This window comes from Acidovorax sp. WCS2018Noco2-16, assembly GCF_031843945.1.
In the GTDB taxonomy this organism is placed as follows: Bacteria; Pseudomonadota; Gammaproteobacteria; order Burkholderiales; family Burkholderiaceae_C; genus Paracidovorax.
The window spans coordinates 798831-854958 of record NZ_JAVTJJ010000001.1 but is presented as its reverse complement, the minus strand read 5'-3'; the positions used below and the strand labels follow the sequence as shown (position 1 = coordinate 854958).

The 56128-nt window shown below is 62.0% G+C and carries 54 protein-coding genes and 3 tRNA genes (1 of these 57 running past the window's edge); 38 read left to right on the top strand and 19 right to left on the bottom strand.

The annotated features are described in order from the left end of the window. Positions 1 to 293 precede the first annotated feature (293 nt). Positions 294 to 3050 carry a DUF349 domain-containing protein gene (locus tag RQI28_RS03890; protein ID WP_311221251.1) on the top strand — a complete coding sequence of 919 codons (2757 nt, stop codon included), beginning with the start codon at positions 294 to 296 and terminating at the stop codon, positions 3048 to 3050. A 163-nt stretch (positions 3051 to 3213) separates the two neighbouring features. Here RQI28_RS03890 and RQI28_RS03885 read toward each other — a convergent pair. Both RQI28_RS03885 and RQI28_RS03880 read right to left on the bottom strand, forming a co-directional pair. Next, a tRNA-Leu gene (locus RQI28_RS03885) sits at positions 3214 to 3298 on the bottom strand. 189 nt (positions 3299 to 3487) lie between these two features. Beyond that, a tRNA-Leu gene (locus RQI28_RS03880) sits at positions 3488 to 3572 on the bottom strand. 18 nt (positions 3573 to 3590) lie between these two features. Between RQI28_RS03880 and rnr the strand changes: the two genes are divergently transcribed. The 13 genes from rnr (at position 3591) to RQI28_RS03815 (ending at position 19857) form a co-directional block, all read left to right on the top strand. Further along, positions 3591 to 5900, top strand: coding sequence for a ribonuclease R (rnr, locus tag RQI28_RS03875; protein ID WP_404976831.1), 2310 nt, complete (start codon positions 3591 to 3593; stop codon positions 5898 to 5900). Between the two features lie 58 nt (positions 5901 to 5958). Further along, a complete protein-coding gene (locus tag RQI28_RS03870) occupies positions 5959 to 6714 on the top strand; it encodes an SDR family oxidoreductase (RefSeq protein ID WP_311221249.1) in 756 nt (251 codons plus the stop codon). 136 nt (positions 6715 to 6850) lie between these two features. After that, the gene (locus tag RQI28_RS03865; protein ID WP_311221248.1) at positions 6851 to 7477 is read left to right on the top strand and encodes a c-type cytochrome; all 627 of its coding nucleotides are present in this window, start codon (positions 6851 to 6853) and stop codon (positions 7475 to 7477) included. Continuing rightward, on the top strand, positions 7474 to 8769 hold the full coding sequence (locus tag RQI28_RS03860) for a cytochrome c (RefSeq protein ID WP_311221247.1): 1296 nt from the start codon (positions 7474 to 7476) through the stop codon (positions 8767 to 8769). Before RQI28_RS03865 ends, RQI28_RS03860 begins: the two co-directional genes overlap by 4 nt. A 25-nt stretch (positions 8770 to 8794) precedes the next feature. Then, entirely contained in the window at positions 8795 to 9175 is a 381-nt protein-coding gene (locus tag RQI28_RS03855; RefSeq protein WP_311221246.1) for a thioredoxin family protein, read from the top strand. 198 nt (positions 9176 to 9373) lie between these two features. Further along, complete coding sequence (rimP, locus tag RQI28_RS03850) at positions 9374 to 9976, top strand: ribosome maturation factor RimP (RefSeq protein WP_311221570.1); 603 nt, start codon at positions 9374 to 9376, stop codon at positions 9974 to 9976. Positions 9977 to 10047: 71 nt separating this feature from the next. Further along, a complete protein-coding gene (gene nusA / locus RQI28_RS03845; protein WP_311221245.1) occupies positions 10048 to 11535 on the top strand; it encodes a transcription termination factor NusA in 1488 nt (495 codons plus the stop codon). A gap of 23 nt (positions 11536 to 11558) precedes the next feature. Continuing rightward, complete coding sequence (infB, locus tag RQI28_RS03840) at positions 11559 to 14417, top strand: translation initiation factor IF-2 (RefSeq protein ID WP_311221244.1); 2859 nt, start codon at positions 11559 to 11561, stop codon at positions 14415 to 14417. A 3-nt stretch (positions 14418 to 14420) separates the two neighbouring features. Beyond that, the gene (gene rbfA, locus RQI28_RS03835; RefSeq protein WP_311221243.1) at positions 14421 to 14798 is read left to right on the top strand and encodes a 30S ribosome-binding factor RbfA; all 378 of its coding nucleotides are present in this window, start codon (positions 14421 to 14423) and stop codon (positions 14796 to 14798) included. After that, positions 14795 to 15799 carry a tRNA pseudouridine(55) synthase TruB gene (gene truB / locus RQI28_RS03830; protein ID WP_311221242.1) on the top strand — a complete coding sequence of 335 codons (1005 nt, stop codon included), beginning with the start codon at positions 14795 to 14797 and terminating at the stop codon, positions 15797 to 15799. The genes rbfA and truB overlap by 4 nt, the downstream gene beginning before the upstream one ends. Further along, positions 15796 to 17619 carry a translational GTPase TypA gene (gene typA, locus RQI28_RS03825; protein WP_311221241.1) on the top strand — a complete coding sequence of 608 codons (1824 nt, stop codon included), beginning with the start codon at positions 15796 to 15798 and terminating at the stop codon, positions 17617 to 17619. The genes truB and typA overlap by 4 nt, the downstream gene beginning before the upstream one ends. 259 nt (positions 17620 to 17878) lie before the next feature. Then, positions 17879 to 18718, top strand: a complete 840-nt coding sequence (locus RQI28_RS03820; RefSeq protein WP_311221569.1) for a DMT family transporter — start codon at positions 17879 to 17881, stop codon at positions 18716 to 18718. Beyond that, entirely contained in the window at positions 18715 to 19857 is a 1143-nt protein-coding gene (locus RQI28_RS03815) for an enoyl-CoA hydratase/isomerase family protein (RefSeq protein WP_311221240.1), read from the top strand. The genes RQI28_RS03820 and RQI28_RS03815 overlap by 4 nt, the downstream gene beginning before the upstream one ends. A gap of 9 nt (positions 19858 to 19866) precedes the next feature. Here the strand turns inward: RQI28_RS03815 and RQI28_RS03810 are convergent, their stop codons facing one another. The 4 genes from RQI28_RS03810 to smpB all read right to left on the bottom strand — a co-directional run bounded on the left by RQI28_RS03810 (position 19867) and on the right by smpB (position 22232). Continuing rightward, on the bottom strand, positions 19867 to 20670 hold the full coding sequence (locus tag RQI28_RS03810) for an anti-sigma factor (protein WP_311221239.1): 804 nt from the start codon (positions 20668 to 20670) through the stop codon (positions 19867 to 19869). A 14-nt stretch (positions 20671 to 20684) separates the two neighbouring features. Further along, positions 20685 to 21212 (bottom strand): sigma-70 family RNA polymerase sigma factor, encoded by a 528-nt coding sequence (locus tag RQI28_RS03805; RefSeq protein ID WP_311221238.1) that lies wholly within the window; start codon positions 21210 to 21212, stop codon positions 20685 to 20687. A gap of 54 nt (positions 21213 to 21266) precedes the next feature. Continuing rightward, positions 21267 to 21641 carry a hypothetical protein gene (locus RQI28_RS03800; protein ID WP_311221237.1) on the bottom strand — a complete coding sequence of 125 codons (375 nt, stop codon included), beginning with the start codon at positions 21639 to 21641 and terminating at the stop codon, positions 21267 to 21269. 117 nt (positions 21642 to 21758) lie between these two features. Next, positions 21759 to 22232: an SsrA-binding protein SmpB gene (smpB, locus tag RQI28_RS03795; RefSeq protein ID WP_311221568.1), complete on the bottom strand. Its 474-nt coding sequence runs from the start codon at positions 22230 to 22232 to the stop codon at positions 21759 to 21761. Between the two features lie 178 nt (positions 22233 to 22410). Between smpB and RQI28_RS03790 the strand changes: the two genes are divergently transcribed. Next, a complete protein-coding gene (locus RQI28_RS03790) occupies positions 22411 to 22851 on the top strand; it encodes a type II toxin-antitoxin system RatA family toxin (protein ID WP_311221236.1) in 441 nt (146 codons plus the stop codon). Further along, on the top strand, positions 22844 to 23197 hold the full coding sequence (locus tag RQI28_RS03785; protein ID WP_311221235.1) for an RnfH family protein: 354 nt from the start codon (positions 22844 to 22846) through the stop codon (positions 23195 to 23197). The genes RQI28_RS03790 and RQI28_RS03785 overlap by 8 nt, the downstream gene beginning before the upstream one ends. 42 nt (positions 23198 to 23239) lie before the next feature. Here RQI28_RS03785 and RQI28_RS03780 read toward each other — a convergent pair whose 3' ends face one another. Then, positions 23240 to 23812, bottom strand: coding sequence for a DUF4124 domain-containing protein (locus tag RQI28_RS03780; protein ID WP_311221234.1), 573 nt, complete (start codon positions 23810 to 23812; stop codon positions 23240 to 23242). 106 nt (positions 23813 to 23918) lie between these two features. Between RQI28_RS03780 and guaB the strand changes: the two genes are divergently transcribed. The 4 genes from guaB (at position 23919) to RQI28_RS03760 (ending at position 28573) form a co-directional block, all read left to right on the top strand. Further along, positions 23919 to 25394 (top strand): IMP dehydrogenase, encoded by a 1476-nt coding sequence (gene guaB / locus RQI28_RS03775; RefSeq protein WP_311221233.1) that lies wholly within the window; start codon positions 23919 to 23921, stop codon positions 25392 to 25394. A 75-nt stretch (positions 25395 to 25469) separates the two neighbouring features. Continuing rightward, the gene (gene guaA / locus RQI28_RS03770) at positions 25470 to 27089 is read left to right on the top strand and encodes a glutamine-hydrolyzing GMP synthase (RefSeq protein WP_311221232.1); all 1620 of its coding nucleotides are present in this window, start codon (positions 25470 to 25472) and stop codon (positions 27087 to 27089) included. Positions 27090 to 27270: 181 nt separating this feature from the next. Then, entirely contained in the window at positions 27271 to 27966 is a 696-nt protein-coding gene (gene gntA, locus RQI28_RS03765; RefSeq protein ID WP_311221231.1) for a guanitoxin biosynthesis heme-dependent pre-guanitoxin N-hydroxylase GntA, read from the top strand. Beyond that, positions 27959 to 28573, top strand: coding sequence for an urea carboxylase-associated family protein (locus RQI28_RS03760; RefSeq protein WP_311221230.1), 615 nt, complete (start codon positions 27959 to 27961; stop codon positions 28571 to 28573). Before gntA ends, RQI28_RS03760 begins: the two co-directional genes overlap by 8 nt. 23 nt (positions 28574 to 28596) lie before the next feature. Here the strand turns inward: RQI28_RS03760 and RQI28_RS03755 are convergent, their stop codons facing one another. Next, a complete protein-coding gene (locus RQI28_RS03755) occupies positions 28597 to 29004 on the bottom strand; it encodes a transcriptional repressor (protein WP_311221229.1) in 408 nt (135 codons plus the stop codon). Between the two features lie 348 nt (positions 29005 to 29352). On the opposite strand from RQI28_RS03755, the gene RQI28_RS03750 reads away from it, so the two are divergent. Then, entirely contained in the window at positions 29353 to 30114 is a 762-nt protein-coding gene (locus tag RQI28_RS03750; protein WP_311221228.1) for a DUF2325 domain-containing protein, read from the top strand. Between the two features lie 104 nt (positions 30115 to 30218). Here RQI28_RS03750 and putA read toward each other — a convergent pair whose 3' ends face one another. Further along, positions 30219 to 33947: a trifunctional transcriptional regulator/proline dehydrogenase/L-glutamate gamma-semialdehyde dehydrogenase gene (gene putA, locus RQI28_RS03745; protein WP_311221227.1), complete on the bottom strand. Its 3729-nt coding sequence runs from the start codon at positions 33945 to 33947 to the stop codon at positions 30219 to 30221. A gap of 129 nt (positions 33948 to 34076) precedes the next feature. Between putA and RQI28_RS03740 the strand changes: the two genes are divergently transcribed. The 3 genes from RQI28_RS03740 to rlmD all read left to right on the top strand — a co-directional run bounded on the left by RQI28_RS03740 (position 34077) and on the right by rlmD (position 36484). Further along, on the top strand, positions 34077 to 34544 hold the full coding sequence (locus RQI28_RS03740; RefSeq protein WP_311221226.1) for an Lrp/AsnC ligand binding domain-containing protein: 468 nt from the start codon (positions 34077 to 34079) through the stop codon (positions 34542 to 34544). Positions 34545 to 34644: 100 nt separating this feature from the next. Next, positions 34645 to 34944 (top strand): hypothetical protein, encoded by a 300-nt coding sequence (locus tag RQI28_RS03735; protein WP_311221225.1) that lies wholly within the window; start codon positions 34645 to 34647, stop codon positions 34942 to 34944. A gap of 43 nt (positions 34945 to 34987) precedes the next feature. Continuing rightward, positions 34988 to 36484: a 23S rRNA (uracil(1939)-C(5))-methyltransferase RlmD gene (gene rlmD / locus RQI28_RS03730; RefSeq protein WP_311221224.1), complete on the top strand. Its 1497-nt coding sequence runs from the start codon at positions 34988 to 34990 to the stop codon at positions 36482 to 36484. 146 nt (positions 36485 to 36630) lie between these two features. Here the strand turns inward: rlmD and RQI28_RS03725 are convergent, their stop codons facing one another. Both RQI28_RS03725 and RQI28_RS03720 read right to left on the bottom strand, forming a co-directional pair. Continuing rightward, on the bottom strand, positions 36631 to 37026 hold the full coding sequence (locus tag RQI28_RS03725; protein WP_311221223.1) for a hypothetical protein: 396 nt from the start codon (positions 37024 to 37026) through the stop codon (positions 36631 to 36633). A gap of 138 nt (positions 37027 to 37164) precedes the next feature. Further along, positions 37165 to 37857 (bottom strand): Bax inhibitor-1/YccA family protein, encoded by a 693-nt coding sequence (locus RQI28_RS03720; protein ID WP_311221222.1) that lies wholly within the window; start codon positions 37855 to 37857, stop codon positions 37165 to 37167. A gap of 192 nt (positions 37858 to 38049) precedes the next feature. On the opposite strand from RQI28_RS03720, the gene RQI28_RS03715 reads away from it, so the two are divergent. Further along, positions 38050 to 38457, top strand: coding sequence for a heme-binding protein (locus RQI28_RS03715; protein WP_311221221.1), 408 nt, complete (start codon positions 38050 to 38052; stop codon positions 38455 to 38457). A 301-nt stretch (positions 38458 to 38758) separates the two neighbouring features. Here the strand turns inward: RQI28_RS03715 and hemP are convergent, their stop codons facing one another. The 7 genes from hemP to RQI28_RS03680 form a co-directional block, all read right to left on the bottom strand. Continuing rightward, a complete protein-coding gene (hemP, locus tag RQI28_RS03710; protein WP_311221220.1) occupies positions 38759 to 38989 on the bottom strand; it encodes a hemin uptake protein HemP in 231 nt (76 codons plus the stop codon). Between the two features lie 237 nt (positions 38990 to 39226). Beyond that, positions 39227 to 39637, bottom strand: coding sequence for a biopolymer transporter ExbD (locus tag RQI28_RS03705; protein WP_311221219.1), 411 nt, complete (start codon positions 39635 to 39637; stop codon positions 39227 to 39229). Positions 39638 to 39643: 6 nt separating this feature from the next. Beyond that, on the bottom strand, positions 39644 to 40360 hold the full coding sequence (locus RQI28_RS03700; protein WP_311221218.1) for a MotA/TolQ/ExbB proton channel family protein: 717 nt from the start codon (positions 40358 to 40360) through the stop codon (positions 39644 to 39646). 15 nt (positions 40361 to 40375) lie between these two features. Next, a complete protein-coding gene (locus RQI28_RS03695; RefSeq protein WP_311221217.1) occupies positions 40376 to 41077 on the bottom strand; it encodes an energy transducer TonB in 702 nt (233 codons plus the stop codon). Positions 41078 to 41174: 97 nt separating this feature from the next. Continuing rightward, entirely contained in the window at positions 41175 to 41447 is a 273-nt protein-coding gene (locus RQI28_RS03690) for a (2Fe-2S)-binding protein (RefSeq protein ID WP_311221216.1), read from the bottom strand. 199 nt (positions 41448 to 41646) lie between these two features. Next, positions 41647 to 41955 carry an SWIB/MDM2 domain-containing protein gene (locus tag RQI28_RS03685; RefSeq protein WP_311221215.1) on the bottom strand — a complete coding sequence of 103 codons (309 nt, stop codon included), beginning with the start codon at positions 41953 to 41955 and terminating at the stop codon, positions 41647 to 41649. A 183-nt stretch (positions 41956 to 42138) separates the two neighbouring features. Continuing rightward, complete coding sequence (locus RQI28_RS03680) at positions 42139 to 43077, bottom strand: EamA family transporter (RefSeq protein WP_404976833.1); 939 nt, start codon at positions 43075 to 43077, stop codon at positions 42139 to 42141. 111 nt (positions 43078 to 43188) lie between these two features. Between RQI28_RS03680 and RQI28_RS03675 the strand changes: the two genes are divergently transcribed. Next, complete coding sequence (locus RQI28_RS03675) at positions 43189 to 43662, top strand: Lrp/AsnC family transcriptional regulator (RefSeq protein WP_311221214.1); 474 nt, start codon at positions 43189 to 43191, stop codon at positions 43660 to 43662. A 6-nt stretch (positions 43663 to 43668) separates the two neighbouring features. Here the strand turns inward: RQI28_RS03675 and RQI28_RS03670 are convergent, their stop codons facing one another. Next, a complete protein-coding gene (locus tag RQI28_RS03670) occupies positions 43669 to 44622 on the bottom strand; it encodes a DMT family transporter (protein WP_311221566.1) in 954 nt (317 codons plus the stop codon). A 33-nt stretch (positions 44623 to 44655) separates the two neighbouring features. Between RQI28_RS03670 and RQI28_RS03665 the strand changes: the two genes are divergently transcribed. The 12 genes from RQI28_RS03665 to carA all read left to right on the top strand — a co-directional run. Beyond that, positions 44656 to 45138 (top strand): gamma-glutamylcyclotransferase family protein, encoded by a 483-nt coding sequence (locus RQI28_RS03665; RefSeq protein ID WP_311221213.1) that lies wholly within the window; start codon positions 44656 to 44658, stop codon positions 45136 to 45138. 223 nt (positions 45139 to 45361) lie between these two features. Further along, positions 45362 to 46693, top strand: a complete 1332-nt coding sequence (gene aceA, locus RQI28_RS03660) for an isocitrate lyase (protein WP_311221212.1) — start codon at positions 45362 to 45364, stop codon at positions 46691 to 46693. Between the two features lie 344 nt (positions 46694 to 47037). Then, positions 47038 to 48957 carry a threonine--tRNA ligase gene (gene thrS / locus RQI28_RS03655; protein ID WP_311221211.1) on the top strand — a complete coding sequence of 640 codons (1920 nt, stop codon included), beginning with the start codon at positions 47038 to 47040 and terminating at the stop codon, positions 48955 to 48957. Between the two features lie 85 nt (positions 48958 to 49042). Further along, on the top strand, positions 49043 to 49642 hold the full coding sequence (infC, locus tag RQI28_RS03650) for a translation initiation factor IF-3 (RefSeq protein WP_404976853.1): 600 nt from the start codon (positions 49043 to 49045) through the stop codon (positions 49640 to 49642). 192 nt (positions 49643 to 49834) lie between these two features. Next, the gene (gene rpmI / locus RQI28_RS03645) at positions 49835 to 50038 is read left to right on the top strand and encodes a 50S ribosomal protein L35 (RefSeq protein ID WP_311221210.1); all 204 of its coding nucleotides are present in this window, start codon (positions 49835 to 49837) and stop codon (positions 50036 to 50038) included. A 24-nt stretch (positions 50039 to 50062) separates the two neighbouring features. Continuing rightward, the gene (rplT, locus tag RQI28_RS03640) at positions 50063 to 50422 is read left to right on the top strand and encodes a 50S ribosomal protein L20 (protein WP_056667373.1); all 360 of its coding nucleotides are present in this window, start codon (positions 50063 to 50065) and stop codon (positions 50420 to 50422) included. Positions 50423 to 50523: 101 nt separating this feature from the next. Further along, entirely contained in the window at positions 50524 to 51576 is a 1053-nt protein-coding gene (gene pheS / locus RQI28_RS03635) for a phenylalanine--tRNA ligase subunit alpha (RefSeq protein WP_311221209.1), read from the top strand. A gap of 73 nt (positions 51577 to 51649) precedes the next feature. Beyond that, positions 51650 to 54094, top strand: a complete 2445-nt coding sequence (gene pheT, locus RQI28_RS03630) for a phenylalanine--tRNA ligase subunit beta (RefSeq protein WP_311221208.1) — start codon at positions 51650 to 51652, stop codon at positions 54092 to 54094. 2 nt (positions 54095 to 54096) lie between these two features. Then, positions 54097 to 54444 carry an integration host factor subunit alpha gene (locus tag RQI28_RS03625; RefSeq protein WP_311221564.1) on the top strand — a complete coding sequence of 116 codons (348 nt, stop codon included), beginning with the start codon at positions 54097 to 54099 and terminating at the stop codon, positions 54442 to 54444. A gap of 86 nt (positions 54445 to 54530) precedes the next feature. Then, positions 54531 to 54953, top strand: a complete 423-nt coding sequence (locus RQI28_RS03620) for a MerR family transcriptional regulator (RefSeq protein WP_311221207.1) — start codon at positions 54531 to 54533, stop codon at positions 54951 to 54953. Between the two features lie 12 nt (positions 54954 to 54965). After that, a tRNA-Pro gene (locus RQI28_RS03615) sits at positions 54966 to 55042 on the top strand. Between the two features lie 243 nt (positions 55043 to 55285). After that, on the top strand, positions 55286 to 56128 hold the 5' portion of the coding sequence (carA, locus tag RQI28_RS03610; protein WP_311221206.1) for a glutamine-hydrolyzing carbamoyl-phosphate synthase small subunit. The gene runs 342 nt beyond the window's last position; the window shows 843 of its 1185 coding nt (coding positions 1-843); it begins with the start codon at positions 55286 to 55288; its stop codon lies off the right edge, out of view.

Genomic DNA, 56128 nt, shown 5'->3' with positions numbered 1-56128 from the left:
CGGTTGCAAGCCGCTTCCTGCACGCACACATACATATAAATAGATGCTTTCGATGACGCTCCACGAACTTGCTAGAGTGGCGCTTGCAGTGTGCTCGCACGTCCCCAACTGCGATCTCAATCGCTGATTCGGCGGTCGCGGCAATGACCCTGCGCAATCGGCGGCGATCAGCTGGCCTTCGGCGCAGATCAAAACCGGGCGAAAATAGCGTTTTCGATGGCTAACGCGCACAGGCGCGTCACGGGCCATCAGCGCTGGCCTCCTGTCAGCCATCCTTTCTCGTTACTGGATCCATGTTTCCTTTTTCTTCCCGCAGCAAAATGTCCGACGCACCTGAAGTGAATCCGGCCCCGGCCAAGGCCTCCGAGCCGCATCCTCTTGACGCGTTGACGGGCGGCGCCTTCTCTGCCCCCACCTCGGGCGAGCGCGCCTCGCGCATTCGTGACTGGCTGGCGACACAGCCCGAGCAGGAACAGCTCCAAGAAGTGTTCAAGGAGTTGAGCGCTCGCGACAAGGGCGCTGCCCGCGCAGTGCGCGAGCGGCTTGACGAACTGCGCCGGGCCAAGGGGCAGGAGGCCATTGCTGCCGAGTGGGCGGAGAAGGCCCAGGCATTGCTCGGTGCATCCAAGCTCAACATTGCCGACGCGATGGCCTGGCAGCGGGACGCCGCCAAGGCTGGCGCGCCGCTGTCCCGCGAGCCTTTGTCGGCCTTGAAGGGCCAACTGGCCGAGCGAGTGAAGACCATCGAAGACCTGCAGCACCGCGTGCAGGTGCAGCGTGAAGCGGCCGTGTTGCTGGCTCAGCGCATCGAGGTGCTGTCCACCAAGCCGTGGCGCGACGCCCATGCCGCGCTGGAGGTGCTGCGCACCGACGTAGGCCGTTGGCAGGAGCAGGCGCAGGAGCTGGCCAGCGACGCAGCCTGGCCCAGCGTGGAAGCGCGCTTTCCGCCTCTGCTGGACGCATCCCGCGCACAGTTGCTGCTGGTGTGGGACGCCTTCCAACCGGCAGTTGCGCAGGCTGCCGCCGCTGCAGACGACACCAATGCTCCACTGCCGCCCGTGCCGGTGTGGGCGGACGAGTTGCGTGTATCGCGCGGCTTGCCTACCGAAGCGGCAGCTGTTGCCACCAAGTCCGAGCCCCGTCAGCCTGCCAAGCCCAAGGTCGACCCGCAAGTGCGCGACAAGGCTGTGCAAGCGGTGAGCGAGTCGCTGGCCAAGCTGGAGCAGGAAACGGCTGAAGGCCACGGCAAGGCCAGCGTCGGAGCGGCTGCGGCCCTGCGCGCTGTGCTGAAAACGCAGGGCAAGCACATCGATGCCGCCTTGGAGCAACGCGTGCATGGTGCGCTGGTGGCGGCCGGCGAGCTAGAAGGTTGGCAACGCTGGAGCGCCGATCAGGTCCGTGAAGATTTGGTGGCGCGAGCCGAAAGCCTGCTCAAGCGCCCAGACGGCCAGGCCTTGGGTGGCCGCAAGATGCAGGAAACCCTGCGCCACCTGCGCGACCAGTGGAAGCAGGCCGACCAGGGTGGTCCGGCCAATCACGCGCTGTGGAAGAAGTTCGACGAAGCCTGCAATGCGGCGCACAAAGTGGTAGAGGCGTGGCTGGACAAGGTGCGTGCCGACGCTGCGGAGCACAAGGCCCAACGCGTGGCGCTCATCGACGAGCTGAAGGCATGGACGCAAGACCAGTTGCCTGCGCTGACGTCTGATCTGAAGTCGGTCAACCGCGCGCTGCATCAGTTCAGTGACCGCTGGCGCGATGGTGGGCATGTGGGCGAAAAACTCTTTGCCGAATTGCAACCGCAGTGGAAGCAGGCTTTCGCTGCTGCGGCCGCGCCTCTGGAGAATGCGCAGAAGGACAGCGTGGCACGCCGCCACGCCATGATCGACGAAGCGGGCGAGCTGGGCGCGTCGCCAAGCCTGCGTGTGGATGCCGTGAAGGCCTTGCAGCAGCGTTGGCAGGCCGAGGCGCAGTCGGTGCCGCTGGATCGCAAGCACGAGCAGAAGCTGTGGGACGCCTTCCGCAAGCCTATTGATGAAGCATTCAACCGCAAGACGGCAGAGCGCGAGCGCGCTACGACCGAGCTGAGCGCCCGTGACCGCGCTGTGCTGGACGCGTCCAAGGCGCTTGAGGCTGCCAATGCCACCGGCGATGCCCAGCGCATCCGCAGTGCCATGGCCGACCTGGAGAGCGCGTTGCGCAGCCAGGCCCAGGGCGACGGGGCGGCAACCAGCGAGAATATCAAGCCAAAAACGGCTGCAGCGCCCGTGGATCAAGCGCAAGATGCTATAAAAAATGTAGCAGATGACGCCTCTGGCGGCGAGCAGTCAGCTGAGGCTGATGCATCCGCACCAGCGCCCGCTGCTGCGCCGAAGGTGGCTCCGCGCCCTGTGGTAGCGGTCCGTGGCGACGATCGCCCCGGCATGAAAAAAGATGTGCAGCCAGCGGCCGGTGGCCGCGGCGGTCGTCCAGACAGTCGCAGCAAGGATGGCGCTCGCGGACCGCGGGATGCCGGACGTGCCGGTGGTGATCGTTTCGGTTCGGATCGCGGCGGTCGTTTCGGCGACCGTGGCGATGCGCAGGAATCGCGTGGCCCGCGCCTGGGCGACACGGCTTTCCGTGCCCAGCGCGACGCTATCGAGCATGCCCAGAGCGCGCTGCGCAAACTGGCCGCTCAAGCCCATGGAGAGGCTCTGACCCAGGTGCTGTCCGCTTGGAGCCAGCGTGATCCAGCTTTGCTTCCAAGTGCGCAAGACTTGGGTGGTCAAGTCAATGCCGCGACCCGCACCGCCTGGGCGCAGGCTTTGTCCTCTACAGCGACTGGCGACGCTTCTCAATCGCTGCTGCGCCTGGAGATGGCTGCCGAGGTTCCCACCCCGGCAGAGCAACTGTCGGAGCGCCGTGCACTGCAGTTGCAGTTGCTGACCCGCCGCAACGACCCGGCGCCTATACAGACCTGGGGCCAGGACACCGCGCGCGTGTTGGCCAGTTCCAGCGATGATGCCACGGCGCGGCGCTTGCAGAATGCCTTGAAGGCGTTGCTGAGGAAGTAGGGCGATTTGTTCGAAATAGGGTGCACCGAGAAGGCGGATGTTTTTCTCGGTGCGACCATGAAGTCTTGCCAAGCAGAGCCGCTGCCTCACTTTAGTGCGACCTTCGGTGCAAACCAAGCAGGCAAGAAAAAAGCCGCTGTGAAACACAGCGGCTTTTTATATTTGGTGCCCAGGAGAGGACTCGAACCTCCACGATGTTACTCGCTAGTACCTGAAACTAGTGCGTCTACCAATTCCGCCACCTGGGCATTTCAGGAAAGATCGAATTATAGAACAGATTTTTGGCGTCTCGAACAACTCGACGCGAAGGATGGCGCTGATGTAGACCGACTTGGGATCGACCGGCTTTGTCAGCAGATTCAGTTTTGAAAAATAAAAAAGCCGCTTTGTACAAAGCGGCTTTTCTTGCAGAAACCCGGACGGGTTCTCGTTAAACTTGGTGCCCAGGAGAGGACTCGAACCTCCACGATGTTACTCGCTAGTACCTGAAACTAGTGCGTCTACCAATTCCGCCACCTGGGCTTTCAGGAAAGACTTAGATTGTATATTAAAAAATTGAACTCCAGCACCGCCACGTTGCCAGGCGCCGATGAAATCGAAGGTAGCGTGCAGGGGCACCGGGACGGTCATGGTTTTGTTCTGCGTGACGACGGTGAGGGCGATATCTACCTGCCCCCCAACGAGATGCGGGCAGTGCTGCACAAGGATCGCGTGCGGGTGCGCATCGTCAGGCAAGACCGGCGTGGTCGCCCCGAAGGCCGGGTGGTGGAAATCGTCGAACGTCCTGCGCATCCCATCATCGGCCGTCTCTTGCAAGAGAGCGGTGTGTGGCTAGTGGCCCCAGAAGATAAGCGCTACGGCCAGGATGTGCTGATCCCGAAGGGCGCTACGGGCTTGGCCAAGCCGGGGCAGGTGGTTGTCGTCGAGTTGACTGAGCCTCCCGCGCTGTTCGGCCAGCCTGCTGGTCGCGTCAAGGAGGTATTGGGGGAGGTTGACGACCCCGGCATGGAAATAGAGATCGCAGTGCGCAAGTACGGCGTTCCCCACGAATTTTCCGAGGCCTGCCTTGCTCAGGCGAAGGCGTTGCCCGACAAGGTGCGTCCTCAGGACAAGCGCAAGCGAGTGGATCTGACCGATGTTCCGTTGGTCACGATCGATGGTGAGGATGCCCGCGACTTCGACGACGCCGTGTACTGCGAGCCCGCCAAGGTCGGCCGAGCGAAAGGCTGGCGTTTGCTGGTGGCTATTGCCGATGTGAGCAACTACGTGGAAACGGGCAGCGACATCGATATCGACGCGTATGACCGGGCCACGAGCGTGTATTTTCCCCGTCGGGTGATTCCGATGCTTCCGGAGAAACTCTCTAACGGTTTGTGCTCACTGAACCCGGAAGTGGAGCGGTTATGCATGGTGTGCGACATGCTGGTTTCCGCCAAGGGCGAAGTCCATGCCTATCAGTTCTACCCGGCGGTGATGTTCAGCCATGCACGCTTCACCTACACCGAGGTGGCGGCCATTCTTGCGAACACGCGTGGGCCTGAGGCCAGCAAGCGCAAGGCGCGGGTGGGTGATCTGCTCAATCTTCACGATGTGTATCGTGCCTTGCTCGGCGCGCGGCAAACGCGCGGTGCGGTGGACTTCGAAACGACCGAAACGCAGATCATCTGCGACGAAAACGGGCGGATCGAAAAAATCGTTCCTCGCACACGCAACGAGGCGCATAAGCTCATCGAAGAGGCGATGCTGGCCGCGAATGTCTGCAGTGCTGACTTCATTGCGCAAGGCAAGCAGCCTGGCCTGTTCCGTGTGCATGAAGGCCCGACGCCGGAAAAGCAGGAGATGCTGCGCAGCTATCTGAAAGCCATGGGTGTCGGAATGTCCATCAGCGACGATCCAAAGCCTTCTGAATTCCAGGCCATCGCCGCTGCCACGAAGGATCGGCCTGACGCGCAGCAGATTCACACCATGCTGCTGCGGTCCATGCAGCAGGCGATCTACACACCTGTGAACAGCGGCCATTTCGGTCTCGCTTTTGAGGCGTATACGCACTTCACCAGTCCCATTCGCCGGTATCCGGATCTACTGGTGCATCGGATCATCAAGGCGATCCTGGGCCAGACGAAGTACAAGTTGCCGGCACTGCCAACGCCGGGGGAAGCGCATGCCAAGCTCGCCAAGCGCTTGGCGGCGCGTGTTGCTGCGCCTTCGAACAAGCCGCGTAAAGAGACTCCCCCGCCGTCGCGGGAAACGCAGGCCTGGGAGGCGGCTGGCCTGCATTGCAGTGCGAATGAGCGGCGCGCAGATGAAGCCAGTCGTGATGTGGAAGCCTGGCTCAAGTGCAAGTACATGCGCGAGCATTTGGGCGAGGAGTACAGCGGTGTGGTCAGTTCAGCCACCAGCTTTGGCATCTTCGTCACGCTTGACGCCATGTACGTGGAGGGTTTGGTGCACATCACCGAACTCGGCGGCGAGTACTTCAAGTTTGATGAGGCCCGGCAGGAGTTGCGCGGCGAGCGCACAGGCATTCGATATTCCATCGGAACGCGGGTCCATGTGCAGGTAAGCCGAGTAGATCTGGACGGGCGCAAGATTGACTTTCGTTTGGTAAAAGATGGTGAGGCATTCGTGCCTGCAAAACCTGCACGCGAGCGGGGTGCTGAAGCGTCACGGGCACCGCGAAACGAGCCGCGTGAAGACGAATCTTCCGCATCCACCAGAAGCGGACGTGGTTCCAGATCGCGCACAGAGGGCGTACTGGAGCGCCCGGCCCGCGGTGGCGCGGCCACTAAGACGGCAGGAAAGAAGCCGGCGGGTAAAAGCGCTCCCAAATCCCGTCGGTCCCGGCGCTGAGGCAGCGGTAGTCGCCGGGTGATTGCTGTAAATCGCCACCCAACTTTGAAAGCGAATCGTGGAAGCTAAAACCAAGGTGGCGATCGTCACTGGTGCGGGGACGGGTATCGGCCGGGCTGCTTCTCTGGCGCTCTTGCGCGACGGCTGGACGGTCGTATTGAGTGGCCGTCGAAATCAGCCGCTGCTGGACGTTGCGGAAGAATCGACCGTGGGCGAGCGTGCGCTGGCCATCTCCTGCGATGTCGCCGATCCGCAATCCGTTCGATCACTGTTTGAGCGCACGGTCGAGACATTTGGGCGTGTGGACTTGCTCTTCAACAATGCAGGCGTTGGCGCGCCCGCTGTTCCCCTGGACGAGTTGTCGATCGAGCAGTGGAAGCAGGTGGTGGACATCAATCTGAATGGTATGTTCTACGGCATTCAAAACGCCTTCCGCGTGATGAAGTCGCAGTCGCCGCGAGGAGGGCGCATCATCAACAATGGTTCCATTTCGGCGCACACACCGCGGCCCAATTCGATTGCTTACACCGCCACCAAGCACGCTGTGGTTGGGTTGACGAAAACAGCCTCTCTGGACGGGCGCCACTTCGATATTGCGGTAGGGCAGATCGATATCGGCAACGCCGGAACTGCCTTGGCTCAACGCATGACGCAAGGGGTGATGCAGGCGTACGGGCAGGTCGCTCCGGAGCCGTTGATGGATGTGGACATTGTCGGGCAGTCGGTGCTCTACATGGCGAATCTTCCGCTGGAGGCCAATGTGATGTTCCACACCGTCATGGCAACGAAGATGCCTTTCGCCGGCCGTGGTTAGTGCGGTGTGGAGCCGAGTGCCATCGACGCTGTGGCCTTGGGCCATGGCATTTCGCTGCGCTCTTGTCGCTACGGCTTTGGCGGCAGCGCTCTGTCCGGTAACTGGGCTCTCGCAAACCATCGAGGACCACAATGCGATGGCCTCGCGCGTCCTCGCCTGCACCGCCTGCCATGGCAAAGAAGGCCGCTCAACGCCCGATGGCTACTTTCCGCGCATTGCAGGCAAGCCTGCAGGCTATCTGTACAACCAACTGATCAATTTCCGTGATGGGCGCAGGAACTACGCGCCGATGGCGCACCTTTTGCGGCATCTCACAGATGCCTATCTGTGGGAGATGGCAACGCATTTTTCCGCACTCGACCTGCCGTACCCGTCTGCGCCCGCACCCAAGGTGCCTAAAGCACTGTTCCAGCATGGCGAACAGCTGGCTCTGCGAGGTGATCCTGCCCGCAAACTTCCTGCATGCGTTCAGTGCCACGGCGCTGACCTGGCCGGCGGGCGGTACATCCCAGGTCTGCTCGGGTTGCCTCGTGACTACATCAACGGGCAGATCGGCGCCTGGAAGACCGGTGGGCGCCAGGCGCATGCACCTGACTGCATGGCTCGTGTGGCGGAGAAACTGACGCCGGCTGATATCGGCGCCGTGTCTGCATGGCTCGCCGTTCAGCCGGTGCCGCTGTCAGTGCCGCGCGCACATGTGAATCCACTAACACCGCTGCCCTGCGGCGGTATTGGACCTGGTGCAGGCGAGGGTGGGTCATGAGTCGCTCTACTGTGCGTTGGCTGCTATGCGCCATCGTGCTGCTGCTACTGGTATTGGCATGCGTTTCTGTTTTGTTGATACGCCCGGCAGGCTTGGTTGCGCCGATGGCTCAGGAGCAGCTTTCGCGGTTGGAGCCATCGTCCGAGCGCATTGCGCGTGGCGAGTACCTGGCCCGGTTGGGCAATTGCCGCGGATGCCACACCGTGCAAGGCGGTGAGCCCTTTGCCGGCGGGCGCGGTATCGAAACACCATTCGGCACTGTTTATTCGCCCAACCTCACATCTGATCCCGGCACTGGCACGGGTCGATGGACTTCAGAGGAATTCTGGAGGGCCATGCACGAGGGCAAGTCACGCGATGGGCGGCTGCTTTATCCCGCATTTCCGTACTCTAGCTACACCTATGTGACGCGGGATGATTCGGATGCCATTTTTGATTACCTGCAGTCGTTGCCAGCCGTAGTGCGGGCAAACCTTCCTCACGCATTGCGCTTTCCATTCAGCACGCAGGCCGCTTTGTCCGTTTGGCGGGCTGCTTATTTCCGACCGCAGGCGTGGCAGTCCCGGTCAGACAAGCCAAATGAATGGAACCGAGGTGCCTATCTCGTGCAAGGTCTCGGGCACTGCGCCGCATGCCATGCGCCGCGCAACGCCTGGGGTGCCACAGTGAATGCAGACGGACTGGGCGGCGCAATGATGCCAGTGCAGAACTGGTATGCACCTTCCTTGGCCGCGCCGAGCGAAGCGGGTGTATCAGGCTGGCCTCAGCAGGATGTCATCACCCTCCTTCAGACGGGAGTTGCTCCTCGTGCTTCGGTCTCTGGCCCGATGGCCGAGGTGGTTTTTGGCAGCACGCAATTCCTCCAGGACGCGGACGCCCAGGCGATTGCGATCTATTTGCAGTCGCTGCCTATGAAGGAGCCCGAATACCAACTATCCAATTCGCCGATGGCAGATAGCGGCAGGCAGGGCGGGGAACTGTATGCACGCCACTGTGCGCAGTGCCATGGGGATTCCGGCGAAGGCCGGGCTGGCCAATTTCCGGCCTTGGCGGGCAACAGGGCGGTCAACCTGCGCAACCCCACCAACCTTGTGAAAATAGTTCTGGAAGGCGGTTACGCCCCGGCAACGGCAGGAAATCCACGGCCACATGGCATGCCGCCTTTCAGCCAGTCGCTCAGCGACGATGAGATCGCGGCTGTGTTGACCTATATCCGGAGTGCCTGGGCAAATCGAGCGCCGCCGTTGACTACTATCGACGTCTACCGAGTGCGCGAACGTCGCGCACCTTGATCGATTTTTCGAAGGCTACTGTTTCATGTCTGTTTCAGCCGCACCGCCTCCAGGGCGCGCGCAGCCCAATGGTGACGACATCTGGGTCGTGTGTCTGTGTGCCGAATGGTGTGGTGTTTGCCGTGAGTACCGTGCAGTGATGGATCAGATCGGCACCGACTACCCGCGGGCTCGTCTCGTCTGGGTGGATGTGGAAGACGATGAGGATCTGGCTGGCGATATCGATATAGATACTTTTCCGACCGTGCTTCTGGGGCAAGGTGAGGTGGCCCGCTTTTTCGGGCCGTTGCTTCCCCAGGCGGGGGTTCTCAAGCGCTTGTTGGAGAGCGTGCAGGCGCAGGGCGACACTGTGGCCGAGGTTCGGGCTCAGGCGTTGCTTGCGCGCATCATTGCAGCGCGATCATGACAGTGCGCATGATGCAAGTTATGTGCCTCTGCCTTGGCAAGTCAAAGCGTTACAGGCTACAATAGTCCTCTCACGACCAAGCGGGCGGGTACATACCGCCCGTTTTTTTTGGGCGTTTGTTTTCGAGCTCGAAGCTGCCGGAAATGATTCGGGTGGTTGTCGGGTTTTTTGTATTTCTGGAAACTGAACAGAACACACGTGGCGTTGCAAGAGATCGTTGAACAAACTGTAGGTGGCTTGGGCTATGACCTGGTGGAGATAGAGCGCTCCGTTGGGGGGCTGCTGCGCATCACCATCGACCATCCCTGGGCTGGTCCGGTGTCTTCGGGTGATGTGCAAGCAAATGCGTTGCCCGATCAGTTTGTGACGGTGGAGGATTGCGAGAAGGTGACCCGCCAATTGCAGTTTGCGCTGGAGGTCGATGGCGTGGACTACAAGCGTCTCGAAGTGTCATCGCCAGGAATTGACCGCCCCCTACGTCATGAGCAGGATTTCGTGCGATTTGCCGGCGAAGTCATCGACATCACGCTGAAGGCGCCGCTGGGTGCTGCGGCCGAGGGGCAAGTCAACGCCAATCGAAAAAAATTCCGGGGCACGCTGGAGCGTGCCGAGACCGGTGGATGGCAAATCGTCTGGAGCGAAGAGCGGCCAGTCAAGCCCGGCCAGAAGGTCAGCAAAAAACGCGTGCCCGCACCGCTACAAGCGCTGGGGTTCGTTCTGGACGAAATCAGGGATGCCCGCCTTGCGCCGCTGGTGGATTTCAAGGGGCGTGGAGCCAAGGCGGGCCAGGCTGAGGCCTGAACCCAGCAAAACAATATCGGGCCGCTGCCGGCGCATCGGTCCTCGGGTGATTGAAATAGGAGAGTCCTCGCATGAATCGCGAATTGTTGATGTTGGTCGAAGCCATTTCGCGCGAAAAGAACGTGGAGCGCGATGTAGTGTTCGGCGCCGTGGAACTGGCCCTGGCCCAAGCTACGAAGAAGCTGTACCCCGGCGAGGTGGACATTCGCGTGTCGATCGACCGCGACAGCGGCAATTACGAGACTTTCCGTCGCTGGCTGGTCGTTCCTGACGATGCCGGCCTGCAAAATCCGGAAGCTGAAGAGCTGCTCATGGATGCGCAAGACCGCATTTCAGACATTGAAGTCGGCGAGCACATCGAAGAGGGCGTTGAGTCGGTGCCCATCGGCCGTATCGGTGCGATGGCTGCCAAGCAGGTCATCCTGCAGAAAATTCGAGACGCCGAGCGCGAAATGCTGCTCAATGACTTCATGTCGCGTGGCGAAAAAATCTTCACCGGCACGGTCAAGCGCATGGACAAGGGCGACATCATTGTCGAGTCCGGCCGTGTGGAGGGTCGCCTGCGCCGCTCCGAGATGATTCCGAAGGAAAATCTGCGCAGCGGCGACCGCGTGCGCGCAATGATCATGGAAGTGGATCTGACGCTGCGTGGCGCTCCGATCATTCTTTCGCGGTCCGCGCCCGACTTCATGATCGAGCTGTTCCGCAACGAGGTGCCAGAGATCGAGCAGGGCCTGCTGGAGATCAAGAGCTGTGCTCGCGATGCCGGCAGCCGCGCCAAGATCGCCGTGCTGTCGCACGACCGGCGTGTGGATCCCATCGGTACCTGCGTCGGCGTGCGTGGAACGCGCGTCAATGCAGTGACCAACGAACTCGCTGGCGAGCGTGTGGACATCGTACTGTGGTCTGAAGACCCGGCGCAGTTTGTCATCGGTGCACTGGCTCCGGCCAATGTCTCGTCCATCGTGGTGGACGAAGAAAAACACGCCATGGATGTGGTGGTGGATGAGGAAAACCTCGCCATTGCGATTGGCCGTGGTGGGCAGAACGTGCGCCTCGCGTCCGATCTGACGGGCTGGAAGATCAACATCATGGATGCGGCCGAATCCGCCCAAAAGCAGGCTACGGAGACCGATACGTCACGCCGCCTGTTCATGGAAAAGCTCGATGTGGACGAGGAAATCGCCGACATTCTGATTGCCGAAGGTTTCGCCAGCCTGGAAGAAGTGGCCTATGTGCCCATCCAGGAAATGCTGGAGATCGAAAGCTTCGACGAAGACACGGTCAATGAGCTGCGCGCTCGCGCCAAGGACGCCTTGCTGACGATGGAAATCGCCCGCGAGGAAAGTGTCGAGGGCGTGTCGCAGAATTTGCGTGACCTTGAAGGGTTGACGCCCGAACTGATCGCCACGCTGGCGGAAGGTGGCGTGCACAGCCGTGACGACCTGGCCGATCTGGCCATTGATGAATTGACTGAATTGACCGGGCAATCACCGGAAGATGCCAAGGCCTTGATCTTGAAGGCGCGCGAACATTGGTTCGCGGGGCAGCCAGAGTAAGGGTAGGGAGGTACAAACCCAATATGTCCAGTAACACCGTTGCCGAGTTCGCGATCGAACTCAAAAAATCTCCTGAGACCTTGCTCGACCAGCTCAAGTCCGCAGGCGTTGCGAAGTCCAACCCGGGCGATGCATTGACCGAAACCGACAAGCAGAAACTGCTTGCGTTTCTTCAGGCAAGCCATGGGACGGTCGCTATCGACCGCAGGAAAATCACCCTGACCAAGAAGTCCACCAGCGAAATCAAGCAGGCGGACGCGACGGGCAAGGCGCGCACGATTCAGGTGGAAGTGCGCAAAAAGCGCACCTTCATCAAGCGTGAAGATGGCTCCGACAATATTCCTGAAGGCGATGACGCTGCGCTTGATGCAGTGGACGCTCCCAGTGCGGAAGATCTGGATCTGGTTCGCCGCGAAGAAGAAGCGCGCGGCCAGGCCGAACTGATCAGCCGTCAGGAAGTGGAGCTCAATGACAAGCGCCGCGAACGCGAAGCACGCGAATTGCGTGATCGCGAAGCAGAAGAGCGCGCTGCAGCCTATGCGATGCAGACGGCCGAAAAGCGTGCGCAGGTTTCTGCGCAGCGTGAAGAGGCGGTGCGTGAGCAGGTGGCAGAAGCTGCCGCGCGCAATGCGGCGCAGATGGAAGCACGTGCCAAGGCGGAAGCTGAATCGGCTGCCCGCGTAGCCGAAGAAACTGCCCGTGCGACCGACCTGGACGAGCGTCGTCGCAAGGCGCTGGCCGAAGCCGAAGCCATTCGCGCCATGATGGCCGCACCTAAAAAGGTGCTGGTTGCCAAGAAGCCTGAAGAACCCAAGCCGACTCCACGGCCTGCGGGTGTTGCCGATGCCAAGAAGGGCACGCTGCACAAGCCGGCGGTGGTGCCCGGTGCTGCGCGTCCTGGCGCGCCGGCCGCTCCTGGTGGAGCCGCTGGCAAGGAAGTGAAGTCTGCCAAGCTGTCATCCAGCTGGGCAGGCGATCCCGCCAAGAAGAAAGAAATCAAGACCCGTGGCGACAGCAGCGGTGGCGTGGGGCGCAACAACTGGCGCACCGGCCCGCGTGGCCGTCGTGGCAATGAGCGCGGCGATGACAACCACCACCATCACGCTCAGGCGGCGGTGGAGGCGCGCATCATCGAAGTGCACGTACCAGAAACCATCACGGTGGCCGAGTTGGCGCACAAGATGTCGATCAAGGCGTCCGAGGTCATCAAGGTGCTGATGAAGATGGGCCAGATGGTCACCATCAACCAGCCGCTGGACCAGGACACGGCCATGATCGTGGTCGAGGAAATGGGCCACAAAGCCTTGATCGCTGCTCTGGACGACCCGGAAGCCTTCACCGACGACGACACGTCCAGCCAGCAGGTCGAGTCCCTGCCACGCGCTCCCGTGGTCACTGTCATGGGCCACGTGGACCATGGCAAGACCTCGCTGCTGGACTACATCCGCCGTGCCAAGGTGGCGGCGGGCGAAGCCGGCGGCATTACGCAGCACATCGGCGCTTATCACGTCGAAACGCCGCGCGGCATGGTGTCGTTCCTCGATACCCCCGGCCACGAAGCCTTCACGGCCATGCGTGCCCGTGGTGCGCAAGCGACCGACATCGTCATCCTGGTGGTGGCGGCGGACGACGGCGTGATGCCGCAGACGAAGGAAGCCATCAAGCACGCCAAGGCGGCTGGTGTTCCTATCGTGGTGGCCATCACCAAGTCCGACAAGCCCGATGCGAACTTCGAACGCGTCAAGCAGGAACTGGTGGTCGAGCAGGTGGTGCCTGAAGAATACGGTGGCGAATCGCCATTCGTTCCGGTGTCTTCCAAGACCGGTGCGGGCATCGACGAGCTGCTGGAGCAGGTGCTGCTGCAAGCCGAAGTGCTTGAACTCCGCGCGCCGGTCGCATCGCCGGCCAAGGGCTTGGTGATCGAAGCGCAACTGGACAAGGGCCGCGGCCCTGTGGCGACCGTGCTGGTGCAGTCCGGCACGCTGAAGGTCGGCGACATCGTGCTGGCAGGCCAGACCTACGGTCGCGTGCGCGCCATGCTGGACGAAAACGGCAAGGTCGCCAAGACGGCAGGCCCGTCGATCCCGGTGGAAATCCAGGGTCTGACCGAAGTGCCGCAAGCCGGTGACGACTTCCAGGTGCTGGGTGACGAACGCCGTGCGCGTGAAGTAGCCACGTATCGCGCTGGCAAGTTCCGCAACACCAAGCTGGCCAAGCAGCAAGCTGCCAAGCTGGAAAACATGTTTGCCGACATGACGGCGGGCGAGGTCAAGTACCTGCCCATCATCGTCAAGGCCGATGTGCAGGGTTCGCAGGAAGCGCTGTCGCAGTCGCTGCTCAAGCTGTCGACGGATGAGATCAAGGTCCAGCTGGTGTATGCCGGCGTGGGCGGTATCAGCGAGTCCGACATCAACCTGGCGATCGCCTCCAAGGCCATCGTGATCGGCTTCAACGTGCGTGCCGATTCGGGCGCACGCAAGACGGCCGAGAACAATGGCGTCGATCTGCACTACTACAGCATCATTTATGACGCCGTGGATGAGCTGAAGGTGGCGATGTCCGGCATGCTGGCTCCAGAGCAGCGCGAGGAAGTCATCGGCACGGCCGAGATCCGCACCGTTTTCGTGGCCACGAAGATCGGCACGATTGCCGGCTCGTACATCACGTCCGGCATGGTCCATCGCAACGCACGCTTCCGCCTGCTGCGCGACAACGTCGTGGTCTACACAGGCGAAGTGGACTCGGTCAAGCGCCTGAAGGACGACGTCAAGGAAGTCAAGGAAGGCTTCGAGTGCGGTATCAAGTTGAAGAACTACAACGACATCAAGGAAGGTGATCAACTGGAGTTCTTCGACATCAAGGAAATCGCGCGGACGCTGTAAACCATGGCTCGCAAGAAATCTTCCACACCCAATCGGGGCTTCAAGGTCGCGGATCAGATCCAGCGCGACCTGACCGAGCTGCTCCGCGAGTTGAAAGACCCGCGGATCGGCATGGTGACCCTGCAGGCCGTGGAAGTCACTCCCGACTACGCACACGCGAAGGTGTTCTACAGCGTACTGGTGGGCGACCAGGACGCCACGCAGGAAGCACTGAACCAGGCCGCGGGCTTCCTGCGCAACGGCCTGTTCAAGCGCCTGCACATCCATACCGTGCCGACGCTGCACTTCATGTTCGACCGCACCACCGAGCGTGCGGCCGACATGAACGCGCTCATTGCGCGTGCTGTGGCTTCGCGCTCCAAAGACGACGAACCCGCATGACCGCACGCGCTCCCCGCATCCGGGTGCAGCGGCGCCCGGTGCACGGAGTGCTGCTGCTCGACAAACCCCTGGGCTTCTCCAGCAACGACGCCTTGCAAAAGGCGAAGTGGCTGCTGCGCGCCGAAAAGGCGGGCCATACCGGTACGCTTGACCCTTTGGCCAGCGGCGTGTTGCCGCTGTGTTTCGGTGCGGCCACCAAGTTCAGTCAGTTGCAGCTCGACGCCCCCAAGACATACGAAGCCATTGCTTTGCTGGGCGTCACCACGACCACCGGCGATGCCGAAGGTGACGTGCTGGAGCGCTGCGAAGTCGATCCGGCGCAACTGACGCCCGAGCGGCTCGCTCAGGTGCAGCAGCAGTTCACTGGCGCGATCAGCCAGGTGCCGCCCATGCACAGCGCGCTTAAAAAGGACGGCAAGGCACTGTACGAGTACGCGCGCGCGGGCATCGAAGTCGAGCGGCCTGCGCGGGATGTGATCATTCATGCATTGAATCTGGCTCCAGCGCTTGTGGATCAAGCGCTTGTAGCTATCAAAATAATAGTAACGTGCAGCAAGGGTACGTATATCCGCACGTTGGGTGAAGACATTGGACGGGCACTGGGTTGTGGCGCGCACCTGACTTTTCTGCGCCGCACGGATACGGGAGGGTTGGGCCTGGAGCGCTGCGTTACGCTGGCGGCGCTGGAGGCCATGACAGAGGAAGATCGGCTGGCGTGCGTGCACCCGGTCGAGACGCTGCTGGCACAGCATGAGCGTGTCACGCTCGACAGTGAGAATGCAGGCCGATTCCTGTCGGGGGTGCGCCGCCGCGGGACTTGGCCCGACGCTGCGGCAGTAGCGGTATTCGGCGAAGAGCCCCGGGCCCTGCTGGGTGTGGGCCGCATCACGGCAGGTGAATTGGTGCCTGACCGGCTCCTGAGCCCGCTCGAAATTCAACAGATTCTAGAAATCGAAAACACACCGCGGGCAACGGAGCGCGGCACATTGGAAGCACTATGAGCAAACAAATTCGCAACATCGCCATCATCGCGCACGTTGACCATGGCAAGACCACCATGGTCGACCAACTGCTGCGCCAGTCCGGTACCTTCGCCGACCATGAAAAGGTCGTCGACACCGTGATGGACAACAACGCCATCGAAAAAGAACGCGGCATCACCATCCTGGCCAAGAACTGCGCCGTGAGCTGGGAAGGCACGCACATCAACATCGTCGACACCCCCGGTCACGCGGACTTCGGCGGTGAAGTGGAGCGCGCGCTGTCCATGGTCGACAGCGTGGTGCTGCTGATCGACGCGCAAGAGGGCCCCATGCCCCAGACGCGCTTCGTGACGAAGAAGGCGCTGGCCCTCGGCCTGCGCCCGATCCTGGTCGTGAACAAAGTCGACAAGCCCGGTGCCAACCCCGACAAGGTGGTGAACGCTGCGTTCGATCTGTTCGACAAACTGGGTGCCACCGACGAGCAACTGGACTTCCCGGTGGTGTACGCCTCGGGCATCAACGGCTGGTCTTCGCTGGAAGAAGGCGCGCCAGGCGAGCAGTGGGGCCCCGACATGTCGGCCCTATTCAACACCATCCTGAAGCATGTTCCACCGAACTCTGGTGATGCTGCCGCTCCGTTGCAGCTGCAAATCTCGGCGCTCGATTTCTCCACCTTCGTGGGCCGCATCGGCGTGGGCCGCATCAGCCAGGGCACCATCAAGCCCGGCCAGGACGTGCTGGTCATGGAAGGCCCGGACGGCAAGACCGCCAAGGGCCGAGTCAACCAGGTGCTGACGTTCCAGGGCCTGGACCGCATGCAGACGCCGCTGGCCGGCCCTGGCGACATCGTGCTGATCAACGGCATCGAGGACATCGGCATCGGCGTGACCGTGACCGACCCGGCCAATCCAGCGCCGCTGCCCATGCTGAAGGTGGATGAGCCCACGCTGACGATGAACTTCTGCGTGAACACCAGCCCGCTGGCCGGCCGCGAAGGCAAGTTCGTGACCAGCCGCCAGATCTGGGACCGCCTGCAAAAGGAACTGCAGCACAACGTGGCACTGCGCGTGTCCGAGACCGACGAGGAAGGCATCTTCGAAGTCATGGGTCGTGGCGAATTGCACTTGACCATTCTGCTGGAAAACATGCGCCGCGAAGGCTATGAACTGGCCGTGTCCAAGCCCCGCGTGGTGTTCCGCACCATCGACGGCGAAAAGCATGAGCCTATCGAGCTGGTGACGGCCGACATCGAAGAAGGCCATCAAGGCGGCGTGATGCAGGCCTTGGGCGAGCGCAAGGGCGAACTGGTGAACATGGAGCCCGACGGCCGTGGACGCGTGCGCCTGGAATACCGTATTCCTGCGCGGGGCCTGATCGGTTTCACCAACGAATTCCTCAACCTGACGCGCGGCTCCGGCCTGATCGCCAACATCTTCGACTGCTACGAGCCGCACAAAGGCGATATCGGCGGCCGCAAGAACGGCGTGCTGATCTCGATGGACTCGGGTGAAATCTTCACCTACGCCCTGGGCAAGCTGGACGATCGCGGCCGCATGTTCGTGAAGGCGAACGACCCGGTGTACGAAGGCATGATCGTCGGCATCCACAGCCGCGACAACGACCTGATCGTGAACGCCACGCGTACCAAGCAGCTGACCAACTTCCGCGTTTCCGGCAAGGAAGACGCGATCAAGATCACGCCTCCGATCGATGCCACGCTGGAATACGCGGTGGAATTCATCGAGGACGACGAACTGGTCGAAATCACGCCCAAGTCCATCCGGATCCGCAAGCGGTTCCTGACGGAAAATGAGCGCAAGCGCGCCGGCCGCTCCTGATCGCGCCACTGCAAGCGTCATGGCGCTGCAGCAACACAAGGGTGTGCCAACCTTCCGAGGGTGGCGCACCCTTTTTACTGGTGGCGACACGCCCGCGCCGTTTGCCTGAGTGAAGTTTCACCTAGCAACGCGCCCCAGATTTTTCAAGAAACAGCATCCGGACTGCTGAAAGTGATTCATGTCGAACGCTAGGAACGTGAGTACCGTGACGCCCCTCACGCCACCCACCACGCTCACCCACGGCCGCGCGGTCTGGCTGATGGTGGCGGTGACGCTGATGTGGTCGATTGCCGGTGTGGTCACGCGGCAGCTGGAGGCGGCGCGCAGCTTCGAAGTAACCTTCTGGCGCAGCCTGTTCACCGTGCTGGCGCTGCTCGTCATCCTGCCGGCGCTTCAGGGGCGGGCGGTGTTCGCTTCCATGCGGCGCAGCGGCCGGGCACTGTGGGCGTCGGGCCTGTGCTGGAGCGTGATGTTCACCGCGTTCATGGTGGCGATCCTGCTCATGCCCGTGGCCAACGTGCTGGTGACCATGGCCATCGGGCCGCTGCTCACGGCGCTGTTCGCACGCATCTTCATCGGCCACCACATCGCGCCACGCACATGGGTCGCCATCGCCGTGGCGGGGCTGGGCATTGCGTGGATGTACGGCGCGCAGGTGGCTGGGCTGCCCGTGCTGGGCACGCTGGTGGCGCTGTGCGTCCCGGTCGCGGCTGCCGCCAACTGGACGGTGGTGCAGCATTCGCAGCGCCACGGCCATGCGGTTGACCTGGCTCCGGCCGTGCTGGTGGGCGCGGTGCTGTCCACTTTGATGACGCTGCCGCTGGCGATGCCGTTCCAGGCATCTGCGCATGACCTAGGATGGCTAGCCCTGCTGGGCGTCGTGCAACTGGCGATTCCTTGCGTGCTGGTGGTGCGATGCGGGCGGGTGCTCAAGGCACCGGAGATCGCGCTGCTGGGCTTGCTGGAAGTGATTTTCGGAATCGTGCTGGCGTGGCTGGGTGCAGGCGAACAGCCTGGCCCGGCCGTGCTGACGGGGGGCGTGCTGGTGATCGGCGCGCTTGTGTGCAATGAACTGCTGGGTTGGAGAGAACAAAGATGACGGAGACAACGACAAAGACGGCGACGGTAGCCCACGCGAATGGCCCGGCTCAAGGCCAGGGCTCGCAAGACGTGCTGAGCGAGGTGCGCGGGCAGGTGGGCTTCATCACCCTGAACCGGCCCAAGGCGCTGAACGCCTTGTCGCTGGGCATGGTGCGCGAGCTGATGCGCACGCTGCTGGCCTGGCAGCACGATGAGCAGGTGCTGGCCGTGGCCATTCGTGGCACGGGCAAGGCAGGCCCCTTCGGCGCCTTCTGCGCTGGCGGTGACATCCGCTTTCTGCACCAGGCCGGCAGCCAGGGCAATCCGCAGATCGAAGACTTCTTCACCGAGGAATACGCGCTCAACCACCTGATTCACCACTACGGAAAGCCCTACATCGCGTTCATGGATGGCATCGTCATGGGCGGCGGCATGGGCATCAGCCAAGGTGCGAGCCTGCGAATCGTGACCGAGCACACGAAGATGGCGATGCCGGAAACGGCCATCGGCCTTTTCCCCGATGTGGGCGGTGGCTACTTCCTGTCGCGCTGCTCTGGGCGCATCGGCGAATGGCTGGCACTCACGGGCAATACCATTGGCGCCGACGATGCCATGGCGGCCGGGTTGGCCGACGGCAAGCTGGCGTCTGATCAGCAGCCCCATATATGGGATGCATTGGGCACACAATCCTTCGCCGATGGTGCTGCCGTACAGCAATGGGTTGCTTCAAAGATGATAGCTGCCAGCGCTTATGGAATAAGCGCTAGAGGCCAAATTGACCAATATTTCAGTCTGGCCGACATTCCCGCCATCATCACGGCGCTGGAAGCGGCCGACGACGACTGGTGCCGCTCCACTGCCGAGACGCTGCGCAAGCGCTCTCCGCTGATGCTGCATGTGGTGCTGCAGCAGATTCGCCTCGCGCGGGACCTGGACCTGGCTGACGACTTGCGCATGGAGCGCGATCTAGTGCGCAACTGCTTTTTCCTGCGGCCGGGCCAGAGCGAAACGCTGGAGGGCATTCGCGCACTGGCGGTCGACAAGGACCACGCGCCGCGCTGGAACCCCGCCCGTATCGAAGACGTGTCGCCCGATTTGGTGAATGCGTTCTTCCACAGCCCCTGGCCCTCGCACGCGCATCCGCTGGCCGGTCTGTGAATCGGGGCGCTACAACTGCCCGTGCACGGTGGTGGCCAGCGCCAGCAGGGCGGCACGTGGCAAGTCACCACTGAGGGCGTAGCCGAACCCCTGGTCTACCCAGTAGAAGCTGGCGACCGCGCCCTCGGTGTGGAAGCGGAATGCGGTCCCTGCCGATGGCGCGCCGTCAGCCACCGCGCCCAGGTACAGCGTGATGCGCTGGCCCGACGCGCTCTGGTACATGAACTGTGCACGCGCGCCGGTGGTGCCGGGCAACAGGCGTCCGCCGACCAGCTCGAAGCCTTGCGCCTGCAGCACAGGCACTTTCAACGGGCGCTCCAGACGCTTGGAAAGCCATTGCACCAGGTGATCCTGCTGCGCCGCCGTCACTTCGACCGGGTGGCGCTGCTCGGGCTCGAACACGGCGTAGGCCACGGCGGCCTGCTGGGCGAAGGCCAGGGATGACCCGGTGCTGGAGGATGCCGTCACCGGCCGGTCGCTCCACTGCCCACGCAGGCCCCATCCCAACCCAAATGCGAGAAGCAAGCCGGCCGCCATGCCGCCCCAGCGGCTCCAGTCGGCGCGGCGGTCATGATGCGCCTGCAAACGCTGGGCTGCTTCGCGCAGCGCTTGCGGCGTGGCGTCTGGCGAAGGCTCGGCGTGCAGGAGGCGCAACTGATCACGCTGCTGTTCCCAGCGCGCCACGGTGTCCAGGTCTTCGGGAGACAGGTGGGCGCGAAATGCAGCCGCCTGCGACGGGGTCATCCGATGGTCTGCCAGCGCGTGAAGGCGCTCGAGATCATCGGGCTTGTCTGTGGTCTGTGGCGAAATCATGGCGCCCAAGCTCCTCACTTCATGCGCCGCAGTGCGGACGCGGTTGCCAGAGGGGCATGCACGCGGGGGCTGGCGGTGGCGTCCATGCACTCCCGCATGCGCGAGCGGGCGCGCGACAGGCGCGACATCACGGTGCCCACCGGCACCTGCAGCACGCGCGCCACTTCGGCGTACGCCATGTCTTCCACGGTGACCAGCAGCAGCACGGCGCGCTGTTCGGCTGGCAGGCGTTGCAGGCAGCGCTCGAGATCGATCACGGTGTCCGGGCTTTGCCCGGGAGTAGCCGCAAGGCTGCCCTCCACATCGTCCAGGTTCAGCAGTTGCAGGGGCGGTGCGCTGCGGCGCTGATTGAGATACACGTTGTGCATGACGGTGAACAGCCAGGCCCGCAGGTCGGTGCCGGAGCGCCACAGCAACCATTTGCGGCAGGCGCGCTCCAGCGTGTCTTGCACCAGATCGTCCGCCGCCCACGAATCACCCGTCAGCACGCGCGCATAGCGTCGCAGGCCGGGCAGGTGATGCTCGACCTGCGATCGGTTCATGGGCGATATTGGTGAGGCTGGAGCAGGACGCGCGGTCAGCGGTGGCTCAAAACGTCAGGGAGTGGCCGTGCGCCAGACCTGGTTCACGCCATCACCCGTTTTGTCGCCGGGCTTGGTGTCCTTGACCCAGTAGTAAAGCGGCTTTCCCTTATAGGCGATCTGGCTCGTGCCATCGTCACGCTTGATGACGCTGTAATCGGCGCCTGCCGGGGCCGTAGCGGCTGTCAGCGGCGGCCAGTTGGTGGCGCAGGGCCCGTTGCACACGGACTTGCCGCTGCCGGCCGTGTCCTTGTCGAAGGTGTAGAGCGTCATGCCGTTGGCGCCCGTGAGCACGCCGTTCTGAGTCGTGACGGGTGCCTGCGCAATGGCGCAACCGCTGGCCAATGCCAACAGGGCGACGGTGGAACTGAGCTTCATCTTCAGGTTCATCGGATTCTCCGGTGGATGCAGGCCAAGCGATATGCGGCCAGCACCGGGATGAACACACATGATGCGGGGTTTATTCCACCAGACCGTGAAAAAAGCAGCGCCGCCGTCGTGCCGCCTTTAGCGGTGGTGCACTTTCATGGCGCGCTCGACCTCCCGCTTGCCCTCGCGATCCTTGATCACGTCGCGCTTGTCGTGCTCGGCCTTGCCCTTCGCCAGAGCAAATTCGCATTTCACCAGGCCGGCCTTCCAATGCAGGTTGATGGGCACGAGCGTGTAGCCTTTTTGCTCGACCTTGGATATCAGCTTGAGGATCTGTTCTTTATGCAGCAACAGCTTCTTGGTGCGCGCGGCCTCGGGGCTGACATGCGTCGATGCCGTCTTGAGCGGGTTGATCTGGCAGCCGATCAAGAACAACTCGCCGCCCCGCGCGACTACGTAGCCGTCGGTAAGCTGCACCTTGCCTTCACGCAGGGCCTTCACTTCCCAGCCTTGCAGCACCAAGCCAGCCTCGAAACGTTCTTCGAAGAAATAGTTGAAGGCCGCTTTTTTGTTATCGGCAATGCGGGACGATGTTTCGGGTTTCTTGGCCATGGCTTTCAGATGCGGCGCAAACCGGGAGATGAAAGGCCTCCCTACAATTGTCGTCGTCTCGCTCATCCAGATTTTAGGGCACGCCTTCGGCAAATTCGCGCCGCACCACCACTTGGCCGAAGAGCCGCTGTCACGCGGCACCCGCTGCACCTATCTGACGCGCCTATCATTTCCGTCCATGAAAACCGTCAACAAGTCCGTCCTGATCTGGTACAGCCCTGAAGAAATGTTCGCGTTGGTGACGGACGTGCCCAAGTATCCTGAATTCCTGCCCTGGTGCGATCGGGCGGCCGTACTGGAGACCAACACCGACAGCATGACGGCCGAAGTGGGTATTGCCCTGGGCGCCATCCGCAAGTCGTTCGTCACGCGCAATACCCATGTGCCGGGCCGCAGTGTGCAGATGCAGCTCGTCAAAGGGCCGTTCTCGCAGTTGGAAGGTCTGTGGCAATTTCACCCGGTGGGCGATGGGTCGCAACGTGCCTGCAAGGTGGAACTGCAGTTGCAGTACGGCTTTGACAATGCTGCGCTGGCAGCCCTGGTAGGGCCCGTATTTGACCGCATTGCCAGCACCATGGTGGACGCATTCATCAAACGAGCCGAGCAGGTCTATGGCTGAAGACGCCCAGGCAGTCGCATCGCCATCCACGGTAAGAATCATCGTCGCGGCGTCATTGGACCCCGGAGCGGTGAAAGAATGGACTCTGGATCTCAACAACGGAGCCTGCGTAGCCGACGCGTTGCGCGCTTGTGGGTTCGATCCTGCTGATGAGCGCTTTTCCAGCAGCGTATGGGGCCGCGTCGTGCCGCATGCGCAAGCGTTGCGAGATCTGGACCGCGTGGAGTGGTGCCGGTCGTTGCTGGTCGACCCGAAGGTTGCTCGGCGTGAGCGGTTTGCCCGGCAGGGCGCCCGGACAGCCGGCTTGTTCGCCGACCGAAGGCCGGGGGCCAAGGCGGGCTACTGACGTTGTTCTTCAGCGTGGCGGCGTTTCAAAGCCGCCGAGGCCTCATCGAGCGGCGGGGCCGCACTCCGACGCGATCACCGAATCTGCACGCTGGTTCTCTGTCAGGCGGGTGGCATCGTCCATGAAGCCGCGCTCGCCTTTGGCATTGGTGTGCGACAGCAACTGACCCGAATTCAACGTCGACTTGGCCTGCTGGGCGCGTGCGCAGTTGTCTGCGCGGACTTTGGCCGTGCGGTCGGCCTCGGCCTTTTTCTTGGCGGCTTCAGCACCTTCGGCTTCCGCTTTTTTCTTTTCCAGCGCTTCGTCCTTGCCGGGGAGGCGCGGAGCTTGAGCGGCTGGCTGACCTGGCGCAGCACCCGCAGGTTGCGTGGCGGCCGCATTGCCATCCTGCCCGCCGGCGGCAGCAGCAGCAGCAGCAGCAGCAGCTGGCGCAGCCGGGGCTGCACGCTGCGCAGATTGCGGTTGCTTCAGGATCTTGCTCTGAGGCGTGTCGACCGGTGGCGGACGGTCGCTGAAGACCTTGCGGCCATCTTTGTCCACCCATTGCCATTGCGCGGAAGCGCCCAGAGCCCACGTGCAGGCGAGGGCAAACAGAACCAGCTTGTGCTTTGTCATGCGCCGGAGTTTATCTGTGCCGCCCACTGCGCACCAGCGAGCAAGCGCGGGGGTGCGCTTTCAGCCATGCTGCGACGGGTACAATCCGGCTTTTGGAGCCTATCTCATGCGCCTTCTAGGAAAAGCGCTCACCTTCGACGATGTGTTGCTGGTGCCAGCGTACTCCCAGGTCCTGCCCAAGGACACGTCCCTCGCGACGAAACTCTCCCGCAATATCCAACTGAACCTTCCGCTCGTGTCCGCCGCCATGGACACGGTGACCGAAGCGCGCCTGGCCATCGCCATCGCGCAGGAAGGTGGTATCGGCATCGTCCACAAGAACCTGACTCCCCAAGAGCAGGCGGCCCATGTGGCCAAGGTGAAGCGGTACGAGTCGGGTGTGGTGCGCGACCCGGTGGTCATCACGCCGGAACACACCGTGCTGCAAGTGCTGCAGTTGTCCGAGCAGCTGGGCATCTCCGGGTTTCCGGTGTGCGACGGTGGCAAGGTGGTGGGTTTGGTCACCGGGCGTGACCTGCGCTTTGAAACGCGGTACGACGTGAAGGTCCACGAGATCATGACGCCGCGCGAAAAGCTTATCACCGTGAATGAGAAGGACGGCACGTCGCCCGCGCAAGCCAAGGCGCTGCTGAACAAGCACAAGCTGGAACGCCTGTTGGTGATCAACGACGCGTTCGAGCTCAAGGGCCTGATCACCGTCAAGGACATCACCAAGCAGACCAGTTTTCCCAACGCTGCACGCGACGCTTCGGGCCGCCTGCGAGTGGGGGCAGCGGTCGGTGTAGGCGAAGGCACCGAAGAGCGTGTGGAGGCTCTGGTCAAGGCCGGCGTCGACGCCATCGTGGTGGACACTGCGCACGGCCATAGCCACGGCGTGATCGAGCGTGTTCGCTGGGTCAAGAAAAACTACCCGCAAGTGGATGTGATCGGCGGCAACATTGCCACCGGCGCTGCGGCGCTGGCGTTGGTTGAAGCCGGTGCGGATGCCGTCAAGGTCGGTATTGGCCCAGGCTCCATCTGTACGACGCGTATCGTCGCCGGTGTGGGCGTGCCGCAGATCATGGCCATCGACAACGTCGCCACCGCCCTCAAGGGCACGGGCGTGCCGCTGATTGCCGACGGCGGCATCCGCTACAGCGGCGACATCGCCAAGGCGCTGGCTGCAGGCGCCAGCACCATCATGATGGGCGGCATGTTCGCAGGCACTGAAGAAGCGCCGGGCGAAGTCATTCTGTTCCAGGGTCGCAGTTACAAGAGCTATCGCGGCATGGGCTCCATCGGCGCCATGCAGCAAGGCAGCGCCGACCGGTACTTTCAAGAGTCCACGACCGGCAATCCCAATGCCGACAAGCTCGTGCCAGAGGGTATCGAAGGCCGTGTGCCCTACAAGGGCTCGATGGTTTCCATCGTGTTCCAGATGGCCGGCGGCGTGCGTGCAGCCATGGGCTATTGCGGATGCAGCTCGATCGAAGACATGAACAACAAGGCAGAGTTCGTCGAGATCACCACTGCCGGCATCCGCGAAAGCCATGTGCACGACGTGCAGATCACCAAGGAAGCCCCCAACTACCGCGCTGACTGACCCGTCAGCACCCACAGGCCCGAACCCGCAACCAGGTGTTCGGGCCTTTGTCATTTTCGTTCTCCGTCGCTCGCCATGCACCACCAGAAAATCCTCATCCTCGATTTCGGTTCCCAGGTCACCCAGCTGATCGCCCGCCGCGTGCGCGAAGCGCATGTGTACAGCGAGGTGCATCCTTGCGACGTGACCGACGAGTGGGTGCGCGAATACGCCAAGGACGGCTCGCTCAAGGGTGTGATCCTGTCGGGCAGCCATGCCAGCGTGTACGAAGAAACGACCGACAAAGCGCCCCAGGCCGTCTTTGAGCTCGGCGTTCCCGTGCTCGGCATCTGCTACGGCATGCAGACCATGGCGCACCAGTTGGGCGGCAAGGTCGAGGGCGGTCACAAACGCGAATTCGGTTTTGCGGCCGTGCGTGCGCACGGCCATACCGAACTGCTTAGAGACATCGCTGACTACACCACGGCCGAAGGCCACGGCATGCTGAACGTATGGATGAGCCACGGTGACAAGGTGACCGAGCTGCCGCCCGGTTTCAAGCTCATGGCCAGCACCAGCAGCTGCCCCATCGCTGGCATGGCCGACGAAACGCGCCGTTTTTACGCGCTGCAGTTCCACCCGGAAGTCACGCACACGGTGCAGGGCAAGGCGCTGCTTGAGCGCTTCGTTCTGGGAGTTTGCAAGGCTGAAGCTGATTGGGTGATGGGCGACTACATCGCCGAGGCGGTGGAGAACATTCGTCAGCAGGTCGGCGATGAAGAAGTGATCCTCGGCCTGTCAGGCGGCGTCGATTCATCCGTGGCTGCAGCTCTGATCCATCGTGCCATCGGCGATCAACTCACATGCGTCTTCGTCGACCATGGCCTCTTGCGCCTGAACGAAGGCGACATGGTGATGGAAATGTTCGAGGGGAAGCTCCACGCCAAGGTCATTCGCGTGGATGCCAGCGACCTGTTCCTCGGCAAGCTGTCCGGCGTGAGCGAGCCAGAAGCCAAGCGCAAGATCATCGGCGGTGAATTCGTCACCGTGTTCAAGCAGGAAGCCGCCAAGCTCAAGGCGGGTGACGGTGGGCACAAGGGCGCCACCTTCCTTGCGCAGGGCACCATCTACCCCGACGTCATCGAGTCGGGCGGCGCCAAGAGCAAGAAGGCCGTCACCATCAAGAGCCACCACAACGTAGGCGGGCTGCCCGAGCAACTGGGCCTCAAGCTGCTGGAGCCGCTGCGCGAACTGTTCAAGGACGAAGTGCGAGAGTTAGGTGTCGCGCTTGGATTGCCACCTGCGATGGTGTATCGCCACCCATTCCCCGGCCCGGGCTTGGGTGTGCGCATTCTGGGTGAGGTCAAGAAGGAATACGCAGATCTGCTGCGCGAGGCCGATGCCATCTTCATTGAAGAGCTGCGCAACTTCATTGACGAAGCCACTGGCAAGAGCTGGTACGACCTGACGAGCCAAGCCTTCACCGTGTTCCTGCCGGTCAAGAGCGTCGGCGTGATGGGCGATGGCCGCACCTATGACTACGTGGTCGCGCTCCGAGCGGTGCAGACCAGCGATTTCATGACGGCCGACTGGGCGGAGTTGCCCTACGCGCTGCTGAAGAAGGTGTCTGGCCGGATCATCAATGAAGTGCGTGGCATAAACCGCGTGACCTACGACGTGAGCAGCAAGCCGCCGGCGACGATCGAGTGGGAGTGAAGTGAGGTCGTTCACGTTGAGATGCGCGCCAGCAGCGTCGATTGTGTGATGAACAGGTGTACGCCGCCACACCACGCCTGTGGTGTGGCGCTGTCGCCTACACGACCTGGGCGGCCGTTCCCACGTTGGGGTTGGTGCTGCACGCCTTGGAGGCGATTGGCCACGCCTTTAGTTTTGAAGTATGAATTTCAATACTTCACACGACGAAGCGAACCGTGCAACGCCTGATTCGAAAATCCAGGACTTCATCGCTGACAAGTTCTTTCCTTGCGTTGGCGCCAAGTCGGCATTGAACAAGGGTCGATTGCATTCTCAGACGTTCGGTCGCCTGGCCGATCCGGACAACACCGCCACGCTATACCAAGCTTTGCTGGATTTTTCGGGCCTCTATCCCGACCCCGGCAACCTGCCGGTGAGCTTTGTCGCGATGTTCGACGCCGATGTGATGGATGAACAAGCGTTCGAGCAGTGTTTGTGGCGGCAACTGCAGAGCCTGCATGTGCACGACACCATGCAAGGCGCGCAGTGGGCGCAGGGCGTCAGCAACGATCCAGCGCGAAAGGACTTTTCTTTCAGCGTCGGCGGGCGTGCTTTCTTCGTGGTGGGCCTGCATCCAGGCGCATCGCGCACAGCGCGGCGCACGCCGGTGCCTTGTCTCGTTTTCAACTTTCATGAGCAGTTCGAGCATCTGAAAGCCACCGGCAAATATGCCGTGATGCAGGACGCGATCCGCGCCCGGGACATTGCTCTGCAAGGCTCCATCAACCCCGTGCTGGCCCGCTTTGGCGAGTCTTCCGAAGCCCGTCAATACTCAGGTCGTGCCGTCGAGGCCGCCTGGAAATGCCCGTTTCACGCGAAGGCGCCAGAACATGCATGAATGCAGCCAGCACACCTGCCGAATTCCGCCGCAGTCAGGCGCCGCGTTCAAGCTGCGCGCCAGCGAGGTGTTGAGAATTTACGACCCGATGGGCGAGCAGGTGGCAGACCTGTTTGCGTTTGCCGATGGCGACCATCGCTGCAGCCTGTCGTCGGGGCGCAGCATCGACTACGCGTCGAAGATCTACCTCACCACCGGTGACATCCTGTACTCCAACGACAGCCGGGCGATGTTCCGAATTCTTAAAGACACCGTGGGCCGCCACGACTTTTTGCTGACGCCGTGCAGCCAGGAAATGTTCGAGATCCTGTACAAGCATCAGGGTCACCACCCCAGCTGCTTTGAAAACCTGTACACGGCACTGGGCAAGTTCGGCATTCAGCCGGAGCAGATCGGCACGACGTTCAACGTTTTCATGAACGTGGAGGTGACTCCCGACGGCACCGTGGCCGTGAAGCCGCCACTGTCACGGGCTGGGGACTATATCGAGCTGCGGGCGGAGATGAATCTGATCTGCGGGTTGACGTCGTGCTCGGCTGAAAACTCCAACAACGGCAGTTTCAAGCCCATCGACTACGAGATCATTACGCGGCCCTGCGGCGTTTGATTGCCGATGAGGCCGTGGCCGTTTCAACGCGGCGTGGTTGGCGTGCCGTACGCGGTGAGCATGTAGGCCGACAGATCGAACCCTAACTGCGCTGCAGTGGCACGCAGCCGCTCCTCGATCAGCGGGTCGTGAAATTCGCGCACTGTCCCGGTGGCGGTGCAGACCAGGTGCCCGTGGTGTTCTTCACCATCGTTCAATTCGTAGACCGCCTTGTTCTGATTCAGCTGGCTCTTTTTCAACAGGCCCGTCTGTTCGAACTGCGCCAGCACGCGGTACACCGTCGCCAGGCCCAGGTCGGTATTGCGCTGCAGCAGCAGGCGGTAAACGTCTTCCGCGGCCAGGTGCCGCTCGGGGCTGGTGCTGAAGATTTCCAGCACCTGAATGCGGGGCAGGGTGGGCTTGAGGCCGGTGGCCTGGAGATCGGCGGGCATGGGCGGTAAGGTGTGCGTCACGGACTGCGCTGCTGAAGCAGGCGGTGCGGCAGATGTGCATCGACGTGTCATCGCAAAAAAAGCCTGGCTACGCGAGTAAAACCCGTTGGCTGGCAAAAACGACCCTTCGGACCCAAGGTCCTGGAGTCGCCCCACGATGAAACTGGTGGCCGGTAGGTGCAAGGACGATGCACCGTTTGGCGATTGACTGCAGTGTAGCATTGAATGAGAATGGTTATCAATCAGTGAAATAACTTTTTTCAATTGTTCTTTTGCCGCTACTGGGGGCTCCGACTTGGGGCTTGCTGACAGCAGAGCACTGGACGGATGAACGCCTGGGTCCCGCATATGAGCACCACACCTTTCGAGCACTTGCTCCATGAGCATCGCGCCTTGCTGGCGCATTACGGCCGCGCGCAATTGCGTTGCACTCACTTGCTGACCATGCAGGCACGGGAGATCGAGCGGCTGCAGGCCGAGGCCATGCAACTGCGCGCCAGGGCGATCATTCGTGAAACCGAACTGGCATTTGCCCGCGAAGACATCGAAGCGCTGGCCGCAAGCTTGCCGGGCCTGCCCCGGCGCAAGGCACTGGCCAAGCAGGTGGAAGGCCTGGCGATGCGGATGCAGGTGCTCGCCCGGGAGGTGCTGCATTGGCAGTGGCGCGCAGCGCGTGGGGTGGTTGCGACGGCCGGCCCGTCGGCTGCTGCCGCCGCGGTTGCCACAGCTGATCAGCCACCGCGTTCGGTGCTGTGCATTGCGCGCGGCGACGCTGGCGGCTGGATCACCCAGCGCATGGTGGATGGGCTCGATGGCCTGGTGCCGGATGCGCCCGCGCCCGTGCACGCCGCGGCGGCTGCCAACGCCCTGGAGCTGGAGTTCGACGACCCCGAGGCGCTGGAGGCCAGCCTGGTCGCCGCAGACCTGGTGATCTGCCAGACCGGTTGCCTGGGCCACAACGATTACTGGCGCGTGCAGGACCATTGCAAGCGCACCGGCAAGGCCTGCGTGATGGTGGATCAGCCGCAGGTCATCCACCTCATGCGGGGGCTTCGCCTGGGCGATACCCTGGCTGCACCTGCGCAGAGCAGCACCATGGTGACTTCATGATGCTATTAAAATAATAGCTACTAGCGCTTATGGATAGAGCGCTAGAGGCCAAAAAGACCTTAAGTTTCAAGGCGGCCGTGCATTCGCTGTCTGTGCCGACCTGCTCACGCCATGGTCATCAGGCTGGCATTGCCGCCCGCCGCCGCCGTGTTCACGCTGACTGCACGTTCGATCACCAGCCGGGTCAGCGGCACGTCGACGTCTCCTGGCTGCATGCCCGTCACACCGACGATGGGCCCAGGGCGTTGCGCCACCGCCTGGCACACGTTGCGCAGGGCCTCAGCGTCACCGTGGTGCAGCACCGCGTCAATTTCCATGCTGGCATCTTTCCAGTCATGCACCAGCGCTATGCGGGCCTGCACCGCGCCGGGCAGCGACGCATGCAGGGCCTGTGCTGGCTGGCGCGGCCAGACGGCGCTGCCGCCCACGGCCAGCACGGCGGCCAGTTGCGTCAGCCGGTCGGCATCGGTGCCGGCCAGGCACAGCGTGTGGGCGCGGGGCGCCAGCAGGTACTGGTTGCGCTCGCCGGTGGGGCCGGGCAGGGTGCAGGCCAAGCCGGCACACGACACGGCTGCCAGCGCCGAACACCGCTGCGCCAGCGCGCCATCGCCTGCCGTGCGCGCCCATGCGGCCAGCGCCTGTAACGGGGCCTGCAGGCTGGCCTGCAGCGTGGTGTCGGGCTCTGCAGCCGCGGTGCTGCGGATGGCGTGCAGTGCCGATGCAGCCGGGTGCGACGACAGCAACCGCAGCAGGTAAAGCGGCCCGCCGGCCTTGGGGCCCGTGCCCGACAGGCCTTCGCCGCCAAAGGGCTGCACGCCCACCACGGCGCCCACCATGTTGCGGTTCACATAGACATTGCCGGCATGTGCGCGGCGTACCACGTGTTCCACCGTTTCGTCGATGCGGGTGTGCAGGCCCTGCGTGAGGCCGTAGCCGGTGGCGTTGATCTGGTCCAGCAGCGTGTCTAGCCCCGCGCGCTCGTAGCGCACCACATGCAGCACGGGGCCGAAGACCTCGCGCCGCAGCTCGGCAATGCTATTCAGTTCGATCAGCGTGGGCGGAACGAAGGTGCCCTGGGCCAACACCTCGGCCGCAACCTGGGGCTGGAACACGCTGCGGCCCTGAGCCCGCAGCGCGTCGATGTGCTGCTGGATACCGGCCAGCGCCTCGCTGTCGATCACCGGTCCTACGTCGGTCGCCAGCCGGCCGGGGTTGCCCACTTTCAGTTCGGCCATGGCGCCGCGCAGCATTTCCAGCACGCGGTCGGCCGCGTCGGCTTGCACGCACAGCACGCGCAGGGCCGAGCAACGCTGGCCGGCGCTGTCAAAGGCCGAGGCGACCACATCGCTCACCACCTGTTCCACCAGCGCGGACGAGTCCACGATCATCGCGTTCTGCCCACCGGTCTCGGCGATCAGCGGAATCGGCCGGCCCTGTGCGTCCAGCCTGCCCGCCACACCGCGCTGCAGCAGGCGCGCGACCTCGGTCGAGCCGGTGAACATCACGCCCATCACGCGTTCATCGGCCACCAGCCGTGCGCCGACGGTGTCGCCTGCGCCGGGCAGCAATTGCACGGCGCCGACGGGCACGCCTGCACGGTGCAGGGCTTGCACGGCGACGGCGGCGACCAGCGGGGTTTGCTCGGCCGGCTTGGCCAGCACCGTGTTGCCGGCGGCCAGCGCAGCGGCGACCTGGCCCATGAAAATGGCGAGCGGAAAGTTCCACGGGCTGATGCACACCACCGGACCCAGCGGGCGGTGCGTGGCATTGCCGAAGTGCTCGGCCGTCTGCGCCGCGTAGTAGCGCAAAAAGTCCACCGCCTCGCGCACCTCTGCCACGCCGTTGGCGCAGGTCTTGCCGGCTTCGCGCATCAATAGGCCCAGCAGATCGGGCATGCCAGCCTCCAGCAGGTCGGCCGTGCGCAGCAGCAGGGCCGCGCGCTCGGCCGGCGGCGTGGCGGCCCAGGCGGGTAGCGCGGCCTGGGCGGCGGCGATGGCGGTGTCGACGTCGGCGAGCGAGGCGTCTTGCACATGGCCGACGGTGTCGGCCAGGTCCGCCGGGTTGCGCAGGGCCATGGGGCCAGCTGCGCCGGGCTGCACGGCGCCCTCGATGAGCGGGCCGGCCTGCCAGGTGCGCATGGCGCTGGTCGCCAGCACCGTGTTCAGTGCGCTCAGGGTTTCTTCGTTCGACAGGTCGATGCCGGCCGAGTTGATGCGGACACTGCCGTACAGCGCTGGCGGCAGCGGAATGCGCGGGTGGTGCAGGGCGGGGCGGCCCTCGCTGGCCGTGTCGGCATCCACCGTGCCGACCGGGTCGCCCACCAGCGTGGCCAAAGGCAGTGTGGAATCGGCCACGCGGTTCACGAAGGAGGTGTTGGCGCCGTTTTCCAACAGGCGGCGCACCAGGTAGGCCAGCAGTGTTTCATGCGTGCCAACCGGTGCGTAGATGCGGCACGGCCGGCCCAGTCCGGCGCTGCCCACCACCTGCTCGTACAGCGGCTCGCCCATGCCGTGCAGGCACTGGAACTCATACTGCCCCGGCTGGTACGCCTCAGGCCCGGCCAGTTGGTAGATGGTGGCCAGCGTCTGCGCGTTGTGCGTGGCGAACTGCGGGTACACCGCTTCGGGCGCGGCCAGCAGCTTGCGGGCGCAGGCGATGTACGACACATCGGTGTGGGCCTTGCGGGTGTAGACCGGGTAGTCGGCCAGGCCGTCGACTTGTGCGCGCTTGATCTCGCTGTCCCAGTACGCGCCCTTGACCAATCGAATCATCAGCCGGTGGCCGCTGCGGCGCGCCAGATCGATCACGTAATCGATCACCAGTGGGCAGCGCTTTTGGTAGGCCTGAATGACGAAGCCGATGCCGTTCCAGCCGGCCAGCTGGGGCGCGTGGCACAGCCGCTCCAGCAGGTCCAGCGACAGCTCCAGCCGGTCGGCCTCTTCGGCGTCGATGTTCAGGCCGATGTCGTAGCCGTGCGCCAGTTGGGCCAGTTGCAGCACGACGGGGTAGAGCTCGTCCATCACGCGGGCGTGCTGGGCGCGGCTGTAGCGCGGGTGCAATGCCGAGAGCTTGATCGAGATGCCCGGGCCTTCGTACACGCCGCGCCCGTTGGCTGCCTGGCCAATGGCATGGATGGCGTCCACATACGAGCGCAAGTAGCGGGCCGCGTCATCGGCCGTCAGCGCCGCCTCGCCCAGCATGTCGTACGAATAGCGAAAGCCCTGCGTCTCCAGCGGCTGCGCGTGGACCAGCGCCTTGGCGATGGTTTCGCCGGTGACGAACTGCTCGCCCATCATGCGCATGGCCATGTCCACGCCCTTGCGGATCAGCGGCTCGCCGCCCTTGGCCGTCAGGCGCCGCAGCGACGCGGTCAGGCCCGTTTCGCTGTGCGTGGCCACCAGCTTGCCGGTCAGCAGCAGGCCCCACGTGGCGGCGTTGACGAAGAGCGAGGGGCTCTTGCCCAGGTGCGGCTCCCAGTCGCCGTGGCTGATCTTGTCGCGGATCAGCGCATCGCGCGTGGCGGCGTCTGGGATGCGCAGCAACGCTTCGGCCAGGCACATCAGCGCTACGCCTTCCTGCGACGAGAGGGCGAATTCCTGCAGCAGGCCCTGCACGATGCCGGCACGCCCGCCGGCGCTCTTGCGCTCGCGCAGTCCGCCGGCCAGGCGCAGTGCCAGCGCCTGTACGTCAGCCGACACGCTCTGCGGCAGGCGCGCCAGGTCCAGCAGCGGCGCCAGCGCTTCGGGTTCCGGCAGCCGGTAGGCGGCGGTGATGGACCGGCGCAGGGGCTGGTCGGCAGAACGAGGAGCGAAGGCTTCGGGGGCTGTGGACATGGCGGTACAGGAGTGAAGTCAGCCCGGCGCACGCAAGGGCCGGGAATGGCGCCATCATCTGATTTGTGTTGCCGAATAATTCGCTGAAAATAAAAGGTCCGAACGAACAATTCACTAACACCATCTGCCATGCAAGACGATCTGGACCGCATCGACCGCAAGATCCTGAAGATTCTTCAAGAAGACGGGCGCATTGCCAACCTGAAGCTGGCCGAGGCCGTTGCGCTGTCGCCCACGGCCGTGCTGGCGCGCGTGCAGCGCCTGACGAAGGGCGGCTTTATCCTGGGCTACGAGGCGCGGCTCGACCCGCTCAAGCTTGGCGCCGGCATGCTCGTTTTTGTCGAGGTGCTGCTGGACCGCACCACGCCCAACGTGTTCGACCAGTTCAAGGCGGCCGTGCAGGTGCACCCTGAGATCATGGAATGCCACATGGTGGCCGGCGGCTTCGACTACCTGCTGAAGACACGCAGCGCCGACATGGCCGCCTACCGCGCCTTTGCCGGCAACGTGCTGTGGCAATTGCCCGGCGTGCGGGAAACGCGCACCTACGCAGTGATGGAAGAAGTCAAGCATTCGAGCCATCTGCCGATCACGTGATGGCAATGGCGAATCCACTGACGCAAAAAGAGCGTGATCGCCCCGTGGCGCGGCGGGCTTACTCCGCAATAATCGCCCATCCAATCTGAGGAACACAACCATGCGATCCATTCGCTTTGCCGCCGCCGCGTTGCTGGCGGGTCTTTGCAGCCAGGGCGCCTTCGCGGCCTGCTACGTGGTGTATTCGGCCGACAAGCAGGTGATCTACCGCTCGCAAGTGCCGCCGGTCGATTTGTCGCGCCAGCTGCACGAAACGTTGCCCCGCGTGGCGCCGGGCAGCACCATGGTGTTCACCCTCGACGAATACGGCTGCGAGATCGAGATCAACCGCTTGCCGGGCGGCAGCGGCTACAACGCCGTAGGTTACGTGCCACGCCCGGCGCGCGCAGACCGGGGTTGATGCTGCGCTCGGGCCGCCCTGCGGCCTGAGACAATGGCGGGTTATGAGCGCCCCCAAAGATACCGAAAAAACCCGCCGCGCCGAGGCCATCGCAGAAGCCTCCGCCGCCTCGCCAGAAACCGGCCCCGCGCCTTCCGAGCTGCCTGCGGGCTGGCTGGAAGTCACCTCCATGGACATGGACGCCCAGGGCGTCGCCCGCAAGCCTGACGGCAAGGTGGTCTTCATCGACGGCGCGCTGACCTCCGAGATTGTCAGCGCCAACACCCATCGCAAGAAGAACAACTGGGAACAGGCCAGCCTGACGGCCATCCACCGCGAATCGTCGCAGCGGGTGCGTCCAGGCTGCCCGCATTTCGGCCTGCATGCCGGTGCCTGTGGCGGCTGCAAGATGCAGCATCTGCATGTGGGCGCGCAGGTCGCTTCCAAACAGCGCGTGCTGGAAGACAATCTGTGGCACCTGGGCAAGGTCAAGGCCGAAACGGTGATGCGCCCCATCGAAGGCCCGGCCTGGAGCTACCGCTACCGGGCGCGGCTGGCGGTGCGCCACGTCATCAAGAAGGGCACGGTGCTGGTCGGCTTTCATGAGCGCAAAAGCCGCTACATCGCCGACATGGAGATCTGCCCAGTGCTGCCACCGCACGTCAGCGCCATGTTGATGCCGCTGCGCGGCTTGATCGCAGCGATGGACGCACGCGACACCTGCCCGCAGATCGAGCTGGCCTGCGGCGACGACGTGACCGCCATGGTGCTGCGGCATCTGGATCCGCTGTCGGACGCCGACCTGGCCCGGCTGCGCGCCTTTGCGGCCGAGCACGGCGTGCAGTGGTGGCTGCAATCCAAAGGGCCGGACACGGTCAAGCTGCTGGACGAAGACGGCCCGCAGCTGTCTTATGCGCTGCCCGACTTTGGCATCACTATGCCGTTCAAGCCCACCGACTTCACGCAGGTGAATCCGCATATCAACCGCGTGCTGGTGACCAAGGCGCTGCGCCTGCTGGATGCTGGCAAGAACGAGCGGGTGATCGACTGGTTCTGCGGCCTGGGCAACTTCACGCTACCCATCGCGACGCAGGCGCGCGAGGTGCTGGGCATTGAGGGAAGCGAGGCGCTGGTGGCTCGGTCGCGCGACAACTATCAGCTGAATCAGGCTGCAGCGCCCAAGGGACAAGCGCTGGCAGCTACTGATTTTGTAGCGCGCAACCTGTTCGAGATGACACCGGAGATGCTGGTGGCTGATGGCACCGCCGACAAGTGGCTGGTCGACCCACCACGCGAAGGCGCCTTCGCACTGGTCAAGGCACTGGCAGACATCCACCAGGCCCGCATCGGTGCCGAAGAAGCGGCGCCGCTGCCCGAAGCAGCGCAAGACTGGACGCCGCCGCAGCGAATCGTCTACGTGAGCTGCAACCCCGCCACGCTGGCGCGCGACGCCGGCATTCTGGTGCACCAGGGCGGCTACCGCTGTGTGGCGGCGGGCGTGGTCAATATGTTTCCGCATACCGCGCACGTCGAAAGCATGGCGGTTTTCGAGCGGGCTTGATCAGAGGGCGGGGCTGGCTCTAGCGCCATCCCTTGCCTCGGGGATCTGCAACTGCCAAAATTTCAGTGTTTTTGGCCTCTGGCGCTTGATGGGTAAGCGCTGATAGCTATAAAAAATATAGCGTTGGCCTTGGAAGCGCCAGGAGCTCAGCTGCGCGTACGTGCGCTGGATTCTCCCGAGCGGGTCGTGCCTTCGCCCTCTGCAGGCCGGCGCGCAGGCGTGGCGGGTTTTTCCTCGACCTTGCCCAGCACCGAGGGCGTGCCTTCGATCTTGTTCTCGCGCATGTACCCATCCATCTCCTTCCACCCGGCGAACACCTGGGCCTTGGTGGCCTTGGGGTTCAGGGTGAAGCAGTCTTCCAGCCCCCGCATGGCGTGCCGGCAGGCGCCGCCCACCGCCTTGGCTTCGGACTCCTTCGCGACGGTGCGCGGGTCCGGGCCGAGTCCGGGGATTTCGCACCCGGCCAGCAGCGGCAAGGCCAGCACGGCGGCCGTCCAGCAGCGGCGGGAAGGGGTATGCAGAGCGTGGAAAAGGTCAGTCATGTAGCTAGCTTATCGGCAGACTTGCGCGGGGGTTGAGGCCGAATGCACGGCATCCGGGCCCACCAGCAAAAAGAAAAGGCCTCCGAAGAGGCCTTTGCTCAAGGGCTGCGCCATGGCGCAGCACCCAGAGAGTGCTGCTTACTCGCGTTCGCCGCCGGCCAGGCCCAGCAGGGCCAGCAGGCTCTGGAACACGTTGAAGATGTCCAGGTAAAGAGCCAGCGTGGCGCTGATGTAGTTGGTTTCGCCGCCGTCCAGAATCTGCTTGAGGTCATACAGCATGTAGGCGCTGAAGATGCCGATCGCTGCGACCGAGATCGCCATCATGCCGGCCGACGAGCCCACGAACACGTTGATGACGGCGCCCACCATCAGCACCATGGCACCGACGAACAGCCACTTGCCCATGCCCGACAGGTCGCGCTTGATCACGCTGGCCAGGGTGGCCATCACGAAGAACACGCCCGCCGTGCCGGCGAAGGCCGTCATGATGAGTTCAGCGCCGTTGGAAAAGCCCAGCACCATGCCGATCAGCCGCGACAGCATCAGGCCCATGAAGAACGTGAAGGCCAGCAGCACCGGCACGCCAGCGGCCGAGCGCTTGGTTTTCTCGATGGCATACATGAAGGCGAATGCACCGCCCAGAAAAACGATCAAGCCCACGCCGCCACGCAGCGACTGCGTGATGCCGGTGGCCACGCCCACCCAGGCGCCCAGCACCGTGGGCAACATGCTCAGTGCCAGCAGCCAGTAGGTATTGCGCAGCACATTGTGGCGCTGCTCCTGCGAAATGCCGTAGCCCGCGGTGCCGAGATGGGTGACTTCGGTATTCATAATTTCGATCTCTCCTGATGACCCGCACGATGCAGGTTCGACAAATTCTAGGTGCGGCCCGGAGGGACCATTGCAATACCCGCGCTCGATCCCGTACTTTTGGGATGCAATCTTTTGCTCGCACTGCTCAGCTGCGGGGCGGGGTGGCCGCTATGCTTTGGTGCTTCGCTCACTCATCAACACCGTATCGCCATGAAGACCAAACCCGAACTCGAACTCGCCGACGTCAAGAAGATCGCTGCCGCAGCCGAAGCGGAGGCTGTGAAGAACAAGTGGGCGGTGACGATCTCCATCGTCGACGACGGCGGCCACCTGCTGTGGCTGCAGCGCCTTGACGGTGCAGCCGCGATCTCGTCGCTGATTGGCCCAGCCAAGGCCCGTACGGCAGCCCTGGGCCGCCGTGAGAGCAAGGTGTTCGAGGACATCATCAACGGCGGCCGCACGGCTTTCTTGACCGCCCCCGGCGTGGATGGCTTGCTGGAAGGCGGCGTGCCCATTCTGAAAGACGGCCAGTGCCTGGGCGCTGTGGGCGTGAGTGGCGTGAAGTCGACCGAAGACGCCCAGATCGCCCGCGCGGGTATCGCTGCGCTGGGTCTTTGATTGCCGGCATCCTCGATTTGCTATTGAATTTATAGCTGTTTGCGCTCTACTCATGGGTGCTGGAGGCCAAAATGAGCATTATTTTGGCGCTCCTGTGAGCTTGCAAAAGAAAACCGGCCAATTGGCCGGTTTTCTTTTGGAGAGATCGCACAGGGCCATCCCAAGTCATCGGGCAAAAAGCGCCTGGCTACGCGGACGTATCGCCCGTTGGCTGGGCAACACGACCCTTTGAATCCAGATGGTGTGCGGATTCTGGAGTCGCCCCACGATGAAACTCTGGAATGCCTGGGCTGACGTCCGATCACTTGGTCAGGATGAGCTTGCCCAGCTTGGTCGCCTGCAGGCGATAGACCGAACCGTTATGGCTGATGGAGACCGTCTTCTGGCCTTGCAGCAAGGCGCTGCTGTCCACCGAATGCGCCAAGCTGGCCTCCTGACGCGAGGCGGCGCACGCATCGCTCGTGCCTCGCACATCGAATGGCGTGCCGGCGAAAAAGGAAGAAGCAGAAGAAGCGGTCAGGGTGGCTTGCATGAGAAGTCCTCGTTGCGTTGCGATTGAGGTAATGATAACTATTCGCAATTGATAGTCAAGCGCTGACGCGATCAAAATCGTAAATAAGTACGACCTGGACAGAGGAGAAAAAAGCGTGGACGAAGGACGGGAGTAGCGGGCGCACGCACGCTTGAGTGGCGCTGCCTTTGCGCCAACAAAAACCCCAGCGCGGGGCTGGGGTTCGTGTGTTTTCTGACTGAAAGCCTGACGGCTACATCAAGGTTGCGGCTCGGTCACGAACCCAATCTTGCGCACACCGGCGCGCTGCGCAGCGGACATGGCCAGGGCGACCCGTTCGTAGCGCACTTCCTTGTCGCCCCGAATATGCAGGTCGGGCTGCGGATCCTTGGAGGCCTCGGCCTTCAGGCGCGGCTCCAACTCATCGTCGGTGATGGTGGTTTCGTTCCAGTGAAATTTTCCGTCTGCGGTGACGGACAGGCGGATCGTCTCTGGTTTGATCTCTTCACGCTGGTTGGAGGTGCGTGGCAGATCCACCGGCACGGCATGCTTCATGACCGGCACGGTGATGATGAAGATGATGAGCAGCACCAGCATGACGTCCACCAGGGGCGTCATGTTGATTTCGTTCATCACGTCATCGGCGTCGTCTTGCGTTCCGAAGGCCATGGCGCATCAACCCTTCTTGATCGGCAGCACCTTGGCCTGCTCGCCGGGAGCGCTGACGCGGGCGCCGGTGACGAAATAGGCATGCAGATCGTGCGCGAAGCTGTTGAGGTTGTTCAGGATCGACTTGTTGCCGCGCACCAGGGCGTTGTAGCCCAGCACGGCTGGAATGGCGACCGCCAGGCCCAGCGCCGTCATGATCAGCGCCTCGCCAATGGGGCCGGCCACCTTGTCGATGGTGGACTGGCCCGAAGTGCCGATGGCCACCAGCGCGTGGTAGATACCCCAGACGGTACCGAACAGGCCGATGAACGGAGCCGTCGAGCCGACCGAAGCCAGAATCGCCAACCCCGACTGGATGCGGGCCGTGAACTCATCGATGCAGTTGCGCAGGCTACGTGTCACCCAGTCGCTCACGTCCAGGCTGTCGTGCAGGTGTGCCTTGGTGTTGCGGTGATGGGCGGTGGATTCACGGCCCTCGAGCGCCAGGTGGCGGAAAGGGTTGTCTGCTGCGTTACCCAGCTTGGCCAAGCCCGAAGCGAAGTCTTCGCTGTGCCAGAAGTCGCGTGCCGCACGGGCATGCTTTTTCAGCCGGATGATGTCCAACGCCTTGATGAGGATCACGATCCACGAGATCAGTGACATGCCGAGCAGCAGCACCGCCACGAAGCGGGTGACAAAGTCGCCCTGAATCCAAACGTTGGCTATGCCGAATTGCGATTCCATGAAAACTCCTGATGATTATTCGAGAACAAAATTGACGGGGACCAGGTTCCACATGGTCTCGGGCACACCGTTGCGCTTGCCGGGCACGAAGCGCCAGCGCATTACGGCATCCTGGGCCTGGCGATCCAGCCGGTCAAAACCGCTGGACTTGTTGACCTCGACCTTTTGCGGCAAGCCATCGGTGCCGATCAGCACGCGCAGCACCACCTTGCCTTGCTCGCCCAGCCGTTTGCTGATGGCAGGGTAGGTTGGTTTGGGGTTGTTTAAGTAGGCCGCGTCGCTGGAGGGCAACTCGATCTTGGGTGGAGCCGGAGGCGCAGGAGGAGCTGGCGCAGGTGCCGGCGGTGCCACGGGTGCCTGAATGGGAGGTGCGGGAGGTTGTGGCTCGACCGTGCCCGTGGGCGCATTGGGTGCAGGCGTGGGGTCAGGAATGGCCACCGGCATGGGCGCAGGGCGCGGCGCAGGCGCGCGCGGGGCGGGCTTGGGCGGTGGTGGAGGCGCGGGTTTGGGCGGCGGCGGCACGGGCGGTGCGGGTGGCGCTGGTGGCGAAATGAATTCGCTCAGCACTTCAGCCGGGACGATCACCTCGGCAGCGCGCCGCAGCAAACCCGACTGCAAGGCCCATAGCCCCGCCACGTGCAGCAACACCACCGAACCGGCGATGACGGCATTGCGGCTCAAGCCCCCGGAGGAGCCGTATCGATCAAACTGGGACATAGAAATGAGTGCAGCCGGCGCATCGAACTCAGGCGCCGCCGGCCTGAAAGGCCAGGTTATTTACGGAGAATCCACCAGACCGAGCCGACCACGAGGATCAGGCTGCCAGCGAGTGTTGAGAGGAGTTCCATGCTTTGCTTTCCATAATGGATTTGGCAAGCTGGATCGTCTGCGGCATCGTTTCTTTGTGCAGCGCGGCCATGGGATGCGACACACTGCATTGCTCCACCACGGCGCGAGCGCAGTCTTCACAACGGCCGCATTGTGTGGCGACACCCAGTTCAAACTGGATTTCGTCAAAGCTCATGCCCGCATGCGCATGGCGTGCAATTTCGCGGTCCGAAACACGGTGGCAGACACAGACGATCATGGGCAGGCAGTGTTGGCTGGCTGTTGAAGATAGCGCCATTATAAATGCGAATTCATCGCATTTGCAATTTCTATCGGTTTGAGGGGGTAAGGCGAAGTAAAAAGTGGCTGTTTCATGCGGGGGTGGCGGACAACCGGCGAACGAAAAAAAACCGGCGCATGGCCGGTTTTTTGTGCAGCCGCGGACTACGCGGAGCGCCTTACTTGACGTGCTTGCCGATCAGGCCAGCCATCTCGAACATCGAGACCTGTGGCTTGCCGAACACTTCCTTGAGCTTTGCGTCGGCGTTGATCATGCGCTTGTTCGATGCGTCTTGCAGGTTGTTGGCCTTGATGTAGACCCACAGCTTGCTGATGACTTCCGTGCGCGGCAGAGGCGCGGAGCCAACCACGGCAGCCAGTGCGGGGCTGGGGGTCAGGGCCTTCATGAATGCGGCGTTGGGAGTGCGCTTCTTAGCGGGGGCTGCAGCCTTGGCCTCGGAGGCCGGCGCTTTTTTTGCAGTTGCCATGTTGGGTTTTCCTTGTTGGAAGTGAAATACGTGACCAGCGAAAACCTGCTTTCCCACTGGCCCGGTGATGCTAATAGGAAAAAAACGCGTTTCCAAGGGAGGAAAGTGTTTTTTTGCCTCTAGTTGTTGCGGTGAGGCAGGCCGGTTTGAGGGCCCTGAAAAGTCCATTTTTTCCGTCGATGGTTATTCCGGCTTGCGACGGCGTGCCAGCAGGATCACCAAAACGGCCAGCAAGATGACCCCGCAGGCAGCCCATTCGCCGGTGCTGACAGCTTCCCCAGCCACCGCACTGCCTAGCAGCAGCGCAATGAGCGGGTTGACGAACGCATAACTGGACGCCAGTGCAGCGCTGGCATGGGCCAGCAGATACAGGTAGGCACTGAAAGCCACCAGCGACCCCAGCACGACCAAGTAGAGCCACGCAGCGACAGCGACCGGTTGCGGTGGCCACACCGGTGTTTCACCCAATGCCCAGGACACGCCCAGCAGCACCGCGCCCCCGCACAGCATTTCGCTGGCGAAACCGCTGGCGCCGGCCGCCAGCGGAAAGCGTGTGGTAGACAGTACTGATCCTAGTGACCACGCCGCGGTGGCCGCAAGAATGCAGACCATGCTGACTGGTGAAGCCGTAAAGCTGTTGCCGCGCACCAGCAGCAGCACGCCTACAAGGCCCAGCAGCATGCCAGCGAACTCGCCACGCGAGGGTCGGCGCCCCCAGAGCAGCCCCCAGCCGCTGATCATCATGGGCACCACGGCAATGCAGGCGGCGATCAGTCCGGAGCCAATCTCCACGCTGGCTGTGGCCGTCAATCCCATGCCGGCGCCGAGCATCAGCGTGCCGACCAGCAGCGCGTGCGCCCACTGCCGCCGCGTGGGCAAGGCGTGCGCGGCGCTGGCGTCTTGGCGTCGCCTCCACAAAACCCAGCCCATCAACAGCGCGCCAGCCACCAGAAACCGCGTCCCCATCTGGAAGAAAGGCGGAAAGCTCACCAGCGCCAACCGTATCGCCAGATAAGTGGAGCCCCAGACCAAATAGCACGCGAGTAGCGCCATGGCTATGGGGGCTGAAATGGTCATGGCCGCTGCAAGGGCTGGACGGTGTTCGGCAGTGGGCGTGTTCATGGTCCAAATACTATGCACAAGCGCTTTCTCACACCATGCAGCTTTTAAGCTTGGGATGCTTATCTGCCGTTGAATTACGGGTTAAATGCACCAATGACAGAAACATTTGTTATGGATGCGCATGATGGCCGCATCTTGGCGGAGTTGCAGGCCGACGCCCGCATCACGATGGCAGAGCTGGGCCGCCGCGTTCACCTGAGCCAGCCGGCGGTGACCGAGCGGGTGCGCAAGATGGAGACGGCTGGAGTCATTCAGGGCTACGGCGCCCGGGTGGACCATGCGCGGCTGGGTTATGGCATTCGCGCGATGGTGCGGGTGGGCAGGGCGGAATACGCGCGCGTGGTTCAGCTGATCGAGAACACGCCGGAAGTGTTGAACGCCTTCAATGTCACGGGCGAAGACAGCTGGATTCTGGAGATCGCGGTGATCGACGTCAGCCATTTGGACGCCGTCGTCACCGGCTTTTGCCTGTTGGCGCAGACGTCGACCTGCATCGTGCTGAACGCGGCGCGTGAACATGCCCCGTTGCTGCCGGCCCGGCGCGACAGTATCAAGCCGCCCATCCGCAAGGTCACCGGCAAGTAGCCGTCATCAGTGTGCCGACAAGCGGGCGGCAGAACCCGCGCCGCGCGTGGGAAACGTCGCCAGCAACACGCTGGTGAGCGCAATGCAGAACGCCGCCAGCTGCATGGCAGACAGCCTTTCGCCCAGCACCAGCACACCCACCAGCGTGGCGCTGACTGGCAGCAGAACGGTGAAGATGCCACCCTGTGCAGCCGGCACCGCTTTGAGGCCAGTCATCCACAGCCAGACAGTCCACACGCAGGCGGCCAGGGCGTAGAAGACCAGCAATAGCCATGTACCGGCGCTGACGGAGGCGAAGTCGAAACGCCAGGCCGCGTATAGCCCGAATGGCGTGGCAATCACGAAACCCCAGAGGTTGATGAGTGAGGTGATGCGCTTGGGCCCGAGAGTGCCGGTCAATTTCTTTCCGATGACCGAATAGGCGGCCTCGCACAGGGATGCGGCCAGCAACAGCGCGTAGCCCAGCCAGACCAGATTTTGAGTGTTTTGGGCCGCTAGCGCTGATTCCACGGGCGCATGATGCTCTTGTTTTGATAGCGAGAAGAGCAAAATGCCCGCGACGGCCATGGCGACAGATAACCAGGTGCGTAGTGCCACACGCTCGCGTAGAAAAAACCAACTCATCACCGCTACCGCCGCAGGGATGGACGACATGATCACGCCCGCCGACGTAGCACTCGTCATGCTGACGCCATAGATCATGCATACCGTGAAAAGAAAGTTGCCCAGCAGCGACTGAAGGAACAACAACGCGACGATGCGTCGTGACAGTGGCGGTTCATCTGCCGGCTTTTTCAGCCAGTGCAACATGGCCGCGCCACCGATGCCGAAACGCATCCACGCCAGCAGAAAGACCGGGAAGGCCGCTGCCAGCGGCTTGGACAGTGCAACATAGCTGCCGACCAGCGACATGCTCAGGGCGAGACAGAGGTAGGCGATGGGGCGGCTGGGCGTGTTCACTAGACTTCGGCACAAATCATTGGAGTTCAGATCATGCCCCACCAATTACCATCACCCGCTGCAACTGCGCGGCACGTGTTCGTCTATGGAACCCTCCGGCGGGGTGGCAGCAACGACATCACACGGCTGCAACCGGCGCCGGTATGGGTCGGCGTGGCGCGCTTGCGCGGTGCGCTTTACGGATTAGGCCCTTATCCGGGCATGCGCTTGGACGGTCACGCCGAGCAGGATCCCCCGGTGATTGGCGAGGTGTACGTGGTTACCGCCGATCTGGAACGGCAGCTGGATGTCATCGAAGGCCTGCGACTGGATCTGCCGCCGCAGGATCTGGACGAATACGCCAAGCGCGATGTGACCGTGGAGGTCGCAGGCCAGTCTGTGGCGTGCTTCATGTATGAGGTTCATCCTCGGTTTGCAGATGCCAGTGCACGACTCTTGCACGGTGACTGGTTTCAGGTGGTGTCGGCATCGCCGAACAACGATGCGCAAGATGGGCAGCACCATGTGAAAACATGATTTCATAATTTGAAAATGCGGAATGCCGCGCCGCACAATTTTTTCTTGATATGAGAAGTGATTTATCGCATGGAGAAATTCATCTTAAATAACGTTGATTTAAAAGAATAAAAATTTACTCTTGTATAAGACATAAGAGCTTGCGTGGGTCTTATACAAGACTTAAAGTTGTTCCCAAGGGCAGCCCGCCCGAAGATTTTCGAAACCTTCCTTGGAGTGAACCATGCCGCAATCACTGAATGCCCAATTGAGCCGTGAACAACAAATCGCCGCCCTTGAACTGGACTGGGCGCAGAACCCCCGGTGGAAGAGTGTCAAGCGCAACTACTCTGCCGCCGACGTGGTGCGCCTGCGCGGCAGTCTCCAGCCCGAGTACACGTTGGCCCAGCGCGGCGCTGAAAAGCTGTGGGACAAGATCAACGGCGGAGCAAAGAAGGGCTACGTGAATGCGTTCGGCGCCATCTCGGCGGGCCAGGCTATGCAGCAGGCCAAGGCAGGGTTGGAAGCGGTGTACCTGTCGGGCTGGCAGGTCGCGGCGGACGGCAACACCTCCGAGACGATGTATCCCGATCAGTCGCTGTATGCATACGACTCTGTGCCTGCGATGGTTCGCCGCATCAACAACACCTTCAAGCGCGCTGATGAAATTCAGTGGGGCCGCGGTCTTAACCCTGGCGACCAGGAATTCATCGACTACTTCCTGCCCATCGTGGCGGATGCCGAAGCTGGCTTTGGCGGTGTGTTGAACGCTTTCGAGTTGATGAAGAACATGATCTCCGCCGGTGCTGCCGGTGTGCACTTCGAAGACCAATTGGCTGCAGTGAAGAAGTGCGGCCACATGGGCGGCAAGGTGCTGGTGCCTACGCATGAGGCGATCGAGAAACTGCAGGCTGCGCGCTTTGCCGCCGACACCATGGGCGTGCCCACCATCATCCTGGCCCGCACCGACGCGGAGGCAGCCAACCTGATCACCTCAGATCACGACGCCAACGACAAGCCTTTCCTGACAGGCGACCGTACGCCAGAGGGCTTCCACCGCGTGAAGAATGGCCTGGAGCAGGCCATCAGCCGTGGCGTTGCCTACGCGCCGTTTGCCGATCTTGTGTGGTGCGAAACCGGCACGCCCGATCTGGGCTTCGCCCGTGAATTCGCTCAGGCCGTGCACGCCAAGAGCCCTGGCAAGCTGCTGAGCTACAACTGCTCGCCCTCCTTCAACTGGAAGAAGAACCTGGACGACAAGACCATTGCCCGCTTCCAGGACGAGCTGTCCGCGCTGGGCTACAAGTACCAGTTCATCACGCTGGCTGGCATCCACATCAACTGGTACAACACCTTTCAGTTCGCCCACGCATATGCACGCGGCGAAGGCATGAAGCACTACGTGGAACAGGTGCAGCAACCCGAGTTCGAGGCGCGCGAGAAGGGTTACACGTTCGTGTCGCACCAGCAGGAAGTGGGCGCGGGCTACTTCGACGACGTGACCACCGTCATCCAGGGCGGCTCGTCCAGCGTGAAGGCGCTGACGGGCTCGACAGAAGAAGAGCAGTTCCACTGATCCTTGCAGCGCAGGTGCCTGAAAGCCTGTGTTCATGCTTAAAGCCCGGTTCGCGCCGGGCTTTTTGCGTCAGAGTCCTAGCGCTTTCTGCGTACTGTGGAGCGCGCCACCGAGCAGGTTAAAATCCTGAGCATCTCAACGCACAAGGGCGAGAAAGGCAATCTGGTTATGACACCGCGAACTACTTTGGAGAAATTCACCGGCCATTGATGGCTGGATGTTCGCGCCTGCACACCTGATTTGCTGCAACCCCCTCCAGAAAGCGCGGACACCGTTCCGCGCTTTTTGTTTTTGGGGTGCTGCGCGGACTCTGTACTTGATGAATTGACGAACAGGATTTTTGAATGATTCAGATCACGCTCCCCGACAACTCCCAGCGCGAATTCCCCGGGCCTGTCACGGTGTCCGACGTGGCCCGCTCTATCGGCCCTGGTCTGGCCAAGATCACCGTCGCGGGCAAGGTGGACGGACGCCTGGTGGATGCCAGCGACGTCATCGATCACAACGCCCGTTTGCAGATCATCACGCCGCGTGATCATGAAGGCGTGGAGATCATTCGCCACTCGTGCGCCCACTTGGTGGGGCATGCCGTCAAGCAGCTCTATCCCACGGCGCGCATGGTCATCGGCCCGGTGATCGAAGAGGGCTTTTATTACGACATCGCCTTCGAGCGGCCATTCACGCCTGACGACATGGCCGCCATCGAAAAGCGCATGAGGGAGTTGATCGCTCTGGACTACGACGTGGTCAAGAAAATGACGCCCCGTGCCGAGGTGATCGAGGTATTCAAGTCGCGTGGCGAAGAGTACAAGCTGCGCTTGATCGAAGACATGCCGGACGAGCAGGCCATGGGTCTGTATTACCACCAGGAATACGTTGACATGTGCCGTGGCCCGCACGTGCCCAATACGCGCTTCCTGAAAGCCTTCAAGCTCACTCGCGTTTCTGGAGCCTATTGGCGCGGCGATGCCAAAAACGAGCAACTGCAGCGCATCTACGGCACGGCCTGGGCCGACAAGAAAGATCTGGACGCCTACATTCAGCGCATCGAAGAAGCCGAAAAGCGTGACCACCGCAAGCTCGGCCGCGAACTCGATCTGTTCCATATCGACGAGTACTCTCCCGGCACGGTTTTCTGGCACCCCAAGGGTTGGACGGTTTGGCAGGGCGTGGAGCAGTACATGCGCCAGGTGTACCGCGACAATGGATACCAGGAAGTGAAGGGTCCGCAGATTCTGGACAAACACCTGTGGGAAAAGACCGGCCACTGGGACAAATACCGCGAGAACATGTTCACGACGGAGAGCGAGAAGCACGACTACGCGCTCAAGCCCATGAACTGCCCTGGTCACATCCTGATCTTCAACCAGGGTGTGAAAAGCTACCGCGACCTGCCGCTGCGATTTGGCGAATTTGGCCAATGCCATCGAAACGAGCCCACTGGCGGGCTGCACGGCATCATGCGCGTGCGCGCTTTCACACAGGACGACGGCCACATCTTCTGCACGGAAGAACAGATCCAGCAGGAGTGCATCAACTTCACATCGCTGCTGCAGAACGTCTACAAGGATTTCGGCTTCACCGACATCATCTACAAGGTCGCAACGCGGCCTGAAAAGCGCATCGGCTCGGAAGAAAGCTGGGACAAGGCTGAACACGCACTGATCGAAAGTCTGAAAGCTTCCGGTTGCGAGTATCAGATTGCCGTGGGTGACGGCGCTTTTTACGGCCCCAAGCTGGAATACACGTTGCGTGACGCCATTGGGCGTCACTGGCAGTGCGGAACGATTCAGGTGGACCCGTCCATGCCGGAGCGCCTGGGCGCCGAGTATGTAGGGGAAGATGGCGCTCGTCACACGCCGATCGTGCTGCACCGCGCAATCGTCGGAAGTCTGGAGCGATTCATCGGCATTTTGATCGAGCAGCACGCTGGCGCGCTGCCGACATGGTTGGCCCCGGTGCAGGTTGCGGTGCTCAACATCACCGGTGCGCAGGACGATTACTGTCGCGAAATTGCAGCAAAACTTCAAAAAGCATTGCCGAATCAAGGCCTTAGGGTGGTGACCGATCTGCGTAACGAAAAGATCACGTATAAAATACGAGAGCATTCGTTGCAAAAGCTGCCCTACATCCTCGTCGCTGGCGAGAAAGAAAAGGCAGCCGGCGCCGTAGCAGTGCGCGCCCGGGGTAACCGAGACCTCGGTGTGATGTCTGTCGAAGCGTTCGTAGCGCTCATCGCTCAGGACATCGCTTCTAAAGCCTGATTTGTTTTGAAGCATGCTTTAGTCCGCGTGGACAGTGCGGCATCAGCTACTATTTTTGTAGCATTTTGATTGAAGGAAAATAGTCATCGCTACTGAATTTCGTGATCGTCGCCACCGTGAAGAGCGCAAGCACCGCCTAAACCGGGAAATCATGGCCCCTGAGGTTCGCCTCTCGGGTCCTGACAATGAGCCGTTAGGTGTTGTGAGTCTCATGGAAGCCCTCCGCATGGCGGGCGAGTTGGATGTGGACTTGGTGGAGATTGCCGCCACGGCCAGTCCTCCCGTTTGCCGCCTGATGGATTACGGCAAGTTCAAGTACCTTGAGCAAAAACGCGCGGCGGAGGCCAAGGCCAAGCAGACGGTCATTGAAATCAAGGAAGTAAAGTTCCGACCGGGTACCGATGACGGCGACTACAACATCAAGATGCGCAACATCCGCCGCTTTCTGGCGGAAGGTGACAAGTGCAAAATCACGCTGCGGTTCCGTGGCCGTGAAATCACCCACCAAGAGTTGGGTCTTGCATTGCTGAACCGCATTCGTGACGACTTGGGTGACACCATTCTGATCGAACAGTTTCCCAAGCTTGAAGGCCGCCAGATGATCATGATGATCGCTCCTGGTCGCAAAAAGCCTGCTGCAGTCAAGCCTGCTGCCGAAGCGACGGGCACTGCGCCTGCCGCTTGACCGGCTAGGGCTGAGGTCAGACTGATTTAAGAGATGTGCAGCGTCGGGTCGCAAGCCTGGCGCGGCAACAGATGGCATGTAAGTGCCATCGTGCAGCGCAGAAATGTTGTTGCCTAAAAGTGGCTCGGGGCCAACAAGTTTGCGAATCGGTTTGCAAACGCCTCACGAGCACAAACAAGAAGGAGCATTCACATGCCCAAAATGAAGACCAAGAGCAGCGCGAAGAAACGTTTCCGCGTTCGTCCCGGTGGCACCGTCAAGCGCGGTCAAGCCTTCAAGCGTCACATCTTGACCAAGAAGACCACCAAGAACAAGCGCCAGTTGCGTGGTGCGGTTGCTGTGCACGAGACCAATATGGGCTCGATCGCACAAATGCTGCCCGGTTTCGGCCTTTAATAACGACGAACAAGGAGTACTCACATGCCTCGCGTCAAACGTGGTGTAACGGCCCGTGCCCGTCACAAGAAAGTTCTAGCCCTCGCCAAGGGCTTCCGTGGTCGCCGCGGTAATGTCTTCCGCATCGCCAAGCAGGCGGTGATGAAGGCTGGGCAATATGCCTACCGTGACCGCCGCACCAAGAAGCGCGTGTTCCGCCAGTTGTGGATCGCCCGTATCAACGCCGCTTCGCGCGAACTGGGCCTGACCTACAGCCAGTTCACGAACGGCCTGAAGAAGGCGTCCATCGAGATCGACCGCAAGATGTTGGCCGACCTCGCGGTGCACGACAAGGCTGCTTTTGGCAGCATCGTGGAACAAGTCAAGGCCAAGCTGGCTGCTTGAGTTCACGGTCGAGTGCTATATTGTTTATAGCGCTCTGCGCGCTAACAACAAGGGCTAGAGCTTGAAAAGGCACTAGCCCTTGTTTATTTTCACGAGTCGATATGAACGAGCTGGATTCCCTGGTCGAAAGCGCGCGTCAACTTTTCGCGCAAACCGCAACCCCTGCCGATCTGGAAAACGCCAAAGCGCAGTTTCTAGGCAAGTCCGGTCGCTTGACCGAGCTGATGAAGGGCATGGCGCAGTTGTCGGTAGAAGAAAAGAAGTCGCGTGGCGCTGCGATCAATCTGGCAAAGCAGGCGGTAGAAGCCTCTTTGACCGAGCGTCGACAGGCTCTTGCCGATGCTGAGTTGCAGGCGCAACTCAAGGCAGAGGCGCTGGATGTGACCCTGCCAGGTCGTCAGCAGGGGCGTGGTGGTCTGCATCCCGTATCCCTCACGCTGGAGCGCATCGAGCAGATTTTCGGCTCGATGGGTTTTGATGTGGCAGAAGGGCCCGAGATCGAAACCGACTGGTTCAACTTCACGGCGTTGAACACACCGCAGGATCACCCCGCGCGGTCCATGCACGACACCTTCTATGTAGAAGGCGGCACGGCTGATGCCCCGCACCTGTTGCGCACGCACACCAGTCCCATGCAGGTTCGCCATGCCGTGCAGCACGTCAAGCGCCATCGTGCCAAGATTGATGCAGGCCAGGGCATGCCCGAGATCCGCGTGATCGCGCCCGGCCGTACCTACCGGGTCGACAGCGATGCGACCCATTCGCCCATGTTCCATCAGTGCGAAGGCCTCTGGATCGGCGAGAACGTGAGTTTCAAGGATCTCAAGGTGGTCTTCACCGCCTTCTGCCGTGCCTTCTTCGAGAGCGATGATCTGGTGCTACGTTTTCGCCCTAGCTTTTTCCCTTTCACCGAGCCCAGCGCTGAGATCGATATCCAGTTCCAGACCGGCCCGTTGGCCGGTCGGTGGCTTGAAGTCGCGGGTTCGGGTCAGGTGCATCCGAACGTGGTGCACAACATGGGACTGGATCCGGAAACCTACATCGGCTTTGCTTTCGGCATGGGGCCCGACCGGCTGACGATGCTGCGATACGGCGTCAATGACCTACGCTTGTTTTTTGATGGCGACGTTCGCTTTTTGACGCAGTTCCAGTAAGGCGCATCGTTCCTACCTTGGCGCCTGGGCTGCTGGCCAGCCCCATCATCGATCGAATCATGAGAATCCGAAAATGCAATTTCCAGAATCCTGGCTGCGCGAGTTCTGCAATCCTCCGTTGACTACTGCCGAGCTGGCCGAGACCCTGACGATGGCAGGGCTCGAGGTGGAGGAACTCCGCCCCGTTGCTCCTGCCTTCAGCCACATCGTCGTGGGTGAGATCAAGGAGGCTGTTCAGCATCCCAACGCGGACCGCCTGCGCGTGTGCCAAGTTGATGTGGGCCAGAGCGAGTTGCTGAATATCGTCTGCGGCGCGCCGAATGCCCGCGTGGGCATCAAGGTGCCCTGTGCGCTGGTCGGGGCGGAACTGCCGCCGGGTGAAGAGGGCAAGCCATTTCTGATCAAGCTGGGCAAGCTGCGCGGGGTGGAGAGTCAAGGCATGCTGTGCTCCGCAAAAGAACTCAAGCTGGCGGATGACCATGGCGGGCTGCTGGAACTGTCGGACGACGCAGTGCCAGGCCGCGATATCCGTGAGCAATTGAATCTGGACGACACGCTCTTGACCCTCAAGCTCACGCCCAACTTGGCGCACGCGTTGAGCGTCTACGGGATTGCGCGCGAGTTGTCTGCCTTGACCGGTGCGCCCCTGCGGTCTCCAGAATTCCCTGTAGTTGTTACGTCGTTGGACGACAAGTTGCCCGTGAGCATCGTTCATAAGGATCTGTGCGGCCGTTTTTCGGGCCGCATCATGAGGAACGTCAACACCCGCGTCGCGACGCCGCAATGGATGGTGGATCGCCTCGCCCGTTGCGGTCAACGCAGTGTGTCGCCGTTGGTGGATATCTCCAACTACGTGATGTTCGAGCTGGGTCGGCCTTCGCACATCTTCGATCTGGACAAAATTCATGGCGGCCTGGAGGTGCGCTGGGGACGTGCAGGTGAGCAGTTGAAGCTGCTGAATGGCAACACCGTCACCATCGATGAAACCGTCGGCGTCATTGCCGACAGTCAGGCTGTCGAATCGCTCGCCGGCATCATGGGCGGTGACACCACGGCGGTATCGGATGACACCCGCCACATTTATATCGAGGCTGCTTTCTGGTGGCCGAAAGCGGTGGCTGGCAGATCGCGTCGCTTCAACTTCTCTACCGACGCAGGCCATCGGTTCGAACGTGGCGTTGATCCTCAGAACACGGTGGAGCACATCGAGCGCATCACGCAACTCGTGCTGGACATCTGCGGCACGCCTGAGACAGTCTGCGGGCCGGTAGATGACCAACTGCTCAACGTTCCCCAGCCCAGCAAGGTGACTCTGCGTGTGGCTCGAGCAGCCAAGGTGATCGGCATGCCACTGACGCAGGCGCAATGCGCAGACGCTTTGCAGCGCCTAGGGTTGTCTGTGACTTCGGAAGAGGGTGTGTTGCACGTGGTGGCGCCTTCGTATCGCTTCGACATCAACATCGAGGAAGACCTCATCGAAGAGGTAGCCCGCATGGTGGGTTACGAAAACCTGCCTACCACGCCGCCGCTCGCACCCATTACGCCAAAGCTGCCTGCAGAGTCGCGCCGTAGCGCGTTCGCCGTGCGCCGCGAACTGGCTGCGCTGGGCTATCAAGAAACCATCAACTTCAGCTTTGTGGAGGCGTCCTGGGAGCATGAGTTGGCGGCCAATTTGCAACCGATTCAGTTGCTGAACCCCATTGCAAGCCAGTTGAGTGTGATGCGATCTTCGCTGCTGGGTTCGTTGCTGCAGGTGCTGAAGTTCAATCTGGATCGCAAGGTCGGCCGCGTTCGGGTGTTTGAACTGGGCCGTGTTTTTCTACGAGACGATGCGGTTTTCGATAGCGACACCACTGTGGCCGGAGTTCACCAGCCGATGCGTGTTGCCGGCTTGGCTTACGGCGCATTAGAAATGCTTCAGTGGGGTCGCAACGATCAGGCTGTTGACTTCTATGACGCCAAGGGTGACGTGCAAGCGCTTCTTGCCCCTCTCGATGCCACTTTCGAGCCTGGCTCGCATCCGGCAATGCATCCGGGTCGATGCGCGCGCGTGCTGCTGGCTGGTGCAGCCATCGGGCATGTCGGCGAATTGCATCCGCAGTGGCGCCAGTCTTGGGGGCTGCCTCTGGCGCCGGTCGTTTTCGAGCTCGAACTGGACGCTGTACTTCGACGCCCTGTGCCGGTGTTCTCTCCGGTCACCAAACATCAGGCTGTGGAACGCGACATCGCTGTTGTGGTGGCCGAGCGGGTGACGCACGATGAAATTATTGCGGCGATCGAAGCGGCTGTTCCTTCAAGCGTGCTGCGTGCAGCAGTGCTGTTCGATGTGTTTCGGCCTAAGCAACTGCGCACCGGCGAAGTGGCGGGCAGCGGTGCTTTGGCGGTTGGGGAAAAGAGTCTGGCAGTACGTTTGACGCTGGCAAGCGATGACGCGTCGCTCACTGATGCAGAGATCGAGTCGGCCGTGCAGGCTGCGCTGCAAGAACTTTCGCGCCGCACGGGCGCTCGACTGCGGTGACGATGTTGAAGGAGAGTGCTGAAGTGATTCAATTTTCGGTGGAAAGTCTGGAGACGGCAGCGCTCACCAAAGCACAGTTGGCTGATCTGCTGTTCGATCACATTGGATTGAACAAGCGTGAATCCAAAGACATGGTCGATGCGTTCTTTGATCTGATGGCGCAGAGTCTGGTCGAAGGAAAAGATGTGAAGTTGTCGGGTTTCGGCAACTTCCAGATTCGGACCAAGGCGCCTCGCCCTGGGCGCAACCCTCGCACCGGTGAATCCATTCCGATTGAAGCCAGGCGTGTCGTTACTTTCCACGCCAGCAGCAAACTCAAAGAGCAGATTCAGGAAGCGACTACGCCTTAAATCCAGGTGGTTGCAGCGCTAGGGACTGGTGCCAGCGCAGTGGCTGCGGTACGCTTGGCGGTTGATCTTCCTGTTCGCGAAGTTCCATGAGCACATCGCTTCCTTCCATTCCTGCAAAACGCTACTTCACTATTGGCGAGGTAGCAGAGTTGTGCGGCGTCAAACCCCACGTGCTGCGATATTGGGAGCAAGAATTTACCCAGCTGCGCCCGATGAAGCGGCGCGGCAATCGCCGTTATTACCAGCACCATGAAGTGCTGATGATCCGGCGCATTCGCGATTTGCTTTACGACCAGGGTTTCACCATCAGCGGCGCCCGCAATCGGCTGCAGGACGGGCCAGGTGCCGACAGTGAATCCGAATCGGAGACGATTGAGGAGTTGGGACCACAAGAGGAGGGAGGGCTGGAGCGTGCCGCTTTGGCGGTGCCGATGGATACGCGATTAATTCGAAGAGAATTGCGCGAAATTCGCGAGCTTCTTTCAAGTGACGGAATTTACACCATATAATCGCTGTCTTGTCGGCGTGTAGCGCAGCCTGGTAGCGCACTTGCATGGGGTGCAAGGGGTCGCGAGTTCGAATCCCGCCACGCCGACCATTTATTGAGAACCCAGCTTCGAACGGAGCTGGGTTTTTTGCTTTATCGATCAGTTAGCGTTGCTGATTGAAGCTGGGTATGTGTGCCTGGTTACAAGCGCCGGGCATGTGGTGCAGCTATAATCGGGGGCTTTCCCGCAAAAACGTCGCCCGGCCGTACCCAAAGCAATTCCCCAACAAGTAGCAGTCTTCAGGAACGTCTTCCTGCGGACTCCGGGCGACCCGTAACCATTCGGAGAACCCAGTGCTCTTGTCTCTACAGGGAACCTTCCCGCCCGCCATTCTGGCGCTCGCAGACGGCACGGTCTTTATCGGCAACTCGATCGGTGCCACCGGCACTATCGTCGGCGAAGTGGTGTTCAACACCGCCATCACCGGCTACCAGGAAATCCTCACTGACCCCAGCTACTGCCAGCAGATCGTCACATTGACGTATCCGCACATCGGCAACTACGGCGTCAATACTGAGGACATCGAGGCTGACAAGGTCCACGCTGCAGGCCTCGTTATCAAAGACCTGCCTCTGCTGGCCAGCAACTTCCGCAGCACCGAAACGCTTTCGCAGTACTTGGTACGCGAGAAGACCGTAGGCATCGCCAATATCGACACGCGCAAGCTCACCCGCATCCTGCGCGACAAGGGTGCGCAAAACGGTGCCATCGTGGGCTTGGCTGCCGGTGAAGCCGTGACGCAGGCACGCGTTAACGAAGCCCTGGCCGCTGCCAAGGCCGCGCCCAGCATGAATGGCCTGGACTTGGCCAAGGTCGTGAGCACGCCCACGTCCTATGTCTGGGATCAGACCGAGTGGAAACTGGGAGAAGGCTACGGCCAGCAGACGGCTCCGCGATTCCATGTAGTGGCGTATGACTACGGCGTGAAGAAGAACATTCTTCGCATGCTGGCCGAGCGCGGCTGCAAGCTCACCGTGGTGCCCGCGAAGACATCCGCTGCCGATGTGCTGGCGATGAGCCCGGACGGCGTTTTCCTGTCCAACGGCCCTGGCGATCCGGCGCCCTGCGATTACGCCATCGAGGCGACTCGGCAGATCATCGATGCCGGTGTGCCCACCTTTGGCATTTGCCTGGGC

Bases quoted from the DNA above. Each gene is read 5' to 3' on its own strand.
- RQI28_RS03890 (WP_311221251.1), top strand. From the start codon at position 294: ATGTTTCCTTTTTCTTCCCGCAGCAAAATGTCCGACGCACCTGAAGTG.
- RQI28_RS03865 (WP_311221248.1), top strand. From the start codon at position 6,851: ATGGCCTCGCGCGTCCTCGCCTGCACCGCCTGCCATGGCAAAGAAGGC.
- RQI28_RS03860 (WP_311221247.1), top strand. From the start codon at position 7,474: ATGAGTCGCTCTACTGTGCGTTGGCTGCTATGCGCCATCGTGCTGCTG.
- RQI28_RS03855 (WP_311221246.1), top strand. From the start codon at position 8,795: ATGTCTGTTTCAGCCGCACCGCCTCCAGGGCGCGCGCAGCCCAATGGT.
- nusA (WP_311221245.1), top strand. From the start codon at position 10,048: ATGAATCGCGAATTGTTGATGTTGGTCGAAGCCATTTCGCGCGAAAAG.
- infB (WP_311221244.1), top strand. From the start codon at position 11,559: ATGTCCAGTAACACCGTTGCCGAGTTCGCGATCGAACTCAAAAAATCT.
- rbfA (WP_311221243.1), top strand. From the start codon at position 14,421: ATGGCTCGCAAGAAATCTTCCACACCCAATCGGGGCTTCAAGGTCGCG.
- truB (WP_311221242.1), top strand. From the start codon at position 14,795: ATGACCGCACGCGCTCCCCGCATCCGGGTGCAGCGGCGCCCGGTGCAC.
- typA (WP_311221241.1), top strand. From the start codon at position 15,796: ATGAGCAAACAAATTCGCAACATCGCCATCATCGCGCACGTTGACCAT.
- RQI28_RS03820 (WP_311221569.1), top strand. From the start codon at position 17,879: ATGGTGGCGGTGACGCTGATGTGGTCGATTGCCGGTGTGGTCACGCGG.
- RQI28_RS03815 (WP_311221240.1), top strand. From the start codon at position 18,715: ATGACGGAGACAACGACAAAGACGGCGACGGTAGCCCACGCGAATGGC.
- RQI28_RS03810 (WP_311221239.1), bottom strand. From the start codon at position 20,670: ATGATTTCGCCACAGACCACAGACAAGCCCGATGATCTCGAGCGCCTT.
- RQI28_RS03805 (WP_311221238.1), bottom strand. From the start codon at position 21,212: ATGAACCGATCGCAGGTCGAGCATCACCTGCCCGGCCTGCGACGCTAT.
- RQI28_RS03800 (WP_311221237.1), bottom strand. From the start codon at position 21,641: ATGAACCTGAAGATGAAGCTCAGTTCCACCGTCGCCCTGTTGGCATTG.
- smpB (WP_311221568.1), bottom strand. From the start codon at position 22,232: ATGGCCAAGAAACCCGAAACATCGTCCCGCATTGCCGATAACAAAAAA.
- RQI28_RS03790 (WP_311221236.1), top strand. From the start codon at position 22,411: ATGAAAACCGTCAACAAGTCCGTCCTGATCTGGTACAGCCCTGAAGAA.
- RQI28_RS03785 (WP_311221235.1), top strand. From the start codon at position 22,844: ATGGCTGAAGACGCCCAGGCAGTCGCATCGCCATCCACGGTAAGAATC.
- RQI28_RS03780 (WP_311221234.1), bottom strand. From the start codon at position 23,812: ATGACAAAGCACAAGCTGGTTCTGTTTGCCCTCGCCTGCACGTGGGCT.
- guaB (WP_311221233.1), top strand. From the start codon at position 23,919: ATGCGCCTTCTAGGAAAAGCGCTCACCTTCGACGATGTGTTGCTGGTG.
- guaA (WP_311221232.1), top strand. From the start codon at position 25,470: ATGCACCACCAGAAAATCCTCATCCTCGATTTCGGTTCCCAGGTCACC.
- gntA (WP_311221231.1), top strand. From the start codon at position 27,271: ATGAATTTCAATACTTCACACGACGAAGCGAACCGTGCAACGCCTGAT.
- RQI28_RS03760 (WP_311221230.1), top strand. From the start codon at position 27,959: ATGCATGAATGCAGCCAGCACACCTGCCGAATTCCGCCGCAGTCAGGC.
- RQI28_RS03755 (WP_311221229.1), bottom strand. From the start codon at position 29,004: ATGCCCGCCGATCTCCAGGCCACCGGCCTCAAGCCCACCCTGCCCCGC.
- RQI28_RS03750 (WP_311221228.1), top strand. From the start codon at position 29,353: ATGAGCACCACACCTTTCGAGCACTTGCTCCATGAGCATCGCGCCTTG.
- putA (WP_311221227.1), bottom strand. From the start codon at position 33,947: ATGTCCACAGCCCCCGAAGCCTTCGCTCCTCGTTCTGCCGACCAGCCC.
- RQI28_RS03740 (WP_311221226.1), top strand. From the start codon at position 34,077: ATGCAAGACGATCTGGACCGCATCGACCGCAAGATCCTGAAGATTCTT.
- RQI28_RS03735 (WP_311221225.1), top strand. From the start codon at position 34,645: ATGCGATCCATTCGCTTTGCCGCCGCCGCGTTGCTGGCGGGTCTTTGC.
- rlmD (WP_311221224.1), top strand. From the start codon at position 34,988: ATGAGCGCCCCCAAAGATACCGAAAAAACCCGCCGCGCCGAGGCCATC.
- RQI28_RS03725 (WP_311221223.1), bottom strand. From the start codon at position 37,026: ATGACTGACCTTTTCCACGCTCTGCATACCCCTTCCCGCCGCTGCTGG.
- RQI28_RS03720 (WP_311221222.1), bottom strand. From the start codon at position 37,857: ATGAATACCGAAGTCACCCATCTCGGCACCGCGGGCTACGGCATTTCG.
- RQI28_RS03715 (WP_311221221.1), top strand. From the start codon at position 38,050: ATGAAGACCAAACCCGAACTCGAACTCGCCGACGTCAAGAAGATCGCT.
- hemP (WP_311221220.1), bottom strand. From the start codon at position 38,989: ATGCAAGCCACCCTGACCGCTTCTTCTGCTTCTTCCTTTTTCGCCGGC.
- RQI28_RS03705 (WP_311221219.1), bottom strand. From the start codon at position 39,637: ATGGCCTTCGGAACGCAAGACGACGCCGATGACGTGATGAACGAAATC.
- RQI28_RS03700 (WP_311221218.1), bottom strand. From the start codon at position 40,360: ATGGAATCGCAATTCGGCATAGCCAACGTTTGGATTCAGGGCGACTTT.
- RQI28_RS03695 (WP_311221217.1), bottom strand. From the start codon at position 41,077: ATGTCCCAGTTTGATCGATACGGCTCCTCCGGGGGCTTGAGCCGCAAT.
- RQI28_RS03690 (WP_311221216.1), bottom strand. From the start codon at position 41,447: ATGATCGTCTGTGTCTGCCACCGTGTTTCGGACCGCGAAATTGCACGC.
- RQI28_RS03685 (WP_311221215.1), bottom strand. From the start codon at position 41,955: ATGGCAACTGCAAAAAAAGCGCCGGCCTCCGAGGCCAAGGCTGCAGCC.
- RQI28_RS03680 (WP_404976833.1), bottom strand. From the start codon at position 43,077: ATGAACACGCCCACTGCCGAACACCGTCCAGCCCTTGCAGCGGCCATG.
- RQI28_RS03675 (WP_311221214.1), top strand. From the start codon at position 43,189: ATGGATGCGCATGATGGCCGCATCTTGGCGGAGTTGCAGGCCGACGCC.
- RQI28_RS03665 (WP_311221213.1), top strand. From the start codon at position 44,656: ATGCCCCACCAATTACCATCACCCGCTGCAACTGCGCGGCACGTGTTC.
- aceA (WP_311221212.1), top strand. From the start codon at position 45,362: ATGCCGCAATCACTGAATGCCCAATTGAGCCGTGAACAACAAATCGCC.
- thrS (WP_311221211.1), top strand. From the start codon at position 47,038: ATGATTCAGATCACGCTCCCCGACAACTCCCAGCGCGAATTCCCCGGG.
- rpmI (WP_311221210.1), top strand. From the start codon at position 49,835: ATGCCCAAAATGAAGACCAAGAGCAGCGCGAAGAAACGTTTCCGCGTT.
- rplT (WP_056667373.1), top strand. From the start codon at position 50,063: ATGCCTCGCGTCAAACGTGGTGTAACGGCCCGTGCCCGTCACAAGAAA.
- pheS (WP_311221209.1), top strand. From the start codon at position 50,524: ATGAACGAGCTGGATTCCCTGGTCGAAAGCGCGCGTCAACTTTTCGCG.
- pheT (WP_311221208.1), top strand. From the start codon at position 51,650: ATGCAATTTCCAGAATCCTGGCTGCGCGAGTTCTGCAATCCTCCGTTG.
- RQI28_RS03625 (WP_311221564.1), top strand. From the start codon at position 54,097: ATGTTGAAGGAGAGTGCTGAAGTGATTCAATTTTCGGTGGAAAGTCTG.
- RQI28_RS03620 (WP_311221207.1), top strand. From the start codon at position 54,531: ATGAGCACATCGCTTCCTTCCATTCCTGCAAAACGCTACTTCACTATT.